General features: G+C 45.2%; 44 protein-coding genes, 3 rRNA genes and 4 riboswitches (1 of these 51 cut by a window edge). Of the genes, 7 read left to right on the forward strand and 40 right to left on the reverse strand.

Going from position 1 to position 57,671, the window contains the following annotated elements; genetic code table 11:
• The 23 genes from purB to MKX60_RS00780 form a co-directional block, all read right to left on the reverse strand.
• Nucleotides 1–27 carry the 5' portion of an adenylosuccinate lyase gene (gene purB / locus MKX60_RS00670; RefSeq protein ID WP_042124027.1) on the reverse strand. 1,269 nt of this gene lie to the left of the window's left edge, so only the first 27 of its 1,296 coding nucleotides appear in the window; its start codon is at nucleotides 25–27; its stop codon lies beyond the left edge, outside the window.
• A 5-nt stretch (nucleotides 28–32) separates the two neighbouring features.
• The gene (gene purK, locus MKX60_RS00675) at nucleotides 33–1,211 is read right to left on the reverse strand and encodes a 5-(carboxyamino)imidazole ribonucleotide synthase (RefSeq protein ID WP_076300320.1); all 1,179 of its coding nucleotides are present in this window, start codon (nucleotides 1,209–1,211) and stop codon (nucleotides 33–35) included.
• A gap of 53 nt (nucleotides 1,212–1,264) precedes the next feature.
• Nucleotides 1,265–1,750, reverse strand: a complete 486-nt coding sequence (gene purE / locus MKX60_RS00680) for a 5-(carboxyamino)imidazole ribonucleotide mutase (protein ID WP_060626906.1) — start codon at nucleotides 1,748–1,750, stop codon at nucleotides 1,265–1,267.
• Between the two features lie 210 nt (nucleotides 1,751–1,960).
• Nucleotides 1,961–2,062, reverse strand: a riboswitch (purine riboswitch).
• A 375-nt stretch (nucleotides 2,063–2,437) separates the two neighbouring features.
• The gene (locus MKX60_RS00685; protein WP_042184737.1) at nucleotides 2,438–2,872 is read right to left on the reverse strand and encodes a universal stress protein; all 435 of its coding nucleotides are present in this window, start codon (nucleotides 2,870–2,872) and stop codon (nucleotides 2,438–2,440) included.
• 40 nt (nucleotides 2,873–2,912) lie between these two features.
• Nucleotides 2,913–3,176 (reverse strand): DUF1294 domain-containing protein, encoded by a 264-nt coding sequence (locus tag MKX60_RS00690; protein WP_042193264.1) that lies wholly within the window; start codon nucleotides 3,174–3,176, stop codon nucleotides 2,913–2,915.
• Nucleotides 3,177–3,287: 111 nt separating this feature from the next.
• Nucleotides 3,288–4,493: an MFS transporter gene (locus tag MKX60_RS00695; RefSeq protein WP_341058853.1), complete on the reverse strand. Its 1,206-nt coding sequence runs from the start codon at nucleotides 4,491–4,493 to the stop codon at nucleotides 3,288–3,290.
• Between the two features lie 136 nt (nucleotides 4,494–4,629).
• Nucleotides 4,630–6,765: a DNA topoisomerase III gene (locus MKX60_RS00700; protein ID WP_341058854.1), complete on the reverse strand. Its 2,136-nt coding sequence runs from the start codon at nucleotides 6,763–6,765 to the stop codon at nucleotides 4,630–4,632.
• A 197-nt stretch (nucleotides 6,766–6,962) separates the two neighbouring features.
• The gene (locus MKX60_RS00705; protein WP_341058855.1) at nucleotides 6,963–8,153 is read right to left on the reverse strand and encodes a DUF4179 domain-containing protein; all 1,191 of its coding nucleotides are present in this window, start codon (nucleotides 8,151–8,153) and stop codon (nucleotides 6,963–6,965) included.
• On the reverse strand, nucleotides 8,128–8,715 hold the full coding sequence (locus MKX60_RS00710; protein ID WP_341058857.1) for an RNA polymerase sigma factor: 588 nt from the start codon (nucleotides 8,713–8,715) through the stop codon (nucleotides 8,128–8,130). The genes MKX60_RS00705 and MKX60_RS00710 overlap by 26 nt, the downstream gene beginning before the upstream one ends.
• Nucleotides 8,716–8,897: 182 nt before the next feature.
• Complete coding sequence (locus tag MKX60_RS00715) at nucleotides 8,898–9,653, reverse strand: acyl-[acyl-carrier-protein] thioesterase (protein WP_341058858.1); 756 nt, start codon at nucleotides 9,651–9,653, stop codon at nucleotides 8,898–8,900.
• A 238-nt stretch (nucleotides 9,654–9,891) separates the two neighbouring features.
• Nucleotides 9,892–10,008 (reverse strand): 5S ribosomal RNA (rrf, locus tag MKX60_RS00720).
• A 128-nt stretch (nucleotides 10,009–10,136) separates the two neighbouring features.
• Nucleotides 10,137–13,064 (reverse strand): 23S ribosomal RNA (locus MKX60_RS00725).
• Nucleotides 13,065–13,327: 263 nt separating this feature from the next.
• Nucleotides 13,328–14,885: ribosomal RNA gene (locus MKX60_RS00730) — 16S ribosomal RNA — on the reverse strand.
• The 16S, 23S and 5S rRNA genes sit together here, the layout of an rRNA operon.
• Before the next feature lie 372 nt (nucleotides 14,886–15,257).
• Entirely contained in the window at nucleotides 15,258–16,067 is an 810-nt protein-coding gene (locus MKX60_RS00735; RefSeq protein WP_339244695.1) for a transglutaminase-like domain-containing protein, read from the reverse strand.
• Nucleotides 16,068–16,080: 13 nt separating this feature from the next.
• A riboswitch (cyclic di-GMP riboswitch) is annotated at nucleotides 16,081–16,161 on the reverse strand.
• Between the two features lie 108 nt (nucleotides 16,162–16,269).
• Nucleotides 16,270–16,350: riboswitch (cyclic di-GMP riboswitch) on the reverse strand.
• A gap of 124 nt (nucleotides 16,351–16,474) precedes the next feature.
• Nucleotides 16,475–17,125 (reverse strand): class D sortase, encoded by a 651-nt coding sequence (locus MKX60_RS00740; protein WP_339244691.1) that lies wholly within the window; start codon nucleotides 17,123–17,125, stop codon nucleotides 16,475–16,477.
• Between the two features lie 34 nt (nucleotides 17,126–17,159).
• Entirely contained in the window at nucleotides 17,160–17,564 is a 405-nt protein-coding gene (locus MKX60_RS00745) for a GtrA family protein (RefSeq protein WP_042184722.1), read from the reverse strand.
• Entirely contained in the window at nucleotides 17,554–18,534 is a 981-nt protein-coding gene (locus tag MKX60_RS00750; protein ID WP_341058859.1) for a glycosyltransferase family 2 protein, read from the reverse strand. The genes MKX60_RS00745 and MKX60_RS00750 overlap by 11 nt, the downstream gene beginning before the upstream one ends.
• Nucleotides 18,535–18,634: 100 nt before the next feature.
• Nucleotides 18,635–20,413, reverse strand: coding sequence for a phospholipid carrier-dependent glycosyltransferase (locus MKX60_RS00755; RefSeq protein ID WP_341058860.1), 1,779 nt, complete (start codon nucleotides 20,411–20,413; stop codon nucleotides 18,635–18,637).
• The gene (locus tag MKX60_RS00760; protein WP_341058861.1) at nucleotides 20,410–22,458 is read right to left on the reverse strand and encodes a glycosyltransferase 87 family protein; all 2,049 of its coding nucleotides are present in this window, start codon (nucleotides 22,456–22,458) and stop codon (nucleotides 20,410–20,412) included. Before MKX60_RS00760 ends, MKX60_RS00755 begins: the two co-directional genes overlap by 4 nt.
• Complete coding sequence (locus tag MKX60_RS00765; RefSeq protein ID WP_341058862.1) at nucleotides 22,455–24,434, reverse strand: hypothetical protein; 1,980 nt, start codon at nucleotides 24,432–24,434, stop codon at nucleotides 22,455–22,457. Before MKX60_RS00765 ends, MKX60_RS00760 begins: the two co-directional genes overlap by 4 nt.
• A gap of 155 nt (nucleotides 24,435–24,589) precedes the next feature.
• Nucleotides 24,590–25,990, reverse strand: a complete 1,401-nt coding sequence (locus MKX60_RS00770) for an NCS2 family permease (protein ID WP_042184716.1) — start codon at nucleotides 25,988–25,990, stop codon at nucleotides 24,590–24,592.
• Between the two features lie 125 nt (nucleotides 25,991–26,115).
• A riboswitch (purine riboswitch) is annotated at nucleotides 26,116–26,215 on the reverse strand.
• 187 nt (nucleotides 26,216–26,402) lie between these two features.
• Nucleotides 26,403–26,867, reverse strand: coding sequence for a hypothetical protein (locus MKX60_RS00775; RefSeq protein ID WP_341058863.1), 465 nt, complete (start codon nucleotides 26,865–26,867; stop codon nucleotides 26,403–26,405).
• 168 nt (nucleotides 26,868–27,035) lie between these two features.
• Nucleotides 27,036–27,770, reverse strand: coding sequence for a CPBP family intramembrane glutamic endopeptidase (locus MKX60_RS00780; protein ID WP_042184712.1), 735 nt, complete (start codon nucleotides 27,768–27,770; stop codon nucleotides 27,036–27,038).
• Between the two features lie 284 nt (nucleotides 27,771–28,054).
• Here MKX60_RS00780 and MKX60_RS00785 point away from each other — a divergent pair, with 284 nt between their 5' ends.
• Nucleotides 28,055–28,927, forward strand: coding sequence for a helix-turn-helix domain-containing protein (locus MKX60_RS00785; protein ID WP_042184710.1), 873 nt, complete (start codon nucleotides 28,055–28,057; stop codon nucleotides 28,925–28,927).
• Nucleotides 28,928–29,126: 199 nt separating this feature from the next.
• Nucleotides 29,127–30,704: a carboxylesterase/lipase family protein gene (locus tag MKX60_RS00790; protein ID WP_341058864.1), complete on the forward strand. Its 1,578-nt coding sequence runs from the start codon at nucleotides 29,127–29,129 to the stop codon at nucleotides 30,702–30,704.
• A gap of 103 nt (nucleotides 30,705–30,807) precedes the next feature.
• On the opposite strand, the gene MKX60_RS00795 is transcribed toward MKX60_RS00790, so the two are convergent.
• From MKX60_RS00795 to MKX60_RS00825, 7 genes are all read right to left on the reverse strand, one after another.
• A complete protein-coding gene (locus MKX60_RS00795; RefSeq protein WP_339268616.1) occupies nucleotides 30,808–31,551 on the reverse strand; it encodes a GntR family transcriptional regulator in 744 nt (247 codons plus the stop codon).
• A 128-nt stretch (nucleotides 31,552–31,679) separates the two neighbouring features.
• Nucleotides 31,680–32,858, reverse strand: coding sequence for a phosphopentomutase (gene deoB, locus MKX60_RS00800; RefSeq protein ID WP_341058865.1), 1,179 nt, complete (start codon nucleotides 32,856–32,858; stop codon nucleotides 31,680–31,682).
• A gap of 129 nt (nucleotides 32,859–32,987) precedes the next feature.
• A complete protein-coding gene (gene deoD, locus MKX60_RS00805) occupies nucleotides 32,988–33,701 on the reverse strand; it encodes a purine-nucleoside phosphorylase (RefSeq protein WP_341058867.1) in 714 nt (237 codons plus the stop codon).
• Nucleotides 33,702–33,944: 243 nt separating this feature from the next.
• Nucleotides 33,945–35,483: a glutamine-hydrolyzing GMP synthase gene (gene guaA, locus MKX60_RS00810; protein WP_042184695.1), complete on the reverse strand. Its 1,539-nt coding sequence runs from the start codon at nucleotides 35,481–35,483 to the stop codon at nucleotides 33,945–33,947.
• 160 nt (nucleotides 35,484–35,643) lie between these two features.
• Nucleotides 35,644–38,037, reverse strand: coding sequence for a DUF4129 domain-containing transglutaminase family protein (locus tag MKX60_RS00815; protein ID WP_341058869.1), 2,394 nt, complete (start codon nucleotides 38,035–38,037; stop codon nucleotides 35,644–35,646).
• Nucleotides 38,006–39,421, reverse strand: a complete 1,416-nt coding sequence (locus MKX60_RS00820; RefSeq protein ID WP_341058870.1) for a DUF58 domain-containing protein — start codon at nucleotides 39,419–39,421, stop codon at nucleotides 38,006–38,008. Before MKX60_RS00820 ends, MKX60_RS00815 begins: the two co-directional genes overlap by 32 nt.
• Before the next feature lie 58 nt (nucleotides 39,422–39,479).
• Nucleotides 39,480–40,892: a polysaccharide deacetylase gene (locus MKX60_RS00825; protein ID WP_341058871.1), complete on the reverse strand. Its 1,413-nt coding sequence runs from the start codon at nucleotides 40,890–40,892 to the stop codon at nucleotides 39,480–39,482.
• A gap of 107 nt (nucleotides 40,893–40,999) precedes the next feature.
• Here MKX60_RS00825 and MKX60_RS00830 point away from each other — a divergent pair, with 107 nt between their 5' ends.
• The gene (locus MKX60_RS00830; protein WP_341058872.1) at nucleotides 41,000–41,668 is read left to right on the forward strand and encodes a DedA family protein; all 669 of its coding nucleotides are present in this window, start codon (nucleotides 41,000–41,002) and stop codon (nucleotides 41,666–41,668) included.
• On the opposite strand, the gene MKX60_RS00835 is transcribed toward MKX60_RS00830, so the two are convergent.
• On the reverse strand, nucleotides 41,643–42,929 hold the full coding sequence (locus MKX60_RS00835) for an MFS transporter (RefSeq protein WP_341058873.1): 1,287 nt from the start codon (nucleotides 42,927–42,929) through the stop codon (nucleotides 41,643–41,645). The genes MKX60_RS00830 and MKX60_RS00835 overlap by 26 nt on opposite strands.
• A gap of 150 nt (nucleotides 42,930–43,079) precedes the next feature.
• Between MKX60_RS00835 and MKX60_RS00840 the strand changes: the two genes are divergently transcribed.
• Together MKX60_RS00840 and MKX60_RS00845 are read left to right on the forward strand one after the other, a co-directional pair.
• Complete coding sequence (locus MKX60_RS00840; RefSeq protein ID WP_341058874.1) at nucleotides 43,080–44,030, forward strand: helix-turn-helix transcriptional regulator; 951 nt, start codon at nucleotides 43,080–43,082, stop codon at nucleotides 44,028–44,030.
• 91 nt (nucleotides 44,031–44,121) lie between these two features.
• Complete coding sequence (locus MKX60_RS00845; protein ID WP_231573377.1) at nucleotides 44,122–44,433, forward strand: zinc ribbon domain-containing protein; 312 nt, start codon at nucleotides 44,122–44,124, stop codon at nucleotides 44,431–44,433.
• Nucleotides 44,434–44,514: 81 nt separating this feature from the next.
• Here the strand turns inward: MKX60_RS00845 and MKX60_RS00850 are convergent, their stop codons facing one another.
• Complete coding sequence (locus tag MKX60_RS00850; protein WP_341058876.1) at nucleotides 44,515–48,798, reverse strand: acyl-CoA dehydratase activase-related protein; 4,284 nt, start codon at nucleotides 48,796–48,798, stop codon at nucleotides 44,515–44,517.
• A gap of 123 nt (nucleotides 48,799–48,921) precedes the next feature.
• Nucleotides 48,922–49,389 (reverse strand): thioredoxin-dependent thiol peroxidase, encoded by a 468-nt coding sequence (bcp, locus tag MKX60_RS00855; protein ID WP_042184684.1) that lies wholly within the window; start codon nucleotides 49,387–49,389, stop codon nucleotides 48,922–48,924.
• A 105-nt stretch (nucleotides 49,390–49,494) separates the two neighbouring features.
• Between bcp and MKX60_RS00860 the strand changes: the two genes are divergently transcribed.
• A complete protein-coding gene (locus tag MKX60_RS00860) occupies nucleotides 49,495–50,547 on the forward strand; it encodes an LCP family protein (protein ID WP_076301084.1) in 1,053 nt (350 codons plus the stop codon).
• A gap of 122 nt (nucleotides 50,548–50,669) precedes the next feature.
• On the forward strand, nucleotides 50,670–51,986 hold the full coding sequence (locus tag MKX60_RS00865; protein WP_341058878.1) for a glutamate-1-semialdehyde 2,1-aminomutase: 1,317 nt from the start codon (nucleotides 50,670–50,672) through the stop codon (nucleotides 51,984–51,986).
• Nucleotides 51,987–52,061: 75 nt separating this feature from the next.
• Here the strand turns inward: MKX60_RS00865 and MKX60_RS00870 are convergent, their stop codons facing one another.
• From MKX60_RS00870 to MKX60_RS00900, 7 genes are all read right to left on the reverse strand, one after another.
• Nucleotides 52,062–52,682, reverse strand: a complete 621-nt coding sequence (locus MKX60_RS00870; protein WP_042184679.1) for a hypothetical protein — start codon at nucleotides 52,680–52,682, stop codon at nucleotides 52,062–52,064.
• Nucleotides 52,683–52,857: 175 nt separating this feature from the next.
• Entirely contained in the window at nucleotides 52,858–53,409 is a 552-nt protein-coding gene (gene def, locus MKX60_RS00875; RefSeq protein WP_042193240.1) for a peptide deformylase, read from the reverse strand.
• Nucleotides 53,410–53,509: 100 nt separating this feature from the next.
• Complete coding sequence (locus MKX60_RS00880; protein ID WP_076300172.1) at nucleotides 53,510–54,802, reverse strand: stalk domain-containing protein; 1,293 nt, start codon at nucleotides 54,800–54,802, stop codon at nucleotides 53,510–53,512.
• A 127-nt stretch (nucleotides 54,803–54,929) separates the two neighbouring features.
• The gene (locus MKX60_RS00885) at nucleotides 54,930–55,190 is read right to left on the reverse strand and encodes a hypothetical protein (protein ID WP_076285870.1); all 261 of its coding nucleotides are present in this window, start codon (nucleotides 55,188–55,190) and stop codon (nucleotides 54,930–54,932) included.
• Nucleotides 55,191–55,205: 15 nt separating this feature from the next.
• The gene (locus MKX60_RS00890) at nucleotides 55,206–56,090 is read right to left on the reverse strand and encodes an inositol monophosphatase family protein (protein WP_341058880.1); all 885 of its coding nucleotides are present in this window, start codon (nucleotides 56,088–56,090) and stop codon (nucleotides 55,206–55,208) included.
• A 237-nt stretch (nucleotides 56,091–56,327) separates the two neighbouring features.
• Nucleotides 56,328–57,335, reverse strand: a complete 1,008-nt coding sequence (uvsE, locus tag MKX60_RS00895) for a UV DNA damage repair endonuclease UvsE (protein ID WP_076285872.1) — start codon at nucleotides 57,333–57,335, stop codon at nucleotides 56,328–56,330.
• Nucleotides 57,332–57,649: a hypothetical protein gene (locus MKX60_RS00900; protein ID WP_042123954.1), complete on the reverse strand. Its 318-nt coding sequence runs from the start codon at nucleotides 57,647–57,649 to the stop codon at nucleotides 57,332–57,334. The genes uvsE and MKX60_RS00900 overlap by 4 nt, the downstream gene beginning before the upstream one ends.
• Nucleotides 57,650–57,671 lie beyond the last annotated feature (22 nt).

Below are 57,671 nucleotides of genomic sequence, written 5' to 3' on the forward strand. Positions count from 1 at the left end.
CTCAGGTCTGCTGTAACGTTCGATCATATTCTTTAGTTCCTCCAAAGTTTAGATTGCTCCACCCAGGACATGCCGTCTCCGGTATCCTTGCAGAGCAGATTGATATGGCCCATCTTGCGGCCGGTCTTACTCTCAGTCTTGCCATATATATGAAGCTTAGGTACAACACCCAGCTTATTATCTTTTTCGTCCTGTGTACAGGTCGCTTTAATCGCGCCATCCAAATGCTGGCCTAGTACATTTACCATAACTACAGGTGTCAAAAGCGTTGTATCGCCCAGCGGCAGATTACAAATCGCCCGGACATGCTGCTCGAACTGTGAAGTCGCGCAAGCATCCATGGTGTAATGCCCGGAGTTATGCGGCCTTGGTGCTAACTCATTGACGTACAATTGTCCGTCCTCTGTGACGAACATTTCTACTGCCAGCAGTCCAACCGCATCAAGTCCAGCGATTAATGTCTCTGCCAATTCGCATGCTCTCCGCTGAATGTCCTCTGCCACTCTTGCAGGCACAATGGACAGATGTAAAATATTATTTACATGAATATTTTCCGACGGTGGGAAGCTTTTAACCTCACCAGAAGCACTGCGTGCAGCAACAACGGATATTTCACACTTAAAAGCTACAAACTTCTCAAGCACCAGCTCCGGCACAACGGCTCCGGGTGCTACTTGCCGGAAGGCTTCTTCCAGCTCTTCTACCTGACGGATCACGGCTTGTCCCTTGCCGTCATAACCGCCTGTGGCTGTCTTCAGCACACAGGGTAGTCCAAGTTCAGCCGCCGCCACTTTCAGCTCCGCAAGGCTATCCACCTTCCGGTACGGGGCGACGGGTACGCCTGCCGCCTCGATGGCGGCTTTTTCGCGCAGCCGATGCTGCGTCGTATACAGCAGCGTGCTGCCCTGCGGTACGTACGATTCCTCCGTCAGCAGCGCGGCAACGCCCGCGTCGACGTTCTCGAACTCGTACGTGATGACATCCGAGCGGCGGGCTAGCTCCCGCGCCGCGTCCCGGTCGTTATACGCCGCTGTAATCTGCGGCGTGACTTGACCGCTAGGCGCATCCGGCGCAGGGTCCAGCGCCACGAAGCGGTAGCCCATGGCGCTGCCAGCCAGCGCCATCATGCGCCCGAGCTGCCCGCCGCCGAGCACACCGACGGTCGCGCCGGGCAGTAGCGTCCGGACGGTGTCCGTGCCGGACGCATCCATGGCGGCTGGCGAAGTAACGCCGCCAGCCTCCTGCAGCTTCAGCTCCTCCGGTCTCATAAGCTGTCGCTGCTTTCAAGGACTTCGTCGCGAATCGCATCCCGCCGCAGCTGCGCGCGCTGCTGCACTTCTGGATCGAATGCTCCGATAATCTGTGCAGCCAGGAGGCCTGCATTAATGGCCCCTGCCTTACCAATGGCTACCGTTGCCACTGGAATGCCTCCTGGCATCTGCACGATGGAGAGAAGCGAATCCAGCCCATTAAGCGCCTTCGACTGCACTGGCACTCCAATCACAGGCAGGATCGTCTTTGCTGCCACCATACCCGGCAAATGCGCTGCACCACCCGCTCCTGCAATAATGACGCGAATACCCCGGCCCGCGGCTTCCTCCGCATAGCTGAACATCAAGTCCGGCGTCCGGTGCGCAGATACTACCTTCTTCTCATAAGATAATCCCAGCTCTTCAAGCACCGTACAAGCGTGCTCCATCGTATCCCAATCCGATTTACTGCCCATGATAACAGCTACCTGCACAGACATGATTCGACCTACCTTCCAGTCACTAGTATGGATATCTTTATCTTGTAAATTCGAATAAAAAAAGCCCGATGACCAGACGCATTTTGCTGCGGGAGGATCGGACTAGTAAAGAAATTAGGAAAAAATAATCCGCGTGCCTATCATTAGGCTGCATTAAGCGCGGAAAATGGCATAATGCATCATTCCGTTACCCGGACCGCATTGCCGCATTCTATCATCCTATTTCCTCGTAGTCCGGTAATTTACGGTTCCCGGGTAGAAACTTCCGGGCCATATCCCCGGTTTTATACGAGTTGCTCATGACATCAGTTTAACAATCCCCTACACAGGATGTCAACTCAAACACGAACATTGGTAAATTCCGATTAATAATCGTTCGCTTTTAGGCGTATTTAATTTCTCGATAGCCACTTATTTTGATGATAAAGACTTCTTTCCGTACACTATTAGCTCTAACAACAGATGTTATTTTAACTGTAGAATAGGCTTCATGGAAATACATACAATTCCTCTACTGGATATGAATTTAGTCATTTCGTTTCTTAATAATCAAGTATAAACGCCTTTGGCGTCCCTGTATGACGGTTAGCGTTTATGCGAGAAATATAAGGATAAAGTATAGTTTGAAACATATACTTTCTTATATTTGAAAAAAGGAACGCCATAAGCGTCCCTTTTAACTTTATATTATTTTACTACCAGCACTGGAATGCGGGCGCTTTGTACTACATTGTGGCTCACACTTCCCAGAACAAACTCACGTATTCCGCCAAGTCCGCGGCTGCCGATAACAATTACATCTATAGCATGTTCTTTAGCATATTTCAAAATCACTTCAGCGGGTGATCCTTGTAATAGCTCAACCTCAGCATTCAAGCCTTCAGCCTCAAGGCGTCCCTTGACTTCTTCCGTAGTCTGCACTGCTAAATCATAATATTCTTTATTTACTGAAGCCGGTAGTGGTGCTAGAGCTTCTCCGATAAAAAATCTTGGAAATTCAAATGCGTGTACAACATGCATCGTAGAGCCCGGAGTTACTTTTGCGAGTTCAATTGCGCGCTCCAATGCTTGATTAGAAGCCTTAGATCCATCATAGGCGAGTAAAATTTTAGAGAATAACATGTACGCCACCTCTTTTTCTAGTTTGTAATCATTAAGACTATCACCTTAAAAAATAGCTGTACAAAAAGATATTCAGCAACAGAAGTAACGGAATTCCGATCCTAAAGGACATATGTCGCGTCTTGTGGCGCTTACGATACATGGCAATCAGCACGCCTAGTGCCCCGCCCATAGCTGCCAGCAGAAAAAGTGTCTTCTCAGGTACACGTTCTCGCCGTTTACGGGCTTTGTTCTTGTCTTCGGACATCACTACATATCCGATAATATTAATTACCACAAACCACAACATTATAACCTTGACCATTCTCCCGGGCTCTCCTCCTTGCTTCCTATCTATCTCTATTATATTCCTCTTTTTCACAAAAAACCAATCATCCTTACACGCTCTGATAACTTCGCTACTCCCTCTTTCTTTTCACTGCTTCGCATCCTTCATCCATATCCATGACAACACCGCAGCCAACGCCGCCGCAATTCCACCCAGCCAGAACCCTCCGGTCAAGCCATAAAGAGCGCTCATCCAGCCTGCCACGAACGGCCCAGCCGACATACCTATTGCATAAACCGCCTGATAGAAGCCCATAGCTGTTGCACGCTTATATGGATCTACTTCTGACACCGACTTGCCTAGCAACAATGGAAAAATCAGTCCCTGCATAAATCCGTTTCCTATCTGAGTCAGACAGAGCGTCGCTAGCGTCGGCATTGAAGGAATAAGAAGTGTAAACAATGCACTTCCCGCGAAGCCTAAGAGAAGCGTGCCCCGGTCTCCTAACAGCCTACCAAATGTCCGTGAGCCATAGAGGGTCGCGACAGCATGCGGAATCATAAAAGCGAGCGTCAGCCAGCCCAAGCTTTCTTTACTTGCTCCGATATTCAGAGCTTGGTTTGGCGTATATCCGAACATCGTTATGAATAGCACACAGTGTGCCAACACTGACAGCAGAGAAACTCTTACCAGAAGTGGCTCCTTCATAACACCCGCTAAGTCCTTGATCTGGATCGCACTTTGCCGTTTCTCCTGTTTTTGTTCAGGCAGTCGCAGCGCAAGCAGCAGCGCCGCAATCGCTACAATTCCTCCAATCAGAAACGGGGTATTCCAGCCCCAATGCTCCACCATATAGCCACTGATCATCATACTGGTCAATTGGGCAATCACCGTAGTGAATTGCAGCATGCCCATCGCTTTTCCAGCTTCCTCTTTCGGGAAATATCCCGCGAACATCACAGTGTACACAACCCATGCCGAAGCCGCTATACCGGATACTGCACGTGCTGCCAATGCCCACCCAGGCTGTGCTCCCCATATAAAAAGAAAGCAGCTGGCTCCGCTCGCAATCAGTCCCAGGTAGATAAACGGACGACGCCGATCCAAATAATCCGAACCGATGCCAATCGGCAGTCGGAACAGAATCTGCATTAGCCCATATACGCCCAGCACCATGCCCACCATAAAATATGATGCTCCCAAATGCTCCACATAAGGGGAAAGCACAGGAACATAAATATAAGAAGAGAACCAGAACATAAATACAATAACGAGAAAGAAAAACTTACTGCCTCCCTGCCCCTGTGGGCTACCTGCTGCTTTTAGTTGATCCACTTGTTGTTCAGCTGCCACCCTAATCACCTGCTCTATGTATTTGCTTAACATTCTAATTCAAAGCCTATCTGTAGACCACAAAAACTTACGTGGACAGAAAAAAGGCTACTGAGCACACTCAGCAGCCTTTTTATTACGATACATGCGAACCTTTTTACTTATCCTTCTTTTGCCCTTCAAGCGCTGCTTTCAGCAGTTCCCCAAGGTTAGAACCAATGCTTTCTTGCTTACTGTATTGCTGTACCAGCTTTTGCTGTTCGCGTTTATTCACATGCTTATGATCCTTATCCAAGGTTTCTGTGATTCCACAGCCCAAACATTGTACGAACATACCTGCTTTACCCTCTTTGAGCTCCATTTTCTTATGGCACTGTGGACAGCGGCGATTCGATAGTCTTTTCTCTCCGGCACGGGTATAACCACAGTTATCTGCAGGGCACACAAGCAGCTTGCCACGTTTGCTCTTTTTCTCCAGTAGTCTTGTACCGCATTCCGGACAATTACTGTTCGAGACATTATGCGGTTTGTATTCTGCTCCACTAGTTTTGACGCCAGTTACCAGCTCCTGTGCCATACTGCGGATACCTTGCAAGAAGAGCTCTGGCTTGCCTTGACCACGCGCTATTTTCTCCAGCTCAGCTTCCCAGCGAGCGGTTAGATCTGGTGTCCTTAGCTGTGTGGATACCAACTCAATAAGCTGTTTGCCTTTACCAGTCGGATGCAGCAGATTCCCTTGGCGTTCAATGGTATCGGAGCTTACCAGCTTCTCGATAATATCCGCGCGGGTTGCCGGGGTTCCCAGTCCGTGCTTCTCCATTTGCGTCAACAGCGAAGCTTCATTATAACGCTTCGGTGGCTGTGTTCGTCCAGGACGAACCATACAGCGACCAATTGTGACAGTTGCCCCTTCGCGCAGCTCAGGTAGCTTCACACTCCCAGCTGCTGGCTCATCCGATGGCTCCTCGTCGTCATCGTTACTCATATCTCCGCCGTACACTTCACGCCAACCGGCATCCTTTACCGTCGTCCCTTTGACATGGAAGCTTTCTCCTTCCACGTTGACGGTGACAGCTACCGCATCATAGCGAGCTGGTGGGTAGAACAAGCTAATAAAACGCCGTACAATCAGATCATACAGCTTACGTTCCTCAGTACTCAGATTATTTAACAATACGGTCTGCTCTGTCGGAATAATAGCATGGTGATCGCTTACTTTGCTATCATCCACGATCCGCTTCGTAATCGGCAGCGGTTTGCGAAGCAGTGGACGTGCCAAAGCTGCATATGGGCCGACAGCTACACTGTCTAATCTTTCCTTGAGTGTGCCCGTCATATCTGATGTTAAGTAACGACTGTCCGTACGCGGGTAAGTTACAAGCTTGTGCTGCTCATATAACCGCTGAAGCACACTGGAGGTCTGCTTCGCGGAGAAGCCGAACTTCCGGTTCGCATCACGCTGCAATTCAGTCAGATCATAAGCGAGTGGATGAGGTTCGCTCTTCTCACTCTTCTGTACCTTAATAATACGGCCGCTGCGTCCAGTAAGCTTATCCTTTAGACTTGCCGTCTTATCCTTTTCAAATATCCGACCATCGCCGTTACTGGCCCGCCATGCCGCTTGGAAATCTCCAAAATCAGCAGTCAGCGTCTCAAAATCAACGGAACGGAAACCCGTAATCTCCTGTTCACGATCCATGATCATCCCTAATGTCGGCGTTTGTACCCGCCCTGCGGAGAGCGGTGAACCGAACTTACATGTTAAAGCTCTCGTGACATTCAGTCCAATCATCCAATCCGCCTCTGCGCGGCAACGTGCAGATTCATACAGACGATCAAAATCGCGACCTGGGCGGAGCTTTGCGAATCCCTCTTTAATCGCCTTATCAGTCTGCGAGGATATCCACAGCCGCCGGAATGGCTTTTTCCACCCTGCCATATTCATAATCCAGCGAGCCAGTAGCTCCCCTTCACGGGCAGCATCTGTAGCAACAATAAGCTCCTCAATGTCCTGACGCTTCATTAGATGCTGAACAGCTTTGTATTGCTGGTTGGTCTCACGCAGCACCTTCAGCTTTGCCTTCTCCGGCAAAATCGGCAAATCCTCCAAAGCCCAAGTTGCAAACTTTTTATTATAATCTTCAGGCTCTGCCAGGCCGACTAAATGACCCAGTGCCCAGGTAACCACATATTTTGGACCTTCAATATAGCTCTTCTGTTTATTATTACATCCCATGACTCGTGCGATCTCGCGTGCAACAGACGGCTTCTCCGCCAATACTAATGTCTTCATAATGCTCCCCTTTCCACATCAAATTTCATTATAGCATTAAATGAATGATAGCAAATATCGTCAGGCTTTACCGGGTCACTCCGTTATACACTAAATAAATCAAACAACGAAAACTCAGTGAGTGAAATCTTCATTCCATTAGAAAAGCCCGTATCTGCTATGCAGACACGGACTTTTTTTGCTTATGGGATTAATAGTTACTCTTGCTTCACCTGAATCGTTTGTTCAAGCTCCGGATAATAATGTTTAACTTGTTTTCCTTCTTCATCTCTTAATGCTTTATGGCTCTCATCAATGGAATAAGTAAACGGCTTAACCGTAATTGTTTTTGGTGTTTGTGGGAACGGACTGAAATCTTTGTCTACCATAGGATAGACTATAGCCGGCAAGTTGAATGACCCACTTGAAGAAAATGCATTGCCTAGTTCATCAACAATTTCATAGAACATTTCAGAGGTTGTGTATCCATCCTTTTCTTTCACAGTTGGCGCTTTACCTTCTTCGCTGAGCTGTAATCTGCTTGTGGCTGGAGTTAATTCCAGTTTGGTAATCGTATAACTGAATTCTTCTGCCTCTTTTGTTTGGTTCAGATCAAGTTTGATAATTCCTTCCGTTACTTTTTTCACCGGCACCTTGATTTCAAAAAGCTCTGCGATTTGTGTAACCGGCACAGTGATGCTTAATTCAAATTCATTCCCCAAAGCCTCTACATTATTTAGATTTCTATAATCGTATAAAATAGCATTCTTTTTACCCTCAACATCGCCAAAAGACGACATTTGGGCCTCCAGATTCTTTCCATTCGGCAATTTCACTTCTGCTGAACCCAACAACCCTTTTTCGGACTGGTTCATTGTCACTTTCGCATACTGCTGTTCTTTTACCGCTGGATCGAATTCAGTCGGTTCAATAATCATTTCTGCCATCATCTTATCCTTATCAATGCCTTCCCGTTCAATCGCAAAAGCCAACCGCGAGCCGTCATAATAGGCATCGGTAACCTTCAAGGTCACTCCATCATGGGTAACGCTTTGGTTAGGCGCAGTAGATAATCCTTTTTCTTTAGCAGCATTTAGACCTTTATCGTCAATCCCCTTAAAAATACTTCCTACAACAGGAATCTGCTTTAACGTTTCAGCCATGACTGGGGATATAAATCCGCTACCGATTATTCCCGCACCCAACACTGCTGCTGCCGCGGCAGCCACCAATGATTTTTTCAGAAACTTATTCCCACTTTTTCTTGACGCTCGCTTTTCCATTCCCTCGTCTCCTATTCGCTTCATAATTGAATCGCTGAAACTGTCTACCGGCATTTCATGATTTTGGAATGTTTGACGAATGTGCTCCATCTTCTGACTTTCAGTTGGATCTTGCCATTTCTCCATGAGGGCTTCCTCCTTCATTCATTCTTTGCCGGACTAACTTTTTGCGTAGACGTTCAAATTTCTTGCGTAAAGTAGCTGAATTACAATCCATAATCTGACCCATTTCTTCAAAACTGTACTGCTCTACTACCTTAAGAATCAGAAGATTGCTCTCTTCAGCTGTCAGATCATCCATAAATAACTTCTGCAATGGCTCCTCATCGTTAGGATTATAATAGGCTTTCGGCTGCTGCTCTTTATATAGCGACAACAGACGGTTTCTTCGTTTGCGTTTGCGAACCTGATCCAAACAATGATGATAGGCCACTTTATACAGCCATGAATTAAAAGAGACTCGTTTCTCATAACGTCTGAGTTCCTGATACACTTTTACAAATATATCTTGCACAGCATCCTCTGCTTCTTCATGACTTTTCAAAATATAATAGCAATACGTATAAATCTTTCTTTCATAGGCTTGTATTATAGTTCTATAGGCTTCGCGGTTACCCGCAAGAACCTGATCAATAGCCTCTTCAATTATTGTTTGATTCACTTGGACCCCGGGGCTGCGACGTTCCAAAGAATCACCTCCTTGTTATTGACTACAACTATATAACGATTGTGATCCCTTTAATTGTGACAGGCTCAAAAATTTTTCCAAATATGTTACAAACACCATCTGTTTTTCAACAAAAAAAGCGACTACCCCGATTGATGCACGGAGAAATCGCTTTTATAATAATATTCCATATTTATAAACTTTTACTTATTTATATTTTTCAACTCAATACATGCTTCAAAAAATACAATATCACTATTCTGGCCACGGACATATATACCATCATCCGTTACAGCTGAGCGTAAAATAGTCAGTTCATCCCCAAACTTAGCTTCTTGTAGATATGTAATCCGGAAGCGTGTGAACTCTGCATTATCCCATTCCGCTAAACTAAGTGCATCACAACATAAATCTCCGTATCGGGCATTATTCAGATGTCCGTTGCTATCCAGCCCACTATATCTTACCTGATACCGATAAGCTTCTTCCATAATAATATCAGTAGGGATCGTTACCTTAACAGGCATATCCCCTACTGAATCGCCATTATAGTGCTTAACCTGAACTGGAAGAGCGTTCGGTCTGAGTATCTTTCTCTTCTCAATATCTACTAAAGCCCATATAGAACGCGCTGTGGCAACCTCTATATGATCTGCATCGAAAATACGATAATCCCGTTGCCATAAAGCCCCTTTAGTACCTTTACTCCAGGTATGTACGCTAAGCACATCATTTGGGCGAGGAATACGCTTAAAATCAAGATCTAACGTAATCATCATCCAGCCCATTCCTGCACTCAGAATTTCTTCCACACTTATCCCCAAATTACCCACGGCGAAGTCTGCCGCACATTGCATGATATCCAAAATAAAGGATAACTTACTCTGCGAACGATAATCCGTGTCGCTCGCATGTACAGAAAAATCTTCTATCCACACAAGATTACTACTGTTGTCCATTGTTTATCCTCCTGCCATGCAAAATATCCTTGCATTTACTTGAAGTATCCACATATACCACTGCTCTATCCACATAAATTGGGGACTACTTTCATTTTTGAATATATTTTATTATTCCATCCACATGTTAGTAACTTTTATTTTTTCGTTATTTCCCTATGACTTATCCACATTATTTAAATTAAGCGATAAAGGGAACAAAAAAGCCATTGTTGATAAATCAACAATGGCTTCGTGTGCTTGGCAACGTCCTACTCTCCCAGGACCCTTCGGTCCAAGTACCATCGGCGCTGGAGGGCTTAACGGTCGTGTTCGGGATGGGTACGCGTGGAACCCCTCCGCTATCGCCACCAAACATGCGTCTGTGAAACAGACGCTGCCGCGTGAAATTTCGTTCATCACCAGAAGTGAGAATGAATTTCTAAGCGTGTTACAGGCTTGATGCCTGAAAACTGAATCCGAATTGAATTTGCATTTTAAGTATAGGATAAGCCCTCGACCGATTAGTATTGGTCAGCTCCATGCATTACTGCACTTCCACCTCCAACCTATCTACCTCGTCGTCTTCAAGGGGTCTTACTAATTGGGAAATCTCATCTTGAGGGGGCTTCACGCTTAGATGCTTTCAGCGCTTATCCCGTCCGTACGTAGCTACCCAGCCATGCTTCTGGCGAAACAACTGGTGCACCAGCGGTACGTCCATCCCGGTCCTCTCGTACTAAGGACAGCTCCTCTCAAATTTCCTGCGCCCACGACAGATAGGGACCGAACTGTCTCACGACGTTCTGAACCCAGCTCGCGTACCGCTTTAATGGGCGAACAGCCCAACCCTTGGGACCTACTTCAGCCCCAGGATGCGATGAGCCGACATCGAGGTGCCAAACCTCCCCGTCGATGTGGACTCTTGGGGGAGATAAGCCTGTTATCCCCAGGGTAGCTTTTATCCGTTGAGCGATGGCCCTTCCATGCGGTACCACCGGATCACTAAGTCCGACTTTCGTCCCTGCTCGACTTGTAGGTCTCGCAGTCAAGCTCCCTTATGCCTTTGCACTCTTCGAATGATTTCCAACCATTCTGAGGGAACCTTGGAACGCCTCCGTTACTCTTTAGGAGGCGACCGCCCCAGTCAAACTGCCCGCCTGACACGGTCCCCGTACCCGGTAAGGGTACTAGGTTAGAACCTAGATACGATCAGGGTGGTATCCCAACGGCGCCTCCACCGAAGCTTGCGCTCCGATTTCTACGGCTCCCACCTATCCTGTACAGATCGTACCCAAATTCAATATCAAGCTGCAGTAAAGCTCCATGGGGTCTTTCCGTCTTGTCGCGGGTAACCTGCATCTTCACAGGTATTAAAATTTCACCGGATCTCTCGTTGAGACAGCGCCCAAGTCGTTACGCCATTCGTGCGGGTCAGAATTTACCTGACAAGGAATTTCGCTACCTTAGGACCGTTATAGTTACGGCCGCCGTTTACTGGGGCTTCGGTTCATAGCTTCGGGTTACCCCTAACCACTCCCCTTAACCTTCCAGCACCGGGCAGGCGTCAGCCCGTATACTTCGCCTTGCGGCTTCGCACAGACCTGTGTTTTTGCTAAACAGTCGCTTGGGCCTTTTCACTGCGGCCCCCTCGTGCTATTCACACTACCGGGGCACCCCTTCTCCCGAAGTTACGGGGTCATTTTGCCGAGTTCCTTAACGAGAGTTCTTCCGCGCGCCTTAGAATTCTCTTCTCGCCTACCTGTGTCGGTTTGCGGTACGGGCACCTTCTCCTGGCTAGAGGCTTTTCTTGGCAGTGTGAGATCATGACCTTCGCTACTACAATTTTCGCTCCCCATCACAGCCCAGCCTTAACGATGTGCGGATTTGCCTACACATCAGCCTCACTGCTTAGACGGACATATCCATCAGTCCGCGTCACTACCCTCCTGCGTCACCCCATCGCTCATAGCGGATTACGGTGGTACAGTAATTTCAAACTGTTGTCCTTCGACTACGCCTTTCGGCCTCGCCTTAGGTCCCGACTTACCCTGAGCGGACGAGCCTTCCTCAGGAAACCTTGGGCTTTCGGCGGATCAGATTCTCACTGATCTTTTCGTTACTCATACCGGCATTCTCACTTGTATGCTGTCCAGCGCTCCTTACGGTACACCTTCAACCCACATACAACGCTCCCCTACCCCAGATACATACGTATCTAGCCATAGCTTCGGTGGTGTGTTTAGCCCCGTTACATTTTCGGCGCAGAGTCACTCGACCAGTGAGCTATTACGCACTCTTTCAATGGTGGCTGCTTCTAAGCCAACATCCTGGTTGTCTGTGCAACTCCACATCCTTTCCCACTTAACACACACTTGGGGACCTTAGCTGATGGTCTGGGCTGTTTCCCTTTTGACAATGGATCTTAGCACTCACTGTCTGACTCCCGGCAATAAGTATATGGCATTCGGAGTTTGACTGAGCTTGGTAATCCTTGCGGACCCCGCACCCAATCAGTGCTCTACCTCCACTACTCTTATACCGAGGCTCGCCCTAAAGCTATTTCGGGGAGAACCAGCTATCTCCGAGTTCGATTGGAATTTCTCCGCTACCCCCACCTCATCCCCGCATTTTTCAACATGCGTGGGTTCGGGCCTCCAGTGCGTGTTACCGCACCTTCACCCTGGACAGGGGTAGATCACACGGTTTCGGGTCTACGTCCACATACTAAATCGCCCTATTCAGACTCGCTTTCGCTGCGGCTCCGTCTTCTCGACTTAACCTTGCATGTTAAACGTAACTCGCCGGTTCATTCTACAAAAGGCACGCCATCACCCATTAATAGGGCTCTGACTTTTTGTAAGCACACGGTTTCAGGTTCTATTTCACTCCCCTTCCGGGGTGCTTTTCACCTTTCCCTCACGGTACTGTTTCACTATCGGTCGCCAGGTAGTATTTAGCCTTAGCAGATGGTCCTGCTGGATTCATACGGGGTTTCACGTGCCCCGCACTACTCGGGATCCGTCTCGGAGAGAACACAGTTTAGGCTACAGGGCTTTTACCTCTATCGCGGGCCTTTCCAGACCTCTTCGCCTACCATATTCCTTTGTAACTCCATGTGAGACGTCCCACAACCCCTAAGAGCAAGCTCTTAGGTTTAGGCTGTTCCGCGTTCGCTCGCCGCTACTGACGGAATCACTATTGTTTTCTCTTCCTCAGGGTACTTAGATGTTTCAGTTCCCCTGGTCTGCCTCTACATCCCCTATGTGTTCAGAGATGAGTAACTGCGAATTACCACAGCTGGGTTTCCCCATTCGGACACCCCCGGATCAAAGCTTGCTTACAGCTCCCCGAGGCAGTTTCGTTGTTCGCCACGTCCTTCGTCGGCTCCTGGCGCCTAGGCATCCTCCGTGTGCTCTTATTAGCTTAACCTTGATTTTTCCGCAGGAAAATATCATACAATGACATTCTCTTTGGAATCATCTCACTAATAACATTTACTTGTTTGCACAAGTTGCTAAAAGATGTTCTAAAACGCAAATTCGTTTCGGTATCCAGTTTTCAAGGATCAAGTCTTACTTGAGAGCTTAAACTCTCAAAACTGAGCAACGAGTGAGTAACAGGCCTAAACCTGAGATTTTGGAAGTTTAACTTCCGATTTGAATGTCTTCATTGCAGAAGACGATTCTCCATAGAAAGGAGGTGATCCAGCCGCACCTTCCGATACGGCTACCTTGTTACGACTTCACCCCAATCATCTACCCCACCTTCGGCGGCTGGCTCCCTTGCGGGTTACCCCACCGACTTCGGGTGTTGTAAACTCTCGTGGTGTGACGGGCGGTGTGTACAAGACCCGGGAACGTATTCACCGCGGCATGCTGATCCGCGATTACTAGCAATTCCGACTTCATGCAGGCGAGTTGCAGCCTGCAATCCGAACTGAGACCGGCTTTGATGAGATTGGCTTCACCTCGCGGTTTCGCTTCCCGTTGTACCGGCCATTGTAGTACGTGTGTAGCCCAGGTCATAAGGGGCATGATGATTTGACGTCATCCCCACCTTCCTCCGGTTTGTCACCGGCAGTCACTCTAGAGTGCCCAGCTTAACCTGCTGGCAACTAAAGTTAAGGGTTGCGCTCGTTGCGGGACTTAACCCAACATCTCACGACACGAGCTGACGACAACCATGCACCACCTGTCTCCTCTGTCCCGAAGGCCTCCACTATCTCTAGTGGATTCAGAGGGATGTCAAGACCTGGTAAGGTTCTTCGCGTTGCTTCGAATTAAACCACATACTCCACTGCTTGTGCGGGTCCCCGTCAATTCCTTTGAGTTTCAGTCTTGCGACCGTACTCCCCAGGCGGAGTGCTTACTGTGTTAACTTCGGCACCAAGGGTATCGAAACCCCTAACACCTAGCACTCATCGTTTACGGCGTGGACTACCAGGGTATCTAATCCTGTTTGCTCCCCACGCTTTCGCGCCTCAGCGTCAGTTACAGCCCAGAAAGTCGCCTTCGCCACTGGTGTTCCTCCACATATCTACGCATTTCACCGCTACACGTGGAATTCCACTTTCCTCTTCTGTACTCAAGTCACCCAGTTTCCAGTGCGACCTCAGGTTGAGCCCAAGGTTTAAACACCAGACTTAAATGACCGCCTGCGCGCGCTTTACGCCCAATAATTCCGGACAACGCTTGCCCCCTACGTATTACCGCGGCTGCTGGCACGTAGTTAGCCGGGGCTTTCTTCTCAGGTACCGTCACTCCGGTAGCAGTTACTCTACCGGACGTTCTTCCCTGGCAACAGAGCTTTACGATCCGAAAACCTTCATCACTCACGCGGCGTTGCTCCGTCAGACTTTCGTCCATTGCGGAAGATTCCCTACTGCTGCCTCCCGTAGGAGTCTGGGCCGTGTCTCAGTCCCAGTGTGGCCGTTCACCCTCTCAGGTCGGCTACGCATCGTCGCCTTGGTGGGCCGTTACCCCACCAACTAGCTAATGCGCCGCAGGCCCATCCCTCAGTGACAGATTGCTCCGTCTTTCATTCTTTCTTCAGGAGAAAAAAGAAATTATCCGGTATTAGCTACCGTTTCCGGTAGTTATCCCAGTCTAAGGGGCAGGTTGCCTACGTGTTACTCACCCGTCCGCCGCTAAGTTACTTTGAAAGCAAGCTTCCAAAGTAACTCCGCTCGACTTGCATGTATTAGGCACGCCGCCAGCGTTCGTCCTGAGCCAGGATCAAACTCTCCAATTAGTATTGAAAAGAGCGATATGCTCATTTTGAAACATCTGACGAGAAAATTAATTCTCTAAATTTTGGATTTCACTTTCGTGATTTCCTACTCACTCGTTGTTCAGTTTTCAAAGATCAAGTTCTCGTTGACGCCGTTTAATGTCTCAGCAGCAACTCTTATAATATATCATGTTGTTCTCAGTAATGCAAGCTTTATTTTTCGAAAGCCGTTTATATAACTCTCTCAAACATTGCCTGTACGCTGTCTAACAACGCTTAACTATAATAACCTATCTATTCATAGAAAAGCAACCCCTAATAGAAAAATAAACAACTAGCTTAATAATTAAGCTAGTTGTTTATTTAATAGAGTTATGAATCTAGCGATGCAAATTAATAGTATTTTGCTGCAGTATACTTACTTGAAGCCTTAATAAAATCCGTATTCTTCTTACTCTTCGCTGACGATGCATCTACCGTTGTATCAATAGTAACCCATTTCCCATCCATCAACACTTCATTCCATGCATGGTATTGCGTAACGTAGCTAGTATTCCCCATCACCAATTTAGCAGGCACATCTACACTACGCAGCATTGCGGCAAAAAGAGAAGCATAGTCATAGCAGATTCCTTTTTTAGTATTCAAAGTGTTGTTAATGTTCGGAATGTAATCTGTTGTTACGTTATTAGCAAGAGAATAATCGTATTGTACATTAGCAACTATATAGTTATAGATTGCCTTAACTTTCTCTTCATCTGTTGTTTTGCCTTTTGTAAGCTCTTTTGCCTTAAGGATCGCTTTATCAGAAGAACTCCATTTCACATTCTGTACGGAGCCCAAATATACGGAGTTCGAGTCACTCATGGTTACGTCTACTACTTCGGAATATAACGCTTTGTATTTATTGCCGGTTGTGTTCTCAAGAACAGAAACCTTATAAGTACCATTACCTTGTTGTAAAGGGAAGTCCTCAGCTTGTCCAGAAGCATATAAGTTATATGTATAGCTGCTGTTGTCTTTAGTGATCATGAGTTTGATTCTTTTATCTTTCGGAATATCATAGTTAATTCCAATAACACCTTGAGCCACTTTCGATGTAATCAACCAGCTTGCATCTACACTTGCGGCTTGAGCTGTGCTTACCGGAACCGCAGTAATCAGTACGAACAGCGCCACCATCATAAAATAAACCTTTTTCACGGATAAAACCCCTTTCGGTAGCTGGCTGCCATCCTTTCGGGAAGGCCCTTTAGCTTTGCGTCCCTACCTTTCGATAGGTTTGCCGTTATCGTATAAGCTCTATCTGTTCTAATTTCACTAGACAAATTAAGAGAATCAGTCCAAGTAGAAATATGAATCTAAGATTCTTATATATTTTATAAAAACAAAAAAAGCCTCTTCATTCGGTAACTGGCTGCCATCCTTACGGGAAGGCCCTTTAGCTTTGCGTCCCTACCTTTCGATAGGTTTGCCGTTTATCGTGTTTAGCTTTTATAGTCTTATACTACCATATTTATCCTCGTAAACAAGAACAAAATTGCTAGATTTACTATTATTTTATAGTTATTTCTCTGTATTTGAATTCTCTTGTTATTTCTCGTCAACGATTAGGAAAGCTTGGCATGAACAATCAAACGATGTGTAGGATCTACTAGTGGGTCACACGTAATTAGAGTAAGAATTTTATCTTTGTTATTCCCGTCTAGAACAGACACATCACTAGGAAGTACAACAGAAATATCATAAACCTCGTAATTATAGGTCTGATCGCTAGTCTTTACCGAAATCGTATCCCCAATCACAACCTCATTCAATCTGTTAAACAATCTGCCCGTAGTTCTAGCTCTATGTGCAGCTATTGCGGCGTTCCCTATTTCTCCTATTGGAGTTGTTTCTTTCATATGGGCCGCCGCATGCTTCATATTCGCTTTAGTAGCCCCTTCTAATACTGGCAGCTTCAGATCGATCTTATCGATCTCAATTAATGCGATAACTTTGCCACCCACTTCAATTTCCGGTTCCGGCTTTTCTGTTTCTTGCGGCTGTGCTTGTGCATCTAAAGCTGATTCCTCAGCTAGTAGCTGAGTGACCTCGGCATATCTGCTCTTCAGATCAGGTGGTGGAGTACTTTCACTGGTGCTCAGTTCAGCCGATTCTAATAGCTTATCCTGCTGCCAGTCGTTATACCATTCGTTAGCTTTTGGATAGAGCATGATAAGGATCCCCGCCAGTATGAGCACATACGAGAATTTACGCATGATTTTCACCTCCGTAGATTGGTTCTACTGAACTTTAGAATACCCATTTACGACTTCCGAAGAAGTTAATGATCACCGTCACAAACGTTACTAATACCTTAGAGATCAACACTTGAATGCCTAGTTTGTCAGTCAACAGATGCATTAGCAACAACGATATTCCGAGTACTACCAGATTCAGTACGATAAACTTCAGCAACTGCGTCTTATCAAAACCCTCTTTATTGCCACGATCACGATCCTTGAAGGTTACTTTTTTATTCAATATAAAGCTGTTCGCTGTCCCTGCACTATAAGAAATCACCTGTGCCAACGCATATACCATCCCAAGTGAGTTCAGTAATGTGAAGATTACGAAATCAATGAGGGTATTTACCAGACCTACAGCATTAAATTTGAGAAACTGTATGAAAGCAGTCCGAAAGTTCTTATCTGACATCTTTGTAATCCTTCCGGTGATCCACTTCTTCTTCGTTACGATATCCTATGGTCTCACTGACAATATACAACGGTCTATCCTTAGACTCGTCATAAATTCGTCCAATATACTCACCGATTACACCTAACAGCATCAGAACGATACCGTTAAAGAGCAAATTGACCCCTACAATGGAAGCCCAACCTGGAACCGTCCATGAGGTGAAAAAGATTCTTTGAAACAATACGAAGAATAAATAGAGAAAGCTCGAGAAGGAAAGAAAGAATCCGACATACGTAGCAATCTTAAGTGGCTTATGCGAAAAGGAAGTGATCCCATCCAGCGCAAAACGAATCATTTTCTTAAGAGGATACTTAGTTTCTCCTGCAAATCGTTCTTCCCGCTCATATTCCACCATCGTCTGCTTGAAGCCGACCCAGCTCACTAAACCTCTGACATACCGGTTTTTTTCCTTGAGACCTCGCAAGACATCACATACCTTACGATCAATAAGACGAAAATCACCTGTGTCCGTGGGAATGTCTACACTTGTCATGCTGCTGAGCAATCGATAAAAGATCTTGGCCGTTACCTTTTTGAACATCGTTTCTCCACGGCGCTTCAGCCGCTTCGCATACACAACGTCATAGCCCTCTTTCCACTTCTCGATCATTTGCAAAATGACCTCCGGTGGATCTTGAAGGTCAGCGTCAATAACAACAACCGCTTGACCTTCGGCATAGTCCATGCCAGCTGTAATCGCTACCTGATGTCCGAAATTACGCGAGAAGTCAATTAGCTTGACGCATTCATCCCGATCACTGATCTCCCGAATCATCTGGGCCGAACGATCACGACTTCCGTCATTAACGAAGACTAGCTCATAAGTATCGCCGCATTCGTCCATTACTTTTTTCAAACGTTCGTAAGTAACGCTAATTACTTGCTCCTCATTGAACATGGGTACAATTACACTATATCTGGCTTTCACCTTTATTCCTCCTAAAAGCTTTATGGAGCGTTACATCTTTCTGTACTTCATAATAACGCTGTAAGCATAAACTTATTGTTATAGATATTTTTAAAAAATCTTAGAAAACCCAAGATGGGAACCAACGCAGCATATTCTTCACATAATCTCCGCTTACCTGCATCCCTGACAGGACAGGGTAGAACGCGACAAAGAGCAGTAAAGCAACAGCCACATAGACATAACTAACATAACGAGCCTCAGGATATTTGCTATCTAGCAACTTCATTATATATACAATACCAAGAATCATAAAAGGCACCATAGCAAAATAATGGTAGATAAAGGTTTCCCTTGGGACAAGCATCCACGGAACATATTGTGAGAAAAAGGCGATCCAGATCATATAGAGGGTCTTATCTTTGCGTTTCAGTGTAATCCACAGTGTTGCCAGCATTGCGAAAATCCCCGTCCACCAGATAAGCGGATTCCCCATAGTCACTATACTGCTGACCTGACCTTGCGGCAATCCCTCACTGCCACTGAAGAACCAGACGGGTCTCTTCATAAACGGCCATTGCCACCAGGAGGAAGCAAAAGGATGTGTAGCTACAAGCTGACTGTGATAGTTGTACATGTTCTTTTGGGAATCAATCAAGCCTTTTATAGTAAAGCCCTCTGCGGATGCAGATAAACCCGGAACAAAAGATAAACTATAAATAATGACCGGTATGATTACGAAAAATGCAACACAACTAGCTAGCGTAATAATGGTATTTTTCCAGAACGAATTTACGGCTTCGCGACAGGTGCCCAGCAGTTCCTTATCTTTGATCTTCCCTTCCGCGAGCAACCGTCCCGATGCTTGGTATTCTCTGTAGCGCTCGAAGAGCGAGATAGCTAGCATAATGGCCAGCCCAGCTCCTCCGTACAGTACAATCCACTTGGAGGCGACACCAATTCCGAAGAATAGCCCGGACCAGAACAACGGAATTAGCGTTTTTCTTAAGGGCTGCCTGAAGAAATTCATAGTGTAATATCGCTGCATGAAATAAAACATTAACATGATGAAGAATACTCCGTATACATCGATCGTAGAGATTCTTGTTTGTGTGAAATGCATGAAATCCAGTGCGAACAATCCAGCTGCAAGTGCTGCGTATTTGCTCTTTTTAAAGAGACGTAGTGCCATTACATAAATGAGAGGCAGCATGGCAATCCCGAACAATGTTCCGATAATACGCCAGCCGAAAGGATTGACTCCGAACAGTTCCATCCCTACTGCGATCAATAGCTTGCCTAGTGGTGGATGCGTGTTCTCATAAGGCACAATCCCGTGTGTATATTCATAAGCTGTCCGTGCATGGTAGATCTCGTCAAAATAAGTGCTATTCATAAAGTTAGAATATTCAGGGATGAGCGACTGCTCGTCAAAAAGATTGGCAGGCTCTCCTCTTTTAGCGACTGCATTAGCATCCGGTGTAACACCGGCTATAGGAAGAGGTACTCTTTCGCCTCCCTGCTCATAGAAGGCCATTTCATTTAAAGTGAACCCTGGAGAGGTGACTGTAAACTTCACGTATCTTGCTGCAACGTTCAGAGGTTGGCTTTTCCAGATGAAGACATTCCCAACATCCTCGCTTACATCCAGCGGACTACTCCAGACCTCAGGGGATTCACTGAATTCGAGCTTAAACTTCCCGGTACCTACGCCACCGAAGATATTCACGCGTTCCAATTGTTTACTCTGTCCTAGATCTACATAGAAGCTTTCACCGCTGGCAGCTGGCTCCCACAAGGTCTCTGGAGATTTAGTAGAACCTAAATTATATAAAGCAATTGCCGCGTAAACGGCAGTAATGGCAAGAATACATATCCAATCTATACGTTTAAACTTCATCGCTTAAGTCTCCCTCCCTTCTGGTGCGGTCTTATTTGCTCGACGACTTTAAGGTCTTCTTCATATTTTTCTTCAGGTGTTGGTGGTGCTGGAAGAGATTTTACTCCCCCACGAACATACACGTCATAACCAATGTAGAGCATGTATAGCAATAATGACAGGTTAGCTATAGAAGTAACCAAAACGATTCCATCTGCACCTGGATTTACACCTGCATTTAGATGAGTTAACGTATAAGCCACATTGATATACTGCGTTAAGCTGAATCCAAGGAATAGGGATAAAAACCTACGATCCCGACTCGCTATATAAGTGAACATACATAGAATAACAGCAGGGAACATATAACGTTCATGCATTTTGGTTCCAAGCACAAAGACTACTACAATGAGCGCCATACCGATAAAGTAGGATTTGGATAAATCCAAGCGATCTTTTTTGAAGGAATAAAACGTTGCTATGGCTACTGCCACTAAAATAAATATGAAGCCCCATACACGGTAAGTAATACCTAACCAAGTTAGGTCAAGAGATGACCACATCGGGTCAGTCAGTGCATATAGATTAAATGCATTCACAGAAGAATAGGGATAGGAAGATAACGTACTCTTATACAGATTAATAAGGCCAACTAAACCACCGTTATTCCAGAAAAATGGTGCCGCGAGCAATCCGAATATCCCTAATCCATACAAAGCTCCAAATCCAAGCTGCTTCCAAGCACGGTGATGATAGAAAGCAAACAATAATACCGGTGTGAATATTAACGCTTGTGGTTTAATTAAAGTTGCTAATGCAAACAAAATCGCGGATTGAACAAACTTTTTGTTCGCAGCGCCATGGATACTGAGCAACAGGAAAATCAAAAAGAACGAATCCGCTTGTCCCCATGCCGCTGAATTAACAAGCACCGCCGGATTAAACAGAAATAATAGCGTTAAGCCAAAAGCGATCCCTGAGCCGAGTTTTTTGCGGGACATTTGATATATGAAGTAACCCAATACCAAATCAGAAATAATCGCTGGCAGTTTGAATAGCAGATTTTCTCCACCCGAACCATGCGCAAAGCCAAATACACCGCGAATAAGACTAAGCATGTACAAAATGTACAAATAACCAGGAGGATAATCGGCAAAATACCCTTCTTCATAAAACTTGCCTGGACCTAAATCAACCATACGCTGGCCCCAAGCTATAAAGGTATTCATGTCGTTCTGATAGCCTTGAGCAGTCAGACCGATCCAAATCCTTAGTATAAAGGCAATTCCGATGGCAATGCTCAGCCATTTGGAATAGACATTCTCAGGTTGCTTCATAAGCTTCTCACTGCGGAATGCCTTGGTATAAAGCACTGCAAAAAATACACTGAAAAGCGCTGAGATCAGCAGCATCTTGGTTGGAGATACCTTATGTGGGGTATCCGCTTTTTTACCACCAGCATCCTGACTAACTGCTGCACTATCCAGCGAAATGACGTTTGCCCCTTCGGGAGCAGCGTCTAATTTTTCTACAGACAAATCATCAAAATAAGCTTTACCTTGAATCAAGCTGGAGTAGCCCCCCAAACTTGCACCTATGCCGAATTCTTTCTGCTTAGGTCCTGTCTGGCCTATGTATTCAAGATACTGCCACTCTCCTGCCGTATCCGTTACACTGGGATAACCCCCGCCTACTCCAACGGCAAGTATATTGGCGCCCATTCCCTCGCCTGCGGTACTTACTACTTTGATCCATCCAGAGATTTTATAATAGCTGTCCGGCGTTGCCTTAATCGTCTGCACCCATTTCAAATGATTGGGCTCGATATTCTCAATGACTGCCGCTTTACTACCGGAGTGAACCTCGTCCGATTGGATTGAAAGTATGCCAGAGTTGTCTCCAGAAATCCACATATCCTTAGTCCAGTTAGAAGGAGCGTCCTCTCCTCCCTCCTCAAATCCAGGGTTTTGCAATAGATTTCCATCTGCATAAATGCTTGTTACAGGAAGCAAAAACAATAACAGCATCAATACAGTCACTGCGGCCGTACGTGTACTCTTGATCATCGTTCCAACCTCACCTCGTCTATATTAATCCAGCCTTTACCGCCTTTAATAAAAATTTCAGTTTGCTCATTCTGACCGATAGATACCATTGGAAGTGTAAGCTCTTGATAAACCTCACTAGCAGGTATTTCAGCCTCCGCCCGCACTACGCAATTAACTCGGACGCCAAACCTTCCTTCTTCTCCACCGGCACTAACCATTATACCAAGCTTATATTCTCCAGGTTCTGCTATTCTGATAGATTGTGTAATCGTTTTGTCAAATCCCGGATCAAGATAGGCCAGATAACTTCCATTATAAGGATTATTGGTTGCCACACCCGTACCTGATGAGAAGCTCCAGCCTGATATCCCCTCTTCAAATCCTCCATTTGTAAAATCCGAGATTCCCTCTACTACCCCAGTCTTAGCGGTCACAACAGTATAGTTGGCAAACCGTTTAACCGAATAATTATCGCTTTCAGCAGGAATGGGATCACCATTCCACAAGATATATGTCGCTGTCTCTCCCGGAACTATGCTTGAATATCCAAATCTATATCTCCCAAAGGAAGACACCTGCTGAAATGCACCTCCAGGATTAGAATAATTAACGGTTGCTAAGAAATCATGGGGATTGATCTGCTCATAAAAAAGCACATAAATATAAGGCATATTAACTTTATCAGTCACGTAGATGTTCCCAGCACTCTCTTCAGACGCATATTGTATAGCCTCACCGAAGGATTCATAGAAAGCTGGTCCTATCTCTTTAGGATAATCGCGGAAATAAACTGTAGTGAATAGAACAAAAAATAAGCTAAAGGTTACAGCCGACAGAATTGCTAATACTTTTACTTTCTTGCTTAACCACATAAACCCTGCAACAATCAGCAAAATGATTGGATAGAAAATCACATTCATCCTATTAATGTTTACGTTCGTAACAAAGGTCATCAAAACGGAAACAAACAACCAAAGTAAAATAACGAGCAGTCCCGTCCGCTCACGACCACGGTTCCGTATTGTCGTTAACATAAATATAAGTCCTATAAGTACAAAGGGTAACGCAATAGGATACGCGTATCCATAAGGTGAAATCGAATTCCAAGGCAAACCATCAGATCCGCTAATTAATATCTTCAAAAATTCCCGGAAATTGCTTAATGCTGTATGTAATAGTTGCCCTCCGAATATAGAAGTTACCTGTTCCACACGCGGCGTTGTCAATCTCGGAATTGAGAACAATGGGGTCAAAATCCCCTCTAGCGACAATCGATTGATCATAATAAATAGGAAGATTGGAAGTGCCATTAATATAAACAGAGCACAGTTCCATAGAATGGTCCGAAGCTTTAACGCTCTTGTATAGAATAGAAGAATTCCAGCACCTAAAGCAAATATCGGCACAAAAAAATAGGATGTTCCATAAGCATAAAGTGAAAGGGCAAGCATAATTGTAAATCCATAAGACCACTTCGGAATATGAAATGATTTAAGTAACATATAAACGGAGAACAGAATCAGGGTGGGAAATAAATTAGATTCCAGTGCCCATCTTGACATCATAATATGCCAAGGATTAATTGCGATAAAAAACATCGCCACAATACCAGCAGTTCTGGAAGTAAATAGCTCTTTGGAAAGAAGATAGAATACGAGCATACCCAGTAGACCCATGATTAAGCTAACAGCACGTACAGACATTGGAGTGAGTCCGAACAATAATATGAAAGGCATTGATAAGTAAGCATAAAGTGCATTCTGTCCGCTTCCCCAAGCAATGAGGTGAATAGGTAAATGAATACCATTGCGGTCTATTCCATAATGAAGAATAGCGTAAGCATCATAACCTATAGATGCCTCATCCTGATTCAAGCCACCTGGAATCGAACCAAAGTAAAAAATGCGAATCACAGCCCCCAGCAAAAACAATAAGAGAGGCCAAGGATTACCTTTAAAATAAGAAGACCAATTGCTAAATCTTGTGGACAACATTCATCACCTCTTCAACAATATAATCTAAATATTGGATGATGGAAAGGAAGAACATCCAACAAGTTAAGTAGGAGAATACATTATCCAAAATAAAAAAAACGGCCCCTTCAGTAATGAAGGAGCCCGAGATGAATTTCAGAAATACTGTATATATGTTAGCCCTCGCTACCAAGGAATACATAACGGAGAACGATCAGAATCGCAAGTACCCACATCATCCAGTGAATATCGTATTTCTTCTTACCCGCAAGGTTAGCAACAGAAGCAAGGATTACATAAGTTACGATACCAAAGGAGATACCGTTAGCAATATTATAAGTGAAAGGCATGATTACAAGTGTTAGGAACGCTGGAATTGCAACAACCATATCTTGAAAATCGATTTGACGGATCGATTGTGCCATCAGCACACCTACGACGATCAATGCTGCGGCTGTAGCAGATCCAGGAATAAGAGCAACCACTGGAGCAAGGAACAATGCAAGCAAGAAACATACGCCCGTTGTTACAGCTGTAAGACCTGTACGTCCACCTTCAGCAACACCTGCCGCGCTTTCTACAAAAGCAGTAGTAGTCGAAGTACCCAGTGCCGCACCACCTGCTACAGCAACTGCATCGACAAACATCGCATTACCTACACGTCTATTACCTTCTTCAGGGTTATCCATAATACCTGCGCGTTGAGCAGTACCTACAAGTGTACCAAATGTATCAAACAACTCTACAAATGTGAAAGTTGCAATCGCTGAAACAATACCTGTGTGCAGGATACCATCCCAGTCAAACTGGAAGAAGTTCAATTGTGTGAAGTCAGGAACCCAAGGCGTTGCCGGACTGGACAATGCACTGAAATCAACTACACCCATCAGCATACCAGCGACAGTTGTTCCCAAGATACCGAATAAAATCGCACCTTTAACGTTCAATACCATCAGGATAGAGATTAGAAGAAGTCCGATAATTACCAATTGGACATTGGAATTCTCTAGGCTACCCATGTGAATGATAGTTTCAAAGGAAAGGACATCTGTGAAAGTGTTAGCAGGAATGTCTTTACCGGCTTCAACACCAATCGTCATAAGTCCACTGTTCTTAAGACCAAGGATCGTAATGAACATCCCGATACCTACTGTAATCGCATGTTTCAAGCTGTCAGGAATTGCAGTTAGTAAGATCTGTCGCACTCGAGTTACAGTCAGCAAGATAAAGATCAAACCGGAAATAAATACGGCTGTCAGACCCATTTGCCAAGTGAATGGATGCTCTGATGTGGCGGAAGATAGAATTACGGAAGCAAAATATGCGTTAAGTCCCATACCAGGTGCCAACGCCACTGGAAAGTTTATGAACACGCCCATTGCGATGGTGAAAATACCTGCTGCCAGCGCAGTCGCTAGAAATACAGAATACCAACCCATATCAATACGGCCAAATGCTGTTAAAGTACTCGGATTAACCGACAAGATGTAAGCCATTGCCATGAACGTGGTCAAGCCCGCCATGATCTCTGTACGAACTGTGGTGCCGTTCTCTTTCAACTTGAAAAACCGATTCAAATTGTTCTCCCCCTAAGGTATGTTGTGTGTCTGACAGCAACAAAAAGCCGGTATCTGTTAGACACCGGCTCGAAAAAAAGAGTAGTCCCCCATGACCATAGTCCTAATTAAGGACAATGCGGGGTTGCTCTGCTCTTCTTAATCGTAGCCAGGTCATTACGGTGACCTCGTAGAAACTTCCAGGCCAATTCCCGGAAATATACGAAAGAATTATGTTGTTGTGCTCTATCATTTTAGGTGGATAGCACGTGAGTTGTCAATGATAAAAAACGAACATTTTCGACTTTATTTTTTCCATTGTTCGTAAATTATGCATTTTCATGCTTTTATCTATCTTCAAACTCGTTCTATCAATGCAGCTTATTAACTATCCAACCACTTTTTATATGGGTATATTTTACTATGTTTCTAATTATTTATTTCTGGTGTACTGATAACTATGCCAAGAGTTGGCTAAATGCCCTATCGCTAAACAAACTACTGCAATACTCAGCCAAATGGATTTGCCCCAAATCGCTGCCAATCCGAATGCACATACTGGAAGAACTGCCATCGGGATCGGAATAAAAACTAAAGGGTCCCATAATAATTTAAATTGCTGCCCCTTAACTATATATCGAACCCATAGACCATAATAAACAACGATAAACAAGACGATGAAGGCAGCTATCACACCGAATTTCACATGTTGAAAGTTATCCTTTGAGATTGCAAGAATGCCGATACAACCCAATTGTCCTGCTCTCTCCAAGAGGGTATAGATTAGTCCTGCATCTCGCAAACCCGAAGGTACATTTTCAGGTGGAAACTTAATCATTAGCAAACTTGGGGCAAGAAGGATTAATGCCATTAGTGTGCCGAGAAGAGAAAATCCCATGTTAATTTCTCCCTATGATAGATTTTTCCCATTTTATCACATTCATATTGAGCAGCTATATAGCGTCTATCACATTTTTTTGAATACAAAAAAACCTACAGCCCCTTCTTCAATAAGGAGTTGCAGGTGTTTGTTAAGACTCTATCGCAAAAAATCCTTTGAGAAAAATTAGCGAGTGGATGCCCAAAAGGCCAAAGCAAACATTGTCCAGTCATTCATCACGTGCACTATAAACGATGTCCATATATTTTTAGTCTTAAGATATGGATATAGCAGAACGATCCGTGCAATACCAATACCGAGAATAGCTTGGACAATATTCCAATTATACGTTGGTAAATGGTATGCCCCAAATAAAATAGCTGAAACTATGCAGGCTAAAATTATAGCAGACTTTCTACTCATCTTAAGTTTCTTAACTCCAAATGATAGCACGACCAAGAATGGAAGTATCGTGATTAATTCTTCACCAAACAGCATCGGGATCGTTCTCAAGAAGAACGGAATTGCATCAGCAAAATTACCATTGAAACTATCGGTTGCGGGATTAGCGCTCGTACTAAACAATTTCGTAATAAGGAAACCAACAATACCTGTCACAATCAAATTTGCAACGTAAGTTCCAAGAATTAAAAGAATATCTTTAGCTACTAATTTTCTGAATAATGATGTCCATTGACTTCGTGCCACAAAGATTACTGCTGCTAAAGGAAAAATCACATTCATAAAGGGCTGTACATTGGGACCTCCAAACATAATAAGAAACAGAGCAAAACCAACCGCGACAGAAACGAGAAAAATGAGGCTGCTCTTCAAATTTAGACTAGGCGATGACAGTTCACTGTAGAACGGGAAATCATCATTTTTACGCTCAAATCTGAAAAAATCACTTTTATTATTCATAATAAATCAAATCCTTCCAAGGAAATATAAAACTTATGCTTCCATTAATCCATCTAACGTACTTACATCATAATTGCTTTTATGTCCCATTTCGACAAAGGTCTTATAAATAGGACCTTAAATTGAAGAAATTTCCAACGGATTCGATTTATTTACTAATATTTCCAATCAGCTCAAAAAACCACAATGAGCAGACTTTCAAATATCAAAATTTCGTAATCAAATTAGATTCTCTCTGAAATATAATAAAAGCTCACGATTTCAATAAGAGGGTGGCGAACGAATTGAATACCTACGGTGAGGTTGTTCGAAATATACGGACCAATAAGGGATTAAGTCAAAAAGAAGTGTATTTAGATATTATCTCGAAATCATATGCCATTGAATTTGAAAAAGGAAACCATGAGATCACATTAAGGCTGTTAGAACAAATTTTAAATCGACTTATGATGGGGATTGATGAGTTTTTCTACATTTATAGAGGTTATAAACTATCTAAACACGATACATTTACCAACAAATATTCCAAAGCTGGAAACAATAACGATCTCGAAGCATTAATTGAGATTTATCAAGAGCTACATCAGAGAGAGGATCTGACCTCAAAAATTCATCTGGCAGAAGTCAGGTCTCGTATAAGATTATTGAAGCACTTTAACTTGACGGGTCAGTTTGAGAAGAATGTCATTTTGACAGAAGATATCGAGACGATCACTAACTATCTCAACAATCTCCAATCCTGGACCCTCCAAGAAATGCAGCTGTTCACAAATACTTTAAATTACATAGATTACGATCAAAGAGATATACTCTTTCAAACGCTTATTAAGTCTATGAAAAAATATGAAGCTCACGAACGCGGACGAGATGTCATATGTGTAATGCTAACCAATATGATTTACGAATTAATTATGATCAATCAAATAAGCTATGCAGAGATCTTACTAGAGAACTTAAATAATATTAGCAGTCCTCAATATCAAACGCTGTTCTTTAAGATTGTATATAAGTATTATAACGGTCTAATTAAAATTAAAAGGAACAGTAAAGAAGAAGGAACGAAGCTTGCTCAATCAGCAATCGATGTATTATATGAATTTGGCGAGCCCTATCAAGCAAAAACATTAGAGTCTATATTGTCACAGATCTTACAATAGAGTTTCTAGAGGGTGGTGATGATTTCTGTTGCATAAGGGAATCTTGACTTTTTTATCATGATTATTTTCTTATCCTGAGACCAGACCTGCTGACCTCCAGAAAAGAAGCAAAGAATAAGGATAAAGCAGATAAGTTTCCTATATTTTTCACTAACCTACTTTTATTATAATGGGGCTATCTGATGTAAGGAGGATTTCCATGATGACAGCAAAAAATTTCGTATGTTCCTCAGCAGAACCCATTGTACAGACCAAAGCTGGAAAAATGAGAGGCTTTCAGGTCAACGGCACTTATACCTTTCACGGGATAAAGTACGCAGATGCCAAGCGCTTCCAGATGCCCACAGAGGTAGCGCCTTGGGAGGGAATTAAGGATGCACTCGCTTACGGTTATGTATCTCCCATGTTAACCCAGGATCACCCCGTCATGGAAGTGCTGGTTCCTCACCGTTACTGGCCTATGGATGAGAATTGTCAGTATCTGAACATCTGGACCCAGAGCCTTGAACCGCAGGCCAAAAAACCTGTTATGGTATGGCTACACGGGGGCGGTTTCGCAGCTGGCTCTTCTATTGAACAGGTAGCTTATGAAGGAGACAAGCTTAGTGAGTTCGGCGATGTGGTCGTAGTAACCTTAAATCACCGATTGAATATTCTGGGATACATGAACCTGTCTGCTTTTGGAGATAAATACGTCAATTCCGCTAATGCCGGAAATGCCGATATGGTAGCAGCTTTAAAATGGATCCAGGAAAACATTACAGCTTTCAGTGGCGATCCGGACAATGTGACCATCTTCGGACAGTCTGGTGGCGGTATGAAGGTATGGACACTAATGAATACTCCGGCAGCAGACGGCCTGTTCCATAAGGGCGTTATCCAGAGCGGATTAATTGATGGGTTTTTGGACACCCGCAAGACCGATAGTACCGCCATCGTAAAGGCACTGTTGACAGAGCTTAATTTTGGCGAGGTAGAAGTAGAAAAATTGGAAGCGGTTCCTTATCCTCAGTTAGCTGCAGCATATAATAAAGTTGCACCAGCACTCGCAATGCAAGGGGAATACATTGGCGGTAATCCTATGCCTAATGAATTCTATGTAGGCGATCCTAGAGAGGTGGGCTTTACCGAGCATGCGAAGACCATTCCGGTATTGATTGGTAGCGTATTTGGTGAGTTCGCTTTTGGTCCCGGTGTTCCTAACAAGCAGGACGCGACTGAGGAAGCCACCATGGAGATGCTGTCTCAAAAGTATGGCAGTCTTACGGAGAAGCTTGTCACACAATTTAGGGAAGCGTATCCGGATAAACACTTGACCGACCTGCTATTCTTAGATACCTTCTTCCGTATTCCAACCAAGGACTTTATTGAGAAGAAGTCCGTACACGAGGAAGCTCCTACCTACTCCTACTTATTTGCTTATGAATTTCCTTTTGAGGGCGGCAAGATAGCATGGCATTGCGCTGAGATCCCTTTCGTATTCCATAATACGAAACGTGTTCCCGTGTGCCTCATTCCGGGAGTTTCCGATCGGATGGAGGAGCGCATCTGTGGGGCATGGGTAAGCTTTGCACGCTATGGCAATCCTAACATCCCTTCCCTTCCCCAGTGGCCGGCATGTAAACCGGGAGATGAGGCTACCATGATTTTTGACCGCAACTGTGCAGTAAAGCATAATTTTGATCATGCATTGATGGATACTTTATTGAAAACGAACCCGAAGCTGCCTTTCCTGCCAAACAATGAGGCCGAAGAAGAAGGATTTATTTTGCATTAAGCAATCACCCCTCGAAAAACTCTTTGATTCGGGTCAAAAAAACTCCCTTCTGTCTGCTAAATGTCGCAGATAAAAGGGAGTTTTTCTAATCCATTATTATTGGTTAACCTTTAGACATATTTAATTTTAAATTTGAGAACTGCTGTGGGATATAGAATTTATTATACATTAACGGATAATCTGGCTCTGTTTTGTCGTAAAGGGTTTCTAGTAGCAAAAAGCACTCGTTCTGCCCCATTAATTTATCTTTCCGATCTGCTAAGTTAACGGTATGCGTATATTTTATTTCAATATTCCCATGGTTAGCGTCTACATAAGCCTGATTCTCTAGAAAATCCAGCATTCTCTCTTTACTATCAAGATCCAAAGATAACCTCTCTACTGTTTGCATAGACATAAAAGTAAAAGCGTAAGCATGTAGCTCTCCTCCTACTCTATACAAACGTTCCAAAGCTACAACTGTAGCTGATTCTCTTCTTAAAACTTGTTTGGTATGTTCCGTTTGCGGGTCCAGCCGATAATGTAGATCTACTTGGTCAAATGCGCTTATATGACATTTATGCATGGGGTTGCTCAGTTTCTCTAATTGAGTATCCTCTTGGTTAAAAGAAGATTCAAGTACAAAGTTCCCCTTACCACGAACATTTCTTACTAATCCATCATCTTGCAAAAGAACTAAAGCTTGCCGTAAAGTAGCGCGACTAACCCCTAGTTTTTTGGCTAAATCTGGTTCTGAAGGAAGCTGGCTACCTACGAGGTATTCTCCTTTGTTAATCTGAAGAAGAAGCTCATCATATACATTGATATAAAGCGGCCGTTTCAATTTATCTAGTTTATGCGTGTTCATTCATCTGATGTCCTTTTCTCCCCATTATGACACATCATTTTTCAAGCGACAAGGAATGTCATTCTCTGCTTCAATCGCAACGTAAAAACCTCCAAAAAGAAACTTTGGAGGTTTTTATGCGATATCAATTATTTAAGAAATGGCAGGAAAGACTCACCGTTGTCTGGCATATCAACATCAAAGTTATCTGCTATAGTCGCACCGATATCAGCAAAGGTATCATGCTCAGGTAATGCCCCACTGTCCTTTAATTGCTTGGAATAGACTAGGACAGGAATAAACTCACGAGTATGGTCTGTACCAGGGAAGGTTGGGTCATTTCCATGGTCAGCCGTAATGATTAACAAATCATCTTCTCGGATGGAATCGAATACCTCATCTAATCGTTTATCGAATTCCTCTAATGCTCTTCCATAGCCTTCCGGATCACGACGATGACCGTATAAAGCATCGAAATCAACTAAATTCAAAAAGCTCATTCCAATGAAATCTTTCTTAATTACATCAAGCAGTTTATCCATACCATCCATATTGTCTTTTGTACGAATGGATTCTGTAACGCCTTCACCATCGAAAATATCATTGATTTTACCAATGGCGATGACATCATAACCTCCGTCTTGCAAGCTATTCATAACCGTTTTATGAAATGGTTTCAAGGCATAGTCATGACGATTGGAGGTTCTCGTAAATTTCCCGGGTTGGCCTACATAAGGTCTGGCAATAATACGACCAATTAAATAGGCAGGGTCTTTGGTGATTTCCCGAACCTTTTCACAAATATCATATAACTCTTCTAATGGGATGATTTCTTCATGAGCTGCAATTTGCAGAACTGGGTCAGCAGAGGTATAAACGATCAGATCCCCTGTTTTCATTTGATGCTCGCCATATTCATCAAGAATAGCCGTTCCACTTGCAGGTTTATTCGCTACTACTTTTCGGCCAGTTATGTCCTCGATCTGTTTAATTAATTCGTCGGGGAATCCATTTGGATACACATTAAAAGGTTGATCAATATTTAAACCCATGATCTCCCAATGACCTGTCATTGTATCTTTCCCGACTGATTTTTCCTGTAATTTAGTATAATAAGCAAGTGGTTTCTCAGCTTTTGGAACACCCAAAATTTTTTCAATATTAGATAGACCCAATTTGGCTAGGTTGGGCAGATTTAATCCATTCATATGTTCTGCAATGTGTAATAGGGTATGGGAGCCAACATCGTTAAATTGATCCGCGTCTTTTCCTTCTCCAATGCCTACTGAATCCATGACGATCAAATGTACACGTTTAAATTTCTTCATTCTACTCTCATCCCTTATCTAGTAATTAAAAATAATATAACCGGAACGACTTTACATAATAGGCTTCCAATATCTCATGCTGTATAAACTTTATATCGTTTACATTAGTTTCACATAGAAGGAAAGCATTTACGCTAACTCTAATGCGATCTCCATCATTTTAGTAAATGCAGTTTGGCGTTCCTCCGAAGTGGTCTGTGCTCCTGTAATAAGATGATCACTCACTGTTAGAATGCACAGCGCATTTACACGTGCTTGGATAGCGTTCCAATAGAGGGCTACAGATTCCATTTCAACGCCCAAAATCCCTACATCCTGCCACTTTTTATTAGCTGCCCGATCCGCATTATAAAATATTTCACTGGATAAAATATTACCAATATGAACCTTTTGTCCTTGATCATCTGCTATTTTTTTAGCTTTCTCCAAAAGCTCAAAAGAAGCCGTTAGTGGATATTGTCCAGGTAAATTATATTGATGACCATAATTGGAATCCGTTGCAGCTCCCATACCGAAAATTACATCGTATAGCTCAATGTTTTCTTGCATTGCACCACAGGTACCAATTCTGATTAAATTCTTAACTCCAAATACATTGATTAATTCCCAAGAATAAATCCCCATGCTCGCTGGACCCATTCCCGTACCCATAACAGAGATTTTCTTCCCTTTGTAAGTACCGGTATATCCTAACATTCCTCTTACCTCGTTAAAGCACTGGTAATCTTCTAAAAAAGTTTCCGCAATGAACTTAGCTCTTAAAGGATCACCAGGCAACAGAATCGATTCAGCGATCTCTACCCCGTTCGGTTTAATATGAGGTGTCTCTTTGGTAATAGTCATCAATTTGATTGGCTCCTTTAGTAGAAAATGCACTTATTTGTCTTGTCTATTTTTTAGACAAGTACAATTTATCATAACTTTTCCGGGGTTGCAAGCCCTTTCAACAAACCGTATTCATGAAAGATTTGTGAAAAACGGTGTCTCCAGCACAACCCTTTACTTGAGAAATAAAAAAACTCCCCTTTATTTGCTGGATAACGCAAATAAAAGAGAGTTTTTTTCAAATCTATAGTTGCACCGATCCTATTCCCACTCGATTGTTGCTGGTGGTTTCGAAGTGATGTCATACACTACGCGGTTTACATTCTCAACTTCGTTGACGATACGTACCGAGATTTTCTCAAGAATATCCCATGGGATACGCGCCCAGTCAGCCGTCATGCCGTCGATGGAAGTTACTGCGCGCACACCTACTGTGTAGGAATAAGTACGAGCATCCCCCATAACACCAACACTCTTCATGTTAGGCAGGGCAGTGAAGTATTGCCAAATTTCACGGTCTAATCCCGCTTTAGCAATTTCCTCTTGCAGAATGTAGTCAGAGTCGCGAACGATAGTAAGCTTGTCCTCTGTTACTTCACCTAAGACACGGATAGCAAGACCTGGACCAGGGAAAGGTTGACGCCAAACGATAGCACGTGGCATTCCCAGCTCTTCACCCAGTTTACGAACCTCATCCTTAAACAAGGTATTTAGTGGCTCGATCAAGCTGAATTTCATGTCTTCCGGCAAACCGCCCACATTGTGGTGAGATTTAATCGTTTGTGCCGTAGCTGTTCCGCTCTCAACGATATCCGTATACAGTGTACCTTGTGCAAGGAATGCGAAATCTCCGAGCTTAGCCGACTCTTCGTCGAAGCAGTAGATAAACTCGTTACCGATGATTTTACGTTTTTGTTCAGGATCTTCAACACCTGCAAGCTTGCTCATGAAGCGCTCGCGTGCATCGATTTTCACGACATGAATATCGAATTTACCTACGAAGGTCTCCATAACACTTTCAGCTTCACCTTTACGCAAAAGACCGTGATCAATAAACATACAAGTTAATTGGTCACCGATTGCACGGTGAATAAGCATTGCAACTACGGAAGAATCTACGCCACCGCTAAGTGCGCAGAGTACTTTTTTGTCTCCAACTTGGTTACGAATATCTTGAATAGCTTCATCAATAAACGATTCCATCGTCCATTTGCCGTCGCAACCGCAAATTTGATACAAGAAGTTCGAGATCATCTCATTACCATGTACAGAGTGACGTACTTCTGGGTGGAATTGAACCGCGAACAATTTACGCTCATCATTGCTCATTGCCGCGATTGGAGCACTTTCAGTTCCTGCCTCCAGCTTGAATCCTGTTGGAAGTTCAACTACATGGTCACCGTGGCTCATCCATACCGTCTGACGGCTCTCTAGCCCAGCAACGAGTGCAGTACCTTCTTCAAAATCAATATCGGCTTTACCGTATTCACGTTTAGCGGAGCGTTCCACTTTACCGTCAAGTTGGTGAGCCATTAGCTGCATACCATAGCAAATACCGAAGATCGGTACTCCTAAATCATAGATCGCTGGATCTACATGTGGAGCATCTTCAGCATATACACTGCTAGGGCCACCAGAGAAGACAATCCCTTTAGGTGCAAGTGCTTTGATCTTGTCTACTGGCGTATTGTACGGCAAAAGTTCGCTGTATACTCCCAAGTCCCGAATTCTGCGCGCGATAAGTTGGTTGTATTGTCCCCCAAAATCGAGAACGACGATAATTTCATTTGGCTTATTCATTACGAGCCTCCCTTGATTATTGGATTCATTATACTCATGGTTAATTCTCATCGTCAAGGAAAGGAGAACACACTTCTCATAATAGGAGAGAGTTAAACTTCATGAAGAACATTCCTTTCCATGGAAGGAATTGTATAGCAGCATCAGCTGTTCTGACCGATTAAGTTAACCGGAAGGTGATGATCAGGCATTCACGTATAAACGCGGACGCATTATGAGTAGTAAGCTCGCTGATCTCTGCAGGTGATGCTGGCGCCGCAGACATTGCAGGGATTGCAGATATCATCGACCTTGCTGAAATTCTAGACGTTGCAGATATTGTAGGCATTTCGTTCGCGCGATCGACCGCGACGAAGGCTGAAGGCGCGGGCGCGTACGCCAGGGTCTCCCACTGGCGTACGAACTGCCGGACGGCTTCGCTTAGTCCGGCATCGTAGATCTGCAGGGAGTCCACATACTCCCTGCCAGTGACACCGGGCGGCGGCGGTCCATACCGCTCCGCCAGCCCGTGCCAAGCTAGAGAGGCAGCGCGCAGCTGCCTCTCGCGGCTCATGCTGCTGGCACTGCGCGCGGCCAGCAGCAGAGCCAGGCTACGCCGCCAGCGCCAAGCGGCGGCGGGAAGCATCGCCGCGGCAGCGAGCGGCGCAGCGGAGGTCCCGCCCGCCAGCGGCAGGGCGGGCAGGCCCGCGCTTCGCGCAGCTTGCGGCGCGAGCGAGGCTGCCGCAGGCAGCGCCGGCGCAGCGAAGCCGGCGGCAAGGGCGGGGCCAGGCGTTGGGTCGAATGGGACCCAACCGGCGCCGGCGAAATAGACCTCCACCCAAGCATGGGCATCGCCCTGGGTGACTAAATACTTCGCCGGCATAGTATCGTCCTGCAAGGTCCCAGGCCCAAAGCCTTGGACATAACGAGCAGGAATTCCTGCACTGCGCAGCAGTACGGTCATAGCTGTTGCAAAATGAACACAGTAGCCTTGTTTTGTCTCAAATAAAAAGTGATCCACAAAATCAGATCCGGATGGTGGAACCGTTGTGTTCAACGTATAGGAATATCCATGTTGTAAGTAATCCTTAATGGCAGTTACGGAGTCATAGCGGTTACCTGAAGAAGCTGTAAGCATCTCCGCCAGATCTCTCACTCGTACGGGTAACAAATCTGGCAATTGCAAATACTTGCCCATAATTTCCTGGGGATCGTTACTGCTTAAACCACGAAGCAGTACTGGATCGCTCTCAGGAAGTAAGGACTCCACTGAATATTCTGTGATCCGTGCAGAGCCTATTGAATCAGGCAGACGAAAACTCTCTCTGTCTATGTTAGACAGCACATATCCCAATTTACTTCCGCCCAAGAGTTCAACCGACTCAACATCAGTTATTATTCCCGCATTGAATAAAGGAATTCCCCCTGAAGAAGGGGTGGCAAATTGTATCCGCTGCTGAAGTGTTCGTTTCCTAGTTTCACCGCTTAGCATCAATGAAGGATTCTTTGGAATACCGGACAGATTAAGCGGCATAAACTCTTCGCCCCCCCTGATCCATCGGCGGCCATCATAGTAAGCAATGCTCTCACCTCGCCAGTAAGTACGCTCGCTAGTTATAGCTGTAAAGACTGGTTCAGTATTGCGGGATAACGGGGCACCGAGTTCACCGTCATTCGAACTATACCCTGTTGTACCAGAAGCAGTAGACGCCTTATCTTCTGGCAAATGGCCTGAAGCCCAAGTCTGCAGCTTCTGAAATGTCGATTGCAGCGTAAGCTCGCTGGTTGGTCTTGCCCCGAGCAGCTGCCCACCGAACCATGCTGTTGCCATCACGACAATGGCTGTCGCCAAAGTCAGCCCTCCCCAACGCGCATAAGGCAGTGTAGTAACTCCCTCACGTTCTTGAAGACGCAGGAGACCACTCATCGCGTGCATCCAAAAAATAAGACCCATGGATATCACAATATCCATTGTGGTATTGACGTCAAAGCCCATATCCAAGATCAGCAAGTAAATGATTGTAACTGCTGTGAATAGCACTGTACTCCCTCGGAAGAGTGCAAGCTGCTGTACTGAGGATACTAGTAGCCCCCAGCCTACAATCAATATCAAAAGCCTGCTGATCTCGCTTAACTGAGAAACATGTCCAGAAAGAAGCAGAATAAGATCATTCGGAATTTCGTCCGCATAAATCCCTAACCACCCTATGCCTTCGCCCCCACTGCATAAGTAAAGCCATGCTGAAACAGTAATAAGAAATTGAATACTTAGCAGTAGCCACCCCGGAATCTGAAATATCCCCCATAACAGCAACACTGCCGCCAATACCATTAGAACTTGTAGCATCTTGGAGGTATCTTCTAATAAAGCAGACCTATATAAAGGGAGTAACCATTCAATAAATAGCCCCATAATGGCCAAAGAGAACAGCAAACGATAGTACAGAGGCACTTTTCTCTGCTTACCGGCATGTCTGTTCTCTATTTGCCCCAAGTTGAACTGAAAGCCATTCATAGCCAGTTCTGTATCACCCGATTTTCCCTTACCGTAGTGTTGGTTTTCCGGATGATTCATGGAACTCTACCTCCCTGAATCTGAATGCTGGCAATGCATCATCCAGACAAAACATTCGTGCTCCAAGACGAGCCAAACTATCTCCGACAGTTCCCCTTCCAGGCTGGCGAGCCTCCCCTGGCTTCGGTGCTGATTGGTCCCAAGCATAATAAAGCTCCACCTTCACACCTTGCATCAAGAACTTGGCAATCACCTTGGCAGATTCCTCTTCTAGTCGTCCCGTGATAATGGCTACTGTCATCCCCGGAATCCAGCCTCGGGAAGCATCATCAAGCAGCAGCGACAGGTTTCTAGTGCCATCCAGAGAAATTTCAGTCAGAATATCCAGCACTCTCCCTGGGATTTTACCCAGACCTTCATGTCTAGCCATACCTTCTGGCCAACCGCCGCTAAACAACTGAACATAAGCACCTGAACGCTCAGCGGAGAGCATCAGCCCCATCGCTGTCGACACCGCTTTCTCAAATGCTGGAGGCGAATCGTCTCGGCTCCCACGAGGTTTAAGCGCATCTGTAGGAACCTCGTAGCTGAGCGGGTCATTAGCCAATACGATACAGGTCATTCTTGCCTTTTCCCGTTCTGGAACTTTGCTCTGCAGCGCTCCCGTTCTTGCACTATTCTTCCAATGAATTCGGCTAAGTGGATCTCCTGGCTCATAATCCCTGGATTCCAAAGCCTCATCACTGATGCTTCTTCCCCGTCTAGAATACAAGGTGTCACCCGTCATAAATCCGCTATCTGGTACAGTTCCACCAAAGTATAAAGGCGCTGGCAGCACCTTAAAACTCTGTCCTCCATCCGGTTCAGATCTTCCCGTGAACCAACCCGGAAAATCTCCCCAAGTCACTCTACAGCCCAGCAGATGATGATTGCCGCGAGATAAATTTTCAATCGTGTATGTGTATGAAAAAGAACGTTTGAATCCAGGAAATAGCAGCTTCTGATGATGGCTATCACCCCAATAATCGGCAATGGTCATCCAAGGGAGAGGCAACCGAGAAGAGAAGCTCAGCTGTACCTTCACATGAAGTGTATTTCCAGCCATCGGTCTCGCAGGAGTAATTGTACGAACTAGCTTAATCGTCCGTGGACCAGAGAGCTGAAGCATAAGTCCACCGAGCATAATAACTCCAACAACGATCAGGAGAAACAGCAAAGACGGACCTCCTCGCCAAACATATAAAGCACCTATAATTCCAGCCACAGTCAGCATCCTTAACCATTCCATCAGAGCACTTCGGCTACGCGGATAAGAGAAGCTTTTGACACTTCCGGCATCTTTCTTCAATTGATCAATTAGTGATGAAGAGGACAATGGGACACCCATCCTTTGGTCATAGACTTGTTCCCAGCTCAGGAACTTATTACTATCTATTCTTCCCATGAAAAAGGGTGCCCAGACATTTGTTTTTTCTTTTTACTAGACAGCCTCAGCTCTTCTTTCAGAATGTTTTTACTCGGCGTTCTACTTCAGTAACGCTTATATTAAGCGGAGGATGACCTGTTGTCTCCAGCAGTTCTCGTAGCGATACCCAGATCGATCCACCAATCATTTCTACCCTCGCATCGATTGTCTTTTGACCGTTATCAGGATGGTTTAGAATCAATTGTTTGTTCATTACATCGGCAATGATCGCTTTCCCGTTCCAATCTATTTCTCCACTTCGGCTATTCACATCCCAGCTAACTCGACCTCCAAGCCGTTCAATTACAGCACGAAGCGGAACCATATACTGTCCATTTCGCACGGAATATTCCCCGGGATTCAGCTTCGTCTCCAGCTTTCCTACCTCCAGAATCAATGGCTTTCCAGGCGCAAAGAGCTCCGCATTCGGTGTGATATTTGAGGCGACCCAAGCTTCTGAAGGCTTTTTCCGCCCCAAATTAGTGGCTTTTGCAGAGACTCTAAATTGTACAGGTTCTACCGTTTCATCCAATAGGCCAAAGTCATATCCAGCCGCCTTATAGCGTGCAATAATGTCCGGCAGCGCTTTGACGCTCTCTTGATGACCGCCACCATCATGTAGCAGCAAAATAACCTGGGAAGACTTCATATCCATTGTGGATTCCTTCAAAATTTCTGAGGCTGGCACGCCTTTCCGTTTAGAATCGCCGCTATCCACCGTCCAATCCATCACCTTATAACCTGCTTGCTTCAATAAATTGAAATAGGTATTATCAAAATGATCATAGGTTCCACCTGGGGCGCGGATAAGCTGTGGCCGAACCCCTGTAATCCCCTGAACAATCTCTTCAGTCTGTTTAATTTGATTCCAAAATTCCGTGAATCCACTATATAAATCATGGTAATTATGATTATAGGTATGATTGCCAATGGCATGGCCCTGTTCCCATATGGAGTCGATAAGCTCAGGATGGCTTTTCGCTTGATTACCAAGAACAAAAAAGGTTGCCTTCACACCTTCCTGATGTAAAATTTCAAGTACATTGAAGGTGTTATCGCTAGGTCCGTCGTCAAATGTAATATAGACTGTTTTTTTAGATTTTTTGGCTGCTGTGATTGCAGGACTCGTTGTCGAAACCTTGGATATTTTCTCTACCCCATTAGCTTGAGGGAGTTGAGTCACAGTAAGGGCCGCACTTGAAGAGGAGTGAACTTCCGGAGATGCAGGAGCGAGTGGTTCTACTGCAGATGGCAAATCTTGCATCGTCGCTGCGGTAAGCTTATTCTTAACAGATACAGACTCCGCGCTAGCGGGCTGCAAGGATCGGAGCTCCCATGAATTCAAGTTTTTCCCTATACTCCATCCGAGCATTACGATGAATATTACAACCATAACGAGCAATCCGCTTATCAACTTTCGGCGGCTGTGTGCGCTTTTATTACCCTTCATCTTCTCTACCTCCAGCATTCTATTGGCTTAAAAGCCATTTGGTAGATTGTATGAAGACAAGCTGTAAAATAGAATAAGGCAACTGCCTCTTGGAGAGTGACAATCTTATGGAAATGCTGAGTTTTATACAAGAATTATTCACCAAATATGGATATAGCGTATTATTCTTTGGATTACTTCTCGAGTTCGTTGCCCTGCCCTTTCCCGGAGAGACCACTATGGCGTTTGCCGGTTTCCTTTCCTATACTGGGAGACTTGATTTCTTTACGCTAATTGTAGTTGCTTTTGCAGGTACCACAGCTGGGATGACCCTCACCTATTTTGTCGGATTAAAAGCCGGTATGCCCTTTATCCAGCGATATGGCAAATGGTTTCTATTCTCACCTACTAAGCTAGAAAAAACACAGAAATGGTTTGAGAAATACGGAAGCTTTCTAATTTTTATCGGTTATTTCATTCCAGGGGTACGGCACTTTACAGGTTATTTTGCTGGTATTATCGCGCTTCCCTTCCGTAAATTCGCCCTATATGCTTATAGTGGAGCCGTATTCTGGGTAGTACTGTTTCTTAGCATCGGAAAGGTGTTTGGTCCACAGTGGATGGGCATCTTCCATTTGTTCGAGTCATATGCGCTTTGGATTATTTCTGGTGGTGCAGTAATAGCAGCTCTTGTGATCATTTACCGTTATCGCAAAAACATAGGTGCCCGCCTCCTCCCTGGCAAAGCTGCCACTCGGATTCAGGCCCAGATTAAAAAACCTTCCAAGGAGCGGTGAATTCACCGCTCTTTTTACTACGTATCAACGCATACCCTGCCAACAGTATAGCAATTACAGAAAACCCTGCTCCCCCAGCAAAACCCAGCGCCCGAGGCTCCATCCATTCTAATAACCACCCCGCGACCAGCATGGATAACCCAAGCAGCGTATTTCCTACTGCCGACAAGAGTCCAAAAATAACAGGTTGCATAACGGAAGGCGTCTCTCGCATAACCAGTGTATCCAGGCAAGCATTCCCCGTCCCTCCGGCAAAAGATAATAAAATATATAACATAAAAACCATCGTAAAATGATTGCTAACACTAATGCTCATCAGCAGTAATCCTTCGATCATAAGCCCACCAATCGCAACACCCAGTAGCCCTTTTGTTACATATCGTCCGGCAAAAAAGCTGAGACTAAGCCCGATTCCGAGCGCTGCATAAAAAGCCCCTACTCCTATATCTCCCGTTTCAAATTCCTGCACTGCATATACACTAATCAGTACATTATCCAGACCATTCAGCATCGGAACAAGCAGCTCATACCCGAAAATAACCTGTAACGTGATACTCCCGCTGATTAAAATCCACAGCGCACGCATTTTACTTGTCTTTTGCTGACGGTCTACTTTAGTTTTGAGTTTATCCGGAGAATCTATCTTTCTCTTATCCTCATTTACCCTATTAGTATTTTGTGGAATATCGATACCGAAGATTAAGAGCGCTGCGACCATAAAGGATATTGCATTCATCACGAATGCTGCCTCTGGGCCGAACCACATCGAAACTACACCCCCACTTAATGCACCCACTATAAGTACACAGCCACTCATAAGCTGCTCTAGTCCATTAACGGTCAGTAAAGAGTCTTTGGTCACCAACAAAGGAATGGAGGATTTACGAACAGGACTGTAGATCGCTTCCCCCGCCGCCAGCAAAAAACTCGCTATATATAACAGCCATAGCTTATCTTCCCCATCTACCCACAAAAAGGTTAGTGCAACCGGAACCCTAAGCACATCCGTAGCGATCATAATGTATTTACGAGGGAATTTGCTGCCAAGTACACCTCCAAGCGGTGCCAGAAACAAATAAGGAAGCAGCCGCACACCTAGCGATATCCCCACAGCCATCCCTGACCCCGTTAATTGCAGCACCAATGCCAACACGGCAACACTAGTAAAACGATCACCGATTCCATTGATTAGTCCGGCTGTGAACAGACGTGAATATCCCTTTTGAGCTTTAAAAATTGCAATAGCTGTTTGGTTACTCATTATCGTAAACCTCGCTCCATCTATTTATATGAACATCTAATTAGATATTAATCGAATTATTATTTTATGACAATGCTTTATTTTCAAGAATTTGCTAAGATGTAGTACATCATTACATAACGAAATTATCCGAAAAGGAGGGCTCTATTTTTGAAAATTGATCGATTGCTCTCTATTGTCATTCTACTAATGAACCGGCGTCTCATTCAGGCGAAGGAGCTCGCCGACATGTTCGAAGTGTCCGTTCGCACCATTTACCGTGATATTGAAAGCATTAATGGGGCTGGAATTCCTATCGTCACCTATCAGGGATCGGGTGGTGGTATCGGCCTTATGGAAGGCTACCGGTTAGACCGCAATGTATTGACTGACCGCGAGCTGGCTGATATTTTCTCCGCTCTGCAAAGCGTCTCCTCTTATGGCGGAACTGAACACACTCTGCTCATGGAGAAGATCAGTAGCGTAATCCCGCCCTCACAGACCGCCGCTTTCCGAAGCAAAACGACCCAGCTTATCATCGATTTCTCTCCTTGGGGTCTTCAGCCTATCCTAGAAGAGAAGATTGCAACTCTAAAAGAGGCGCTGGAAGAAAACAGAACTGTGGCCTTTGATTATGTCAATGCCGAGGGGCAGTCCAGTCAGCGTTCTGTCGAGCCCTATACTTTAGTCTTAAAAGGACAAGCATGGTACTTGTATGGTTACTGTCTGCAACGCCAGGATTTCAGATTATTCAAGCTGCATCGTATGAAAGGACTCGTTAAAGAAAAACGGGAGTTCATTAGAGAAGATAGGGACATGCATGAGCTGCCCTGGAGCACTGATTATCAGCGAGTGACTTCAACCTCAGTAGTGTCGCCAATCCTTCTGCACTTCACAGCTGCAGGCAGACATCTAGCGGAAGATCGCTTTGACTCCACTGAGCTTCAACCGGACGGACATGGTGGATATAATGTGTCCATCCATTATCCCGAGGACGGATGGCTCTATGGTTTCTTGCTCAGCTTCGGAACGGCTTTAGAAGTGCTAGAGCCGGAACATATTCGTCAGAAGCTTGGAGAGTTGGCTCTTGGGGTTGCCAAAAAATATGCAACCTCGCTTTAAACCTGACGGTATGTCGTCAGATTCATAGTTCTATAATGTACTTAAAGCGAGTGCTCATAAGCTTCGCATACTTTTAAAAGGAGTGCTGTATATGAATCAAGAGCATGTAGGGCAAATGCAAGGCGAACCGAAATTTTGTCAAAGCTGTGGGATGCCTATGCCTACGGAAGATTTACTTGGAACGAACAAGGAAGGGCAAAAGATCGAAGATTATTGTGTATACTGCTACGAAGATGGAGCATTTAAACAGCCTGATATTACGCTGCAAGAAATGTCTGACATTTGTACAGGCTACTTGGTTCAAGAAGGAATGGATGAGGCTGTCGCCCGCAAATTACTCGCCGAACAGCTGCCTCATCTGAAACGGTGGAGAGGCGTAGCCAGCTCTCCTTCAACAAACTAATAATCAGCACAAAAAAGCGGACCAAGTGAATTCTTGGTCCGCTTTTTATAATCACTTCTTCTATATGTTACCTTTTTAAGCTCAGGTCAAACTGTAGGAGCCTTCAAGTAGGGGCTGCTGCAGCGGTTTAAGTGATGGTTCTAAATCAGACACAGCATTCCCTTCATGACTGCTAGCAATCGACATCATCAGCTTGATTCGATTCGCTTGGTTAACTACACTAACTCCAGCATCATAATCAATGGCTACGATATTCGCGCCTGAATATAACTCCTTAAGGCCCTTAATCATCCCACGCCCGGTAATATGATTGGGCAAGCAGGCGAACGGTTGAATACAAGCAATATTATTCACACCATTATCCAGTAGATCCATCATTTCTGCAGTCAGGAACCATCCCTCACCCATCTGATTTCCTACGGATACCAGTCGGCTGGCCTTCTCAGCAAGACCATAAATATTTTCCCGTCCTTTAGCCAGTCCGGCATCCTCAAGAGCTACCTTTATCGGCTTGCGATAAATCTCCAGATAGGAGATCAACATCGGATTTATATATCCTAGCCGTTTACTTTTACCGAATTGCTCGGCTTTGTAGATCGGATTATACACGCAATAAAAGATGAAATCTAAGAAGTCTGGCATTACCGCTTCTCCGCCCTCCGCCTCAATCATCTCGATGATACGGTTGTTGGCGTCCGGGTGAAATTTAATCAGGATCTCTCCAACAATGCCTACTCTTGGTTTAGTAGCACCTGTAACGGGCAGCTTACAAAAATCGGCTACAATTTCACGAATCAGACGTTTATATTCTCGGAACGAGAAGTTGACTAGGCTGAACTTACAGCGCTCCATCCCCTTACGGAATAAACGCTCAGCACTCTCTGGAACGACCTCATACGGCCTAAAATGATTTAGCAACCGCATCATTAGATCACCATAGCAAGCCGCAGCGATCAGCCGATTTGCCAGCTTAAGACTGATTCGGAAGCCTGGCTGGTTCTCCATTCCAGAAGCATTCAGCGAAATCACAGGAATCTGTTCGAGATCTGAATCCTTTAAGGCTTTGCGGAGCAAAGAAATATAATTCGTCGCCCGGCAGCCACCGCCCGTCTGTGACATGATTACAGCGGTACGATTCGGATCATAGTCCCCACTCTTCAGTGCCGACAGAATCTGCCCTATCGTTACAATAGCGGGATAACATGCATCATTGTTAACGTATCTAAGGCCCTCCTCCGTCTCTTCAGGTCCAGTGGTTTCAAGGATCTTGAGACGGTATCCCGCATCGCGGAAGACCTGTTCAAACAATTCAAAATGAATGGGCGACATCTGCGGCGCAAGGATCGTGTATGTTTCTTTCATTTCCTTCGTGAATGCTACATTAGCCTGTATTTTAGGCGGCTTCTGTGGCAGCACCTTTCCTTTTTCCCGTTCGCGCATCGCTGCCAGCAGTGAACGCAGCCGAATGCGCGCAGCGCCAAGGTTGCTAATCTCATCGATTTTGATCAGCGTATATACTTTGTTATGCCTTTCCATAATGTCTTGTACGGCATCACAGGTGATCGCATCAATCCCACAACCGAAGGAAGTCAATTGAACAAGCTCCAGGTCGGTTCGGACTGCGGCAAGGCGGGCTGCGCGGTACATTCGGGCATGATAGGTCCACTGATTAACTACCGCCACATCCCCTTCACTTCGGTCCAGATGGCAGACAGAATCTTCTGTCAGCACGGCGAGTCCCATACCGGTAATCATATCTGCAATGCCGTGATTAATTTCAGGATCCGCATGATAAGGGTGACCACAGAGAAGTATTCCCTTGTTCCCAGTGCTGGCAAGATACGCAAGCGTCTCTTCACCTTTGGTGCGCACATCACTTTTGGCGCAATCAGCTTCAGCAAGTCCTGCCTGCACAGCATTCGCAATCTCTTCTCTCGGAATCCCTGTAAATGTCTTCACGAGTCCCTTAGTCAGCGCAGATCTATCGTCAAAGGTCAGAAACGGGCTGACCAGCGTGATTCCATTATCCTTTAGGCCATCCATATTGTTGCGAATGACCTCAGGGTAAGAGGCGACCACCGGACAATTGAAATGATTATCCGCTGCTTCATCTTCCTTCTTCTCATACACTACGGCAGGATAAAAAATAAAATCGACGCCTTTACCAATCAAGCTCTGCACATGTCCGTGCGCCATCTTTGCAGGATAGCAGATCGATTCTGAAGGAATCGTATCCATCCCACTTTCATAGAGCTTCTTGCTTGATTTAGGAGAGAGAATTACCCGGTAGCCAAGTTTGGTAAAAAAAGTGTGCCAGAACGGGTAATTCTCGAACATATTCATCGTACGTGGAATACCGACAGCGCCCCGTGCTGCACCTGCCTCAGGTAATGCTTCATAGTCAAAGAAACGTTCATACTTATACTGCATCAAATTTGGCAGTACATTCTTCTCTTTCCTGCCTCCTGCACCACGCTCGCAGCGATTGCCTGTAACGTAGAAGCTCTTGTCCGGGAACCGACTGATCGTTAACGCACAGTTATTTCCACAGCGGCCACAGCGACCTGAAGATACCTCGTACTTAAAGTTGGCTATTTCCTCCGGTCCAAGCAGTGTACTTTTTCCGTCAGCCCCTGCTTGCTCACGGGCAATCAGTGCACAACCGTACGCTCCCATAACGCCAGCAATATCCGGTCTGACTACCGTTCTCCCCGTTAGGCGCTCAAAGGCCCGCAATACGGCTTCGTTATAGAAGGTGCCGCCCTGAACAATAATATTCCGCCCTAAATCCTCAGGGTTGCGAATTTTAATTACTTTTTGCAGGGCATTCTTAATTACGGAATAGGCAAGACCTGCCGAAAGATCAGCCAGCGACGCACCTTCCTTCTGAACCTGCTTCACTTTAGAATTCATGAATACCGTACAGCGGGAACCCAAATTAACAGGTTTGACTGCTTCCAGCGCTGACTTGGCAAACTCCTCGATACCTAATCCGAGCGCAGAAGCAAAGCTCTCCAGAAAAGAGCCGCAGCCTGCCGAACAGGCTTCATTGAGCATTAGACTGTCGATAGCACCGCCGCGGATCTTGATGCATTTCATGTCCTGTCCGCCGATATCCAGAATAAAGTCTACCTCCGGCATGAACTTAGATGCGGCCTTGTAATGAGCAACCGTCTCCACTTCACCGCCGTCCGTCCATAAAGCGGCTTTGATTAACCCCTCTCCATAACCTGTTACATAAGAACCTGCAATATAACAGCCTTCCGGTAGAACCCGATACATTTCCTTCAGTGCCTCACTGACAGAATACAAGGGATTCCCCTTGTTGCTGCCATAAAAGGTATGTAGAATTTCGTCAGCAGAGCCGGTCAATACGAGTTTGGTTGTTGTTGACCCCGCATCGATCCCCAGATAACAAGGGCCACGATACACAGCCAGGTCTGATCTGGCAGCAGAAGCTTTACCATGGCGCTGACGGAACGCAGCAAGCTCTTCGGGGTTCTCAAACAGCGGTGGTAATTCAGCATCCGCTGCCCGATCCGCTGTAAAATCCACAGCCGCTATTCGCGCGATCCAGCCTGAAAGCGGCAAAATAGTAGGATCCGCTTCAGAGAGTGCTGATCCAATCGCTACGAAATACTGCGACCGCTCGGGGAAAAGAATATCTGACTCCGCAAGTTCAAGCGTCTCCGCAAAACGCTGACGCAGGGCTGGCAGGAAGGTTAGCGGTCCGCCAAGGAAAGCCACCCGTCCGCGAATCGGACGTCCGCAAGCGAGACCGCTGATCGTCTGATTAACAATACTCTGAAAGATTGAAGCCGCCACGTCCTCCCGGCGGGCCCCCTCGTTTAATAGCGGCTGCACATCGCTTTTGGCGAATACACCGCAGCGTGAAGCGATAGGATAGATTCGCTCATGCTTCTCTGCCAATGCATTTAAGCCCGCTGGGTCGGTCTGTAGCAGTGATGCCATCTGATCAATGAATGCTCCCGTTCCTCCCGCGCAAGCCGTATTCATACGCTGCTCAATGCCGCCTCGGAGATAGATGATCTTGGCGTCCTCACCACCCAGTTCAATCGCCGTATCGCATTCTGGAATCAGCTCGCCAATCGCCTTTGTACAGGCGATCACCTCCTGAACGAACGGTACGCCTCCCAGTTTGGATAAAGATAAGCCTGAGGAACCGCTTACAGTAAGGGCTGCGCCTCTCTCAGGAAATCTGCTCTGTACATCAGATAGAAGAGAGAGGGCTGCTTTTTTTATATCGCTATAATGTCTTACATAGTCCTGATAAACAATAGTGTTACGCTCTATAACAACCACTTTCGCAGTAGTTGATCCGATATCAAGGCCAATACGCAGCATTATCACTACACCACCTCGTCTTGCTCCAAATTTGAAGCAATTATGAGGAAACTATATCATGACAACACCTTATGAAAGCTGTTAAAAATGTAACAGACTTTTACAAAAAGTTATTAACAAACTTTATGATTTGGAAATCCCTGCTATGGCAGATGCTACATGACCCTTCACTCGTACTTTCCGCCATTCTTCCACTAAGATCCCCTGCTCATCGATCAGAAAAGTAGAACGTACAATGCCCATGAATTCTCTACCATAGAGCTTCTTAAGCTGCCATACACCGAACATTTCACTGACCTTATGATCCTCATCAGACAACAGTGGAAAGGGTAGACTGTTCTTCTCCGTAAATCTCATATGCGAAGCCAAAGGATCTGGACTGATGCCTAGAACAACCGCACCAAGCGTAGTAATCTGATCATGGGCGTCCCGGAATTCGCAGGCCTCCTGCGTACAGGCTGGTGTCATATTTTTAGGATAAAAATATAAAATGACCTTTCGGCCCAGGTAATCACTTAAACTAACCTCTTGCCCGTTGGAAGACGGAAGAGTGAAATTCGGTACTTTTTGTCCAATAGCTACTACGTTCAAGTTATATCCACTCCTTCTTGATATTGGAGGATCGAGCATGAATTGCGCGTATCCCCAAAAGAAATTATAATGTAGAGAATGTGAATGCGAAAGGAAGAACGAGAAATGCCACCTAGAAAGAAAAGGCACGCAAAGACTGGTAAGTCAAAAAAGAAACCGCTGCTTTGGACACTGGCCATTATACTCCTCCTTATTATCGGTGGAGCCATTTACTACTTTACATCCATCTACACTGAGCTTGGCAGCATGTCGAACACCGAGAATTCACCATTTAAGAATGCTGAAACTGTTGATGTCGACACGCCAGAACCTCCAAAATGGGAAGGTACAGAGCCTGTTAATATACTGCTAATGGGCGTAGATGCCCGCGGTGTCAAGAAGGGAGAAATTCCTCGTTCTGATACAATGCTCGTAGCCTCACTTGATCCCGTGAAGAAGAAAATCAGCGTATTCTCAATTCTTAGAGACACTTACGTTCCGATTCCAGATCACGGCGAAAAACGTATTAATTCAGCTATCATTTATGGACCTAACACGGCGATGCAGACTGTAAGCGATCTGCTCGGCATCCCGATTCAATATTATGTCTACACGGACTTCCAAGGATTCATCAAGCTAGTAGATGCCGTTGGTGGGGTAGATTATGAAGTCGAGAAAGATATGGTGTACAAGACCATTGCAGATGGTCCCGAGTATGACATTGATCTTAAAAAAGGATATCAGCATCTCGACGGTAATAAAGCTCTGCAATATGTACGTTTCCGACATGACGCTACCTCCGACTTCACTCGGACTGAGCGCCAGCGTGCTTTTCTCAAGGTTGTGGCTGACAAGCTGATCAAGACCACATCCATAATCAAGCTACCGAATATCCTGTCACAAGTTACGCCTTATATCGAAACCAATCTGACAGTAAATGATATGTGGAAGCTTGCAACCGTTGGGTACGATAGTACCATGGGCGGTAGTGAGCAAATTCCGCCAATGGATCTGCTCAAAGAGGAAACTACAAGTGACGGATCGCAGGTTATAGGCATTCGCAGTGAGAAAAAATTAAAGGAATTTGTTCAGGATACCTTAAATGGCCCTGAGCCAACGCCTACACCTTCAAGTTCACCAGAGACTACTTCAAATAGTAACACTAGCGGAACCCAATAAAGATCTGACAAGCAACGTTCACAAGTAGACACTACAGGCAATGGTATAATACGGGCGGACAGCGGAAACACCGTTGTTCGCCCGTTGCCATGAGCACCAACAATCGAAAGGATGATCACATTATGAATCGTTCCACATCTGAGCAACTTTATCACGAAGCCCTTCAACATATCGTTGGAGGTGTAAATAGCCCTTCCCGCTCTTTTAAAGCCGTTGGAGGCGGAGCACCTGTATTTATGAAACGTGCCAGTGGATCTCACTTCTGGGATGTAGATGGCAATGAATATATCGACTATCTCCAAGCCTATGGACCGATCATTACCGGCCATGCTCACCCACATATAACGAAGGCAATTACCACTGCAGCTGAGAATGGTGTTCTTTACGGAACCCCAACAGAGCTCGAAATTAAGCTTGCTAAAATGCTTAAAGAAGCTATTCCGTCTATGGATAAAGTCCGGTTTGTCAATTCCGGCACAGAAGCGGTTATGACTACCATTCGTGTCGCTCGTGCTTATACAAAGCGCAGCAAAATCGTAAAATTCGCTGGCTGTTATCACGGCCACTCTGATCTAGTGCTCGTAGCAGCAGGATCCGGGCCTTCTACGCTTGGTATTCCAGATAGTGCCGGCGTTCCTAGCAGTATTGCACAGGAAGTAATCACTGTTCCTTTTAATGATCTGGAAAGCCTGCAAGAGGCACTAGAAAAATGGGGTGAAGATGTCGCCGCTGTAATGGTTGAACCGATCGTCGGTAATTTCGGTATGGTGATGCCGAAGCCGGGATTCCTCGAAGGGCTCTGCAAGCTGGCTCATGCTAACGGCTCACTCGTTATTTATGACGAAGTCATTACGGCCTTCCGCTTCCACTATGGTTCCACACAGACATATGCAGGACTGGATAACCATGAAGACATTACCCCTGACCTTACAGCACTCGGCAAAATCATCGGCGGCGGCCTACCAATCGGCGCGTACGGCGGACGTAAGCATGTGATGGAACAAGTAGCCCCACTAGGACCGGCATACCAAGCGGGAACAATGGCGGGAAATCCTGCTTCCATTTCCGCAGGGATCGCCTGTCTGGAAGTGCTGAGCGCAGAAGGCGTATACGATGAGATGGAACGGCTTGCGATCCGCCTTGTCGACGGTCTTCAGGAATCTGCTGACCGTCATGGCATTCCACTGACGATCAACCGCATTCGTGGTTCATTCTCTACTCATTTCTGTAAGCATCCAGTTACGAATTACGATGAGGCACAGGATACAGATGGCGAATTGTTCGGTAGCTTCTTCCGTCACATGTTGAACCGAGGGATTAACCTCGCCCCTTCGAAATATGAAGCTTGGTTCCTAACGACAGCACATACCGATGCAGATATCGACGCTACGCTGATTGCAGCAGAAGAATCATTCCGCGCTATGGCGGCTGAGAAATAAGACGTTATTTACAGCCACTAAACATACTAAAACCTACCACCAAGCTTCTGGTGGTAGGTTTTTTTTGCATAGGCACTATTCGAAGTCAATTTGCTTGTCCAATATAATCTCTGTCATGGCAGGTCGAAACATTTGGTCTCCTCCGGGTATTAAGGCAAATTGAACCGTATCCAGATCCGCTGGCAGCGGTGGCGAGACCAAGAACTGCATTTGTGTATGAGCTCCCCCTCCGTGACCTCCATGCTGCTGGATTTCATAGGCTGCCTCGCTCAAAATCTCCAATGTTAGAGCCGGTTTAAGATAAACTTGCTCCACTGTTTCTTTTAAATACTTAATCTCCACAGTAACTATACTGAGCGTTTCATACTGCATAGCATGTGTAAGTGTATACTCGCAATCTTCGAGGACTGTCCGCTTCACAATTGGAAGTACGCCGAGCAGTAAACCGGGCTCTTCCCAATATTTCCGTCTGGGCACAGCCTCATTCAGACTGTGTATATACTGTACAATCTGAGAAGTGTCCATCTCGAATCTAGTTGACCATTCCTCAAGGAGCTCACTTTCGGGGGAGAACCGTTTTTTGCCTGTTATAGCTTTACGTTCCTGAATCAGAGTCAAAATCTGCTCATCAATCTTCTTAACCTCATCATTATATTCGTTGACCACGCCTCTTATTGGCATTCTACCCCAACCCATTTAATAACCTCCTTCTTATAATAAAGTTAATTTATACCCATTAGCTACATGGTACCTCCTGTGGATTAATTTGTAAAATATTCGAAATAATTCAATCTTGCAGATAGCAAAAAAAGCATGTGCCCCTCAGCTTTATGCTGCAAGACCACACGCTTTATGATTCAGAGATTTTCTTTTACTCGTACAAGTTACGGATTTCCACTCCCTGAGGAAGCTTGAATGGATTTTCCTTGTTGATTCGGTCGTAGAACATGATCCCATCGAGATGATCAATCTCATGTTGGATGATGATGGCTTGGTAGCCCTTAAATTTAAGGACCACTTCCTTCCCCTCAAGATCATATCCCTTTACCTTCACAGATTCATAACGAGGTACAAAACCATGCACCGGTCGATCAACGGACAGACACCCCTCGCTCTCCGGTAAGTACACCATGGTTAGTGAGTGACTGATGATCTTAGGGTTAACCCAAGCATGCTCTACAATCCTCCCTCTCTCGTCCGTAGAATACATCACGAACATACGCTTCAACAGTCCGATTTGATTCGCCGACAGACCTACGCCAGAGCGTAAATTGTATTCTTCGGAAATCTCCGGGTCCTGGCTGTTCTTCAGAAACTGAAGCATACATTGCAGAGTCTCACGATCCTCCTCCTGTAGAGGAAGCTCCACTGGTTGAGCTACGGTACGAAGTACGGGATGACCTTCCCGTACAATATCATCCATAGTGATGATATATTCAGCACTAAATTTTGAACTAGACAATATTCCATCCACCTTTGCCTTACGGGCTTAATTTAAAATACCTATGATATAGTATGCAGATTTATGGATTTATGAAAGCCGTTCGCAGTTTGCTACTATAATTAACATCAAATCCAAGTCCGGTCGCCAATGCGGCAAGGGGAAGATAAGTTTTATCTTCTTTGCCTACCTTTTGCAGAAAAGCAGGGGTATCAATGGCTACATTCTGTCCATTCACCTTAATAAATTTGCTACCGATCGTGATTACAACCGTCCGGCCACCGTATTCAATAGTAGCACTGGAGGTCTTATTATCCCACTTTCCATTAGCGCCTACGGCATTTAGAATATCTTTAAGCGCCAAGAAGTTCTGACCATTCTTAAGGATGGGCTTATTCGGCGTATTTAACTCTACACCCTTTACAACAATCGACATCGGTAAAGTATCCGTAGCCATCGCCGCTACAGTGGGAATGCGGTATTCCCCCCATTGTAATTCAGCAAATACTTTTGCAATGGTCTCGTATCCAAGCTGCGTAGGGTGAAAATCCGCTTGTCCTGCCCCGATAATATGCGTGAGTGATCCCTCTGAGCCGGCAAACTTTGCCGCTACATGAGCTACTACTACCTTTGCTCCCTCTTGATTCATACTTGCAGCCACACGATCTGCCGAATCCGTAAATTTCGCTGCTGCGGTCATCAATTTAGTGTACATCGCACCAAGAGCGATCTTAGGAGCAGGCTGGTATTGGTCAGCCAATATAATTGTTGCTTGAGGATTTATCGCACGAATATTCTCAAGACTCGCCTTCACATTCGTATTGTAATCCGCTAGCTTCTGCTCCAGTTGAGATTCGAAATCTGTATCTGTCAGCTCCTTAACCTGTAAGAAAAGACGGCTTACATCATTCCCGCCAATTGTAATCGTAATCAGATCGGCTTCCTTCAGCTCTGATGCGATCTGCGGGGTTAACTTTACGAATTGGTCAATCCGCGGATCTGGAAGACCTGACTGAATACCTTCAGCGGTAATCGCTGAGCCGTCCTTGATGGCTCCAGTGTAATTACGTAATCCAGCAGTGGTCAATCCAAGAATACCATAATTGGTAAGCTCGCTCCGGCCATGATACCACCCCTGCTCCAGTAGTCGCTCCGCATAACCGTAAGGCTTGGTATTCACATCCGTCATTCCCGGCTCGTATCCGGCAGTAATCGAATCGCCAAGAGCTACGATGCGAAAGACATCCTGACTTGCATCTTGTGTTATAGACGTGTCAGCTGCATTTGCCGATCCGGCACCTACGCCAATCAGCACAGATAACAAAAGCATACTGCTTGTGCTAGCTGCTAAAATTCTTCTCCACTTGCTTAGCATCGTATCCCTCCCAAAATGTTCTAATTCTCATTCTACCATCCCTGATAGCAACGCAAAAGAGCGGCCTCCCATATTCGGGAAACCGCTCTGAACATCACAATTATTATCACAGCTAGAAACGAATGTCTTATTCTTTATTTGAATCCTCTTGTGAATTCAAATGTTTCCCGGCACGTTCCAGATATTTATCATAACGATCGTCTAGTTCATGTCCAATCTTACGATACCGCAGCGTCTCCTCCACAATAGGATCCATTGTGGTCTGGATACGAATTTCATACTTCGGAGAGATCTCACGGATTTCTTTAGCTATACGGTCACCCTGTTCCATCTCACCATCAACCAACATTTCGCTTAGCTTGCGTTCCAGATCATCCTTCTCGCTCATGATGCATCGTCCTCCCTAAAGCTTATATCCTGTTGCTTCAGCATTCTTCAGTGACGAAACCAAATATTCGTGAATATGACCATTACTTGCTACTATATGACGAGTGCCAATATCGTATGGACGCCCAAGCGTATCCGTAATTCTGCCCCCTGATTCAAGCACTAGCAGTACTCCTGCTGCACAATCCCAAGGGCTTAAGCCTACTTCCCAGTATCCATCTACCCGACCTGCTGCCACATAAGCCAAATGTAGAGCAGCCGAGCCTCCTGCACGAATTCCACGAATCTGCGGAAGAACGCTCTGCAGTCCTGCCATATTCACAGGTTGCGCAAATTCACGGTCCGGTGGAAAGCCCATGGCGATCAAGCTGTCTCCAAAAACGTCCTCCGTAGAGACTACGGTAGGAACACCATGCATGTAGGCTCCCTTACCTTTTTCAGCAACGAACATTTCATCACGAATCGGATCATAAATTACACCCACTGTTAATTCTCCACGAATCACTAAAGCAATGGAGACACAGTAAAAAGGAAATCCGTGTACAAAATTAGTCGTACCATCTACAGGATCTACAATCCACAGATATTCATGCTCACGAGCTTCTTCCAATGCAGCGGTTGCTGCTGCTGCTCCCGGGGAAACGCCTTCCTCACCGAGGATCGCATGATCTGGATAATGTGTCAGGATCAACCTGCGGATCATCTGTTCAACGCCTTTATCTACTTCCGTGACCAGATCCTGTGCCGATGTCTTTGTATTAAGTTCCTTCACCAGGCCCTGTCTGCTTTTTATCCATTCTCCTGCTTTGGCAGCAGCATTAATGGCTACCGCCGTATGTCCCTTGCTTGTTACTACATAGGGTTCACGTTCTTTCTTACCCTCTGGTTTTAAAGGACTCATATCTTCACTCCGCTTCCTTGAACATAATCGCCATTGGCATGAAATTTAAAGCAATCCTATTCACAATACCGTTCAATACGCCAAAACGTTCTCAAAGTTCCGCCATAAGGGATACCCATTTCTATGATCCCTTGAATGTTAATCGTAATAGAGTTTCATTCAACGTACCCTATTTCAAGTTACATATCAAGTCATGATAGGGCCCGTATTCGGGACCTATCGCCTTATTTTCATTGTTTAAGGTTCGATATACACACTTGCCCCATTTAATACAGAAATTCCGTTACCGGCATCAGCCAGCTCCTTCATTGCTTCCATCAATCCAAATAACGCACCATCTTTTAGTTTTGCCTCAATCATAACATCAATAGCAGGGGTATCTGCAGCTATCCGCTTTAAAAAAGCTACTAATGGCGCAGGCTCCACACCATCTGCATGGCTGCGTGGATCAGACGGACTGCGCGGACTAGATACATGAATCTTAGGCGGGAAAAGCTCTCCAGACGGAACATCCTTCTGTGCAAGCTCGCTTCGCCATGTCTGCTGAATATCAGGCCACAGCTCCCAAGGGAGCTCTCCTTCATTATTCACCCATTGATGGTGAATATCCAGCACCATCGGCAGGCCTACGTTCTGGCAGACTGCCAGTGTCTCCGGAGCTGTGAAGGTCTTATCATCATTCTCCAGCGTAATACGTGCCTGCAGCGCTGCTGGTAGCTCGCGGAAATGCTTCTCAAACCGCTTGGCTGCCACCGGCTTGTCCCCATAGGCTCCGCCAATATGAATATTGTTCTTCGCCATGGCAGGAAGTCCCATGGCATTCAGCATGTCCGTGTGGTGCTGCAAATCCCGGATGGAACTTACTAGCACCTCAGGACGGGGTGTACTAAGCACTGTAAAGTGATCTGGATGAAAAGACACCCGCATCCCATGCTTTTTCACATATTGCCCCACTTCCGCGAATTCCTCAGCGAGCGCAGCAAACGGATTCCAATCCTGTAAATCAGGATGCGTCGCCAAAGGAATCAACTTGGAAGTGAGACGGTACACGAAGATGTCCGAACCCACATTATGCTTCATTAGTCGCAGCGTATTGTGCAGATTCATCCGAGCGAGGTTCTCCAAACGCCGAAGTGCCGCTTCACGGTCATCCAGCTTCTTGAAGGAGGCCATCGTCATAGTCTTGGATGGTGAGCAGTCTTTGATAACGGTGGACATCGCTACATATCCAAAACGGACAATCATCCCTGCGCTCCAAAAAACATTTCATCTGCTAGTGCAGTTTGCACTTTTGATTCTTCTTCATTCAATTTACGCACGAGTTCCATTTCGACCGCTGTAACCTCATGCCCCTGAAAATTAATCTCTGCGATCGAGGCTGAGATTTTGACGATCGCTACAGCTACATTCTCAGGTGTGTAGGCAATCACCTTCTGACCCGTCGGATACACGCGAAAGCCCTGCTTCACCATTTTGGTACGCCCATACTCCAGCAGCTCGTACAGCTCTTGTTCATTCTTGAACTTACAGACGGAATTGAATTCAGTTTGAAAACCCATATTTTGTCGCCCCTTTCCAGTC

Origin of the sequence: Paenibacillus sp. FSL R5-0914, from assembly GCF_038004525.1 — a bacterium.
Taxonomy (GTDB): domain Bacteria; phylum Bacillota; class Bacilli; order Paenibacillales; family Paenibacillaceae; genus Paenibacillus_AQ.

Coding starts and splice junctions, on each gene's coding strand:
- MKX60_RS00885 (WP_076285870.1), bottom strand. CDS start 55,190: ATGAGCGAGAAGGATGATCTGGAACGCAAGCTAAGCGAAATGTTGGTT.
- MKX60_RS00850 (WP_341058876.1), bottom strand. CDS start 48,798: ATGCTGCGTATTGGCCTTGATATCGGATCAACTACTGCGAAAGTGGTT.
- purE (WP_060626906.1), bottom strand. CDS start 1,750: ATGTCTGTGCAGGTAGCTGTTATCATGGGCAGTAAATCGGATTGGGAT.
- MKX60_RS00690 (WP_042193264.1), bottom strand. CDS start 3,176: ATGGTCAAGGTTATAATGTTGTGGTTTGTGGTAATTAATATTATCGGA.
- MKX60_RS00870 (WP_042184679.1), bottom strand. CDS start 52,682: ATGGGTTGGGGTAGAATGCCAATAAGAGGCGTGGTCAACGAATATAAT.
- MKX60_RS00760 (WP_341058861.1), bottom strand. CDS start 22,458: ATGATCAAGAGTACACGTACGGCCGCAGTGACTGTATTGATGCTGTTA.
- def (WP_042193240.1), bottom strand. CDS start 53,409: ATGGATGATATTGTACGGGAAGGTCATCCCGTACTTCGTACCGTAGCT.
- guaA (WP_042184695.1), bottom strand. CDS start 35,483: ATGAATAAGCCAAATGAAATTATCGTCGTTCTCGATTTTGGGGGACAA.
- MKX60_RS00685 (WP_042184737.1), bottom strand. CDS start 2,872: ATGTTATTCTCTAAAATTTTACTCGCCTATGATGGATCTAAGGCTTCT.
- purK (WP_076300320.1), bottom strand. CDS start 1,211: ATGGATGCGTCCGGCACGGACACCGTCCGGACGCTACTGCCCGGCGCG.
- MKX60_RS00795 (WP_339268616.1), bottom strand. CDS start 31,551: ATGAACACGCATAAACTAGATAAATTGAAACGGCCGCTTTATATCAAT.
- MKX60_RS00780 (WP_042184712.1), bottom strand. CDS start 27,770: ATGAATAATAAAAGTGATTTTTTCAGATTTGAGCGTAAAAATGATGAT.
- deoB (WP_341058865.1), bottom strand. CDS start 32,858: ATGAAGAAATTTAAACGTGTACATTTGATCGTCATGGATTCAGTAGGC.
- MKX60_RS00865 (WP_341058878.1), top strand. CDS start 50,670: ATGAATCGTTCCACATCTGAGCAACTTTATCACGAAGCCCTTCAACAT.
- MKX60_RS00765 (WP_341058862.1), bottom strand. CDS start 24,434: ATGTTGTCCACAAGATTTAGCAATTGGTCTTCTTATTTTAAAGGTAAT.
- MKX60_RS00700 (WP_341058854.1), bottom strand. CDS start 6,765: ATGAAGACATTAGTATTGGCGGAGAAGCCGTCTGTTGCACGCGAGATC.
- MKX60_RS00740 (WP_339244691.1), bottom strand. CDS start 17,125: ATGCGTAAATTCTCGTATGTGCTCATACTGGCGGGGATCCTTATCATG.
- MKX60_RS00775 (WP_341058863.1), bottom strand. CDS start 26,867: ATGGGATTTTCTCTTCTCGGCACACTAATGGCATTAATCCTTCTTGCC.
- MKX60_RS00900 (WP_042123954.1), bottom strand. CDS start 57,649: ATGGGTTTTCAAACTGAATTCAATTCCGTCTGTAAGTTCAAGAATGAA.
- MKX60_RS00705 (WP_341058855.1), bottom strand. CDS start 8,153: ATGGAGAAATGGCAAGATCCAACTGAAAGTCAGAAGATGGAGCACATT.
- MKX60_RS00820 (WP_341058870.1), bottom strand. CDS start 39,421: ATGGGAAGAATAGATAGTAATAAGTTCCTGAGCTGGGAACAAGTCTAT.
- uvsE (WP_076285872.1), bottom strand. CDS start 57,335: ATGATTGTCCGTTTTGGATATGTAGCGATGTCCACCGTTATCAAAGAC.
- MKX60_RS00890 (WP_341058880.1), bottom strand. CDS start 56,090: ATGAGTCCTTTAAAACCAGAGGGTAAGAAAGAACGTGAACCCTATGTA.
- MKX60_RS00825 (WP_341058871.1), bottom strand. CDS start 40,892: ATGAAGGGTAATAAAAGCGCACACAGCCGCCGAAAGTTGATAAGCGGA.
- MKX60_RS00745 (WP_042184722.1), bottom strand. CDS start 17,564: ATGTCAGATAAGAACTTTCGGACTGCTTTCATACAGTTTCTCAAATTT.
- MKX60_RS00830 (WP_341058872.1), top strand. CDS start 41,000: ATGGAAATGCTGAGTTTTATACAAGAATTATTCACCAAATATGGATAT.
- MKX60_RS00845 (WP_231573377.1), top strand. CDS start 44,122: ATGAATCAAGAGCATGTAGGGCAAATGCAAGGCGAACCGAAATTTTGT.
- MKX60_RS00860 (WP_076301084.1), top strand. CDS start 49,495: ATGCCACCTAGAAAGAAAAGGCACGCAAAGACTGGTAAGTCAAAAAAG.
- MKX60_RS00755 (WP_341058860.1), bottom strand. CDS start 20,413: ATGAAGTTTAAACGTATAGATTGGATATGTATTCTTGCCATTACTGCC.
- MKX60_RS00880 (WP_076300172.1), bottom strand. CDS start 54,802: ATGCTAAGCAAGTGGAGAAGAATTTTAGCAGCTAGCACAAGCAGTATG.
- deoD (WP_341058867.1), bottom strand. CDS start 33,701: ATGACTATTACCAAAGAGACACCTCATATTAAACCGAACGGGGTAGAG.
- MKX60_RS00790 (WP_341058864.1), top strand. CDS start 29,127: ATGATGACAGCAAAAAATTTCGTATGTTCCTCAGCAGAACCCATTGTA.
- MKX60_RS00835 (WP_341058873.1), bottom strand. CDS start 42,929: ATGAGTAACCAAACAGCTATTGCAATTTTTAAAGCTCAAAAGGGATAT.
- MKX60_RS00815 (WP_341058869.1), bottom strand. CDS start 38,037: ATGAATCATCCGGAAAACCAACACTACGGTAAGGGAAAATCGGGTGAT.
- MKX60_RS00715 (WP_341058858.1), bottom strand. CDS start 9,653: ATGGACAACAGTAGTAATCTTGTGTGGATAGAAGATTTTTCTGTACAT.